General features: G+C 71.9%; 54 protein-coding genes (2 of these 54 only partly in view). 22 read left to right on the forward strand and 32 right to left on the reverse strand.

The annotated features are described in order from the left end of the window. A protein-coding gene (locus JOD54_RS27845) for a toll/interleukin-1 receptor domain-containing protein (protein ID WP_204454821.1) crosses the window boundary here: on the reverse strand, positions 1-980 show its 5' portion. 220 nt of this gene lie to the left of the window's left edge; the window shows 980 of its 1,200 coding nt (coding positions 1-980); its start codon is at positions 978-980; its stop codon lies off the left edge, out of view. A 14-nt stretch (positions 981-994) separates the two neighbouring features. Continuing rightward, positions 995-2,257, reverse strand: a complete 1,263-nt coding sequence (locus JOD54_RS27850; protein ID WP_204454824.1) for a toll/interleukin-1 receptor domain-containing protein — start codon at positions 2,255-2,257, stop codon at positions 995-997. A gap of 284 nt (positions 2,258-2,541) precedes the next feature. Here JOD54_RS27850 and JOD54_RS27855 point away from each other — a divergent pair, with 284 nt between their 5' ends. Both JOD54_RS27855 and JOD54_RS27860 read left to right on the forward strand, forming a co-directional pair. After that, positions 2,542-2,760, forward strand: a complete 219-nt coding sequence (locus tag JOD54_RS27855) for a hypothetical protein (RefSeq protein WP_239576006.1) — start codon at positions 2,542-2,544, stop codon at positions 2,758-2,760. Continuing rightward, complete coding sequence (locus JOD54_RS27860; RefSeq protein WP_204454827.1) at positions 2,757-3,533, forward strand: hypothetical protein; 777 nt, start codon at positions 2,757-2,759, stop codon at positions 3,531-3,533. The genes JOD54_RS27855 and JOD54_RS27860 overlap by 4 nt, the downstream gene beginning before the upstream one ends. An 18-nt stretch (positions 3,534-3,551) precedes the next feature. Here JOD54_RS27860 and JOD54_RS27865 read toward each other — a convergent pair whose 3' ends face one another. From JOD54_RS27865 to JOD54_RS27880, 4 genes are read right to left on the reverse strand one after another with little or no spacing between them, the layout of a single operon-like run. After that, positions 3,552-5,492, reverse strand: coding sequence for a vWA domain-containing protein (locus JOD54_RS27865; protein WP_204454829.1), 1,941 nt, complete (start codon positions 5,490-5,492; stop codon positions 3,552-3,554). Continuing rightward, complete coding sequence (locus tag JOD54_RS27870) at positions 5,489-6,907, reverse strand: ATP-binding protein (protein ID WP_372440349.1); 1,419 nt, start codon at positions 6,905-6,907, stop codon at positions 5,489-5,491. Before JOD54_RS27870 ends, JOD54_RS27865 begins: the two co-directional genes overlap by 4 nt. 53 nt (positions 6,908-6,960) lie before the next feature. After that, positions 6,961-8,190 (reverse strand): low temperature requirement protein A, encoded by a 1,230-nt coding sequence (locus tag JOD54_RS27875; protein WP_204454831.1) that lies wholly within the window; start codon positions 8,188-8,190, stop codon positions 6,961-6,963. Continuing rightward, complete coding sequence (locus JOD54_RS27880) at positions 8,187-8,675, reverse strand: YcxB family protein (RefSeq protein WP_204454834.1); 489 nt, start codon at positions 8,673-8,675, stop codon at positions 8,187-8,189. The genes JOD54_RS27875 and JOD54_RS27880 overlap by 4 nt, the downstream gene beginning before the upstream one ends. A 61-nt stretch (positions 8,676-8,736) precedes the next feature. On the opposite strand from JOD54_RS27880, the gene JOD54_RS27885 reads away from it, so the two are divergent. The 3 genes from JOD54_RS27885 to JOD54_RS27895 all read left to right on the forward strand — a co-directional run bounded on the left by JOD54_RS27885 (position 8,737) and on the right by JOD54_RS27895 (position 10,988). Beyond that, on the forward strand, positions 8,737-9,531 hold the full coding sequence (locus JOD54_RS27885; protein ID WP_204454836.1) for an Rv1486c family protein: 795 nt from the start codon (positions 8,737-8,739) through the stop codon (positions 9,529-9,531). 630 nt (positions 9,532-10,161) lie between these two features. After that, positions 10,162-10,734 carry a hypothetical protein gene (locus JOD54_RS27890; protein ID WP_204454838.1) on the forward strand — a complete coding sequence of 191 codons (573 nt, stop codon included), beginning with the start codon at positions 10,162-10,164 and terminating at the stop codon, positions 10,732-10,734. 5 nt (positions 10,735-10,739) lie between these two features. Next, positions 10,740-10,988, forward strand: coding sequence for a hypothetical protein (locus JOD54_RS27895; RefSeq protein WP_204454841.1), 249 nt, complete (start codon positions 10,740-10,742; stop codon positions 10,986-10,988). Between the two features lie 583 nt (positions 10,989-11,571). Here the strand turns inward: JOD54_RS27895 and JOD54_RS27900 are convergent. From JOD54_RS27900 to fabG, 3 genes are read right to left on the reverse strand one after another with little or no spacing between them, the layout of a single operon-like run. Beyond that, positions 11,572-12,606 (reverse strand): ferrochelatase, encoded by a 1,035-nt coding sequence (locus JOD54_RS27900; RefSeq protein WP_204454843.1) that lies wholly within the window; start codon positions 12,604-12,606, stop codon positions 11,572-11,574. Beyond that, positions 12,603-13,370, reverse strand: a complete 768-nt coding sequence (gene fabI, locus JOD54_RS27905; protein ID WP_204454845.1) for an enoyl-ACP reductase FabI — start codon at positions 13,368-13,370, stop codon at positions 12,603-12,605. The genes JOD54_RS27900 and fabI overlap by 4 nt, the downstream gene beginning before the upstream one ends. Positions 13,371-13,396: 26 nt before the next feature. Beyond that, on the reverse strand, positions 13,397-14,101 hold the full coding sequence (fabG, locus tag JOD54_RS27910) for a beta-ketoacyl-ACP reductase (RefSeq protein WP_204456732.1): 705 nt from the start codon (positions 14,099-14,101) through the stop codon (positions 13,397-13,399). A gap of 302 nt (positions 14,102-14,403) precedes the next feature. On the opposite strand from fabG, the gene JOD54_RS27915 reads away from it, so the two are divergent. Next, positions 14,404-15,048 carry a DUF2461 family protein gene (locus JOD54_RS27915; protein WP_204454848.1) on the forward strand — a complete coding sequence of 215 codons (645 nt, stop codon included), beginning with the start codon at positions 14,404-14,406 and terminating at the stop codon, positions 15,046-15,048. A 222-nt stretch (positions 15,049-15,270) separates the two neighbouring features. On the opposite strand, the gene JOD54_RS27920 is transcribed toward JOD54_RS27915, so the two are convergent. The 6 genes from JOD54_RS27920 to JOD54_RS27945 form a co-directional block, all read right to left on the reverse strand. Then, positions 15,271-16,254 carry a VWA domain-containing protein gene (locus JOD54_RS27920; RefSeq protein ID WP_204456734.1) on the reverse strand — a complete coding sequence of 328 codons (984 nt, stop codon included), beginning with the start codon at positions 16,252-16,254 and terminating at the stop codon, positions 15,271-15,273. 2 nt (positions 16,255-16,256) lie between these two features. After that, on the reverse strand, positions 16,257-17,138 hold the full coding sequence (locus JOD54_RS27925) for a DUF58 domain-containing protein (RefSeq protein WP_204456736.1): 882 nt from the start codon (positions 17,136-17,138) through the stop codon (positions 16,257-16,259). A gap of 65 nt (positions 17,139-17,203) precedes the next feature. Next, on the reverse strand, positions 17,204-18,256 hold the full coding sequence (locus JOD54_RS27930; RefSeq protein WP_372440351.1) for an AAA family ATPase: 1,053 nt from the start codon (positions 18,254-18,256) through the stop codon (positions 17,204-17,206). A gap of 84 nt (positions 18,257-18,340) precedes the next feature. Next, positions 18,341-18,904, reverse strand: coding sequence for a molybdenum cofactor guanylyltransferase (gene mobA / locus JOD54_RS27935; protein WP_204454852.1), 564 nt, complete (start codon positions 18,902-18,904; stop codon positions 18,341-18,343). 10 nt (positions 18,905-18,914) lie between these two features. Then, a complete protein-coding gene (locus JOD54_RS27940) occupies positions 18,915-20,117 on the reverse strand; it encodes an FAD-dependent oxidoreductase (RefSeq protein WP_204454853.1) in 1,203 nt (400 codons plus the stop codon). Then, complete coding sequence (locus JOD54_RS27945; protein ID WP_307860346.1) at positions 20,096-20,713, reverse strand: PadR family transcriptional regulator; 618 nt, start codon at positions 20,711-20,713, stop codon at positions 20,096-20,098. The genes JOD54_RS27940 and JOD54_RS27945 overlap by 22 nt, the downstream gene beginning before the upstream one ends. A 468-nt stretch (positions 20,714-21,181) precedes the next feature. Between JOD54_RS27945 and ligD the strand changes: the two genes are divergently transcribed. Further along, complete coding sequence (gene ligD, locus JOD54_RS27950; protein ID WP_204454854.1) at positions 21,182-22,150, forward strand: non-homologous end-joining DNA ligase; 969 nt, start codon at positions 21,182-21,184, stop codon at positions 22,148-22,150. On the opposite strand, the gene JOD54_RS27955 is transcribed toward ligD, so the two are convergent. From JOD54_RS27955 to JOD54_RS27965, 3 genes are all read right to left on the reverse strand, one after another. Beyond that, positions 22,147-22,665 (reverse strand): GNAT family N-acetyltransferase, encoded by a 519-nt coding sequence (locus JOD54_RS27955; protein ID WP_204454855.1) that lies wholly within the window; start codon positions 22,663-22,665, stop codon positions 22,147-22,149. The genes ligD and JOD54_RS27955 overlap by 4 nt on opposite strands. Before the next feature lie 8 nt (positions 22,666-22,673). Beyond that, positions 22,674-25,091: a PEP/pyruvate-binding domain-containing protein gene (locus JOD54_RS27960; protein ID WP_239573531.1), complete on the reverse strand. Its 2,418-nt coding sequence runs from the start codon at positions 25,089-25,091 to the stop codon at positions 22,674-22,676. A 96-nt stretch (positions 25,092-25,187) separates the two neighbouring features. Beyond that, entirely contained in the window at positions 25,188-25,607 is a 420-nt protein-coding gene (locus tag JOD54_RS27965) for a pyridoxamine 5'-phosphate oxidase family protein (RefSeq protein ID WP_204454856.1), read from the reverse strand. Between the two features lie 186 nt (positions 25,608-25,793). Here JOD54_RS27965 and JOD54_RS27970 point away from each other — a divergent pair, with 186 nt between their 5' ends. Continuing rightward, positions 25,794-27,815, forward strand: coding sequence for a S9 family peptidase (locus JOD54_RS27970; protein ID WP_307860347.1), 2,022 nt, complete (start codon positions 25,794-25,796; stop codon positions 27,813-27,815). A 4-nt stretch (positions 27,816-27,819) separates the two neighbouring features. Here the strand turns inward: JOD54_RS27970 and JOD54_RS27975 are convergent, their stop codons facing one another. Further along, complete coding sequence (locus JOD54_RS27975; protein ID WP_307860348.1) at positions 27,820-28,377, reverse strand: GrpB family protein; 558 nt, start codon at positions 28,375-28,377, stop codon at positions 27,820-27,822. Between the two features lie 139 nt (positions 28,378-28,516). On the opposite strand from JOD54_RS27975, the gene JOD54_RS27980 reads away from it, so the two are divergent. After that, positions 28,517-28,717: a hypothetical protein gene (locus JOD54_RS27980; protein WP_204454861.1), complete on the forward strand. Its 201-nt coding sequence runs from the start codon at positions 28,517-28,519 to the stop codon at positions 28,715-28,717. Between the two features lie 30 nt (positions 28,718-28,747). On the opposite strand, the gene JOD54_RS27985 is transcribed toward JOD54_RS27980, so the two are convergent. Continuing rightward, positions 28,748-29,647 carry a helix-turn-helix domain-containing protein gene (locus tag JOD54_RS27985; RefSeq protein ID WP_204454864.1) on the reverse strand — a complete coding sequence of 300 codons (900 nt, stop codon included), beginning with the start codon at positions 29,645-29,647 and terminating at the stop codon, positions 28,748-28,750. 54 nt (positions 29,648-29,701) lie between these two features. After that, positions 29,702-30,613 (reverse strand): RNA polymerase sigma-70 factor, encoded by a 912-nt coding sequence (locus tag JOD54_RS27990; protein ID WP_204456744.1) that lies wholly within the window; start codon positions 30,611-30,613, stop codon positions 29,702-29,704. Between the two features lie 114 nt (positions 30,614-30,727). Between JOD54_RS27990 and JOD54_RS27995 the strand changes: the two genes are divergently transcribed. Further along, positions 30,728-31,213 carry a carboxymuconolactone decarboxylase family protein gene (locus tag JOD54_RS27995; protein ID WP_204454866.1) on the forward strand — a complete coding sequence of 162 codons (486 nt, stop codon included), beginning with the start codon at positions 30,728-30,730 and terminating at the stop codon, positions 31,211-31,213. 341 nt (positions 31,214-31,554) lie between these two features. Here the strand turns inward: JOD54_RS27995 and JOD54_RS28000 are convergent, their stop codons facing one another. Next, complete coding sequence (locus JOD54_RS28000) at positions 31,555-31,986, reverse strand: hypothetical protein (RefSeq protein WP_204454869.1); 432 nt, start codon at positions 31,984-31,986, stop codon at positions 31,555-31,557. Between the two features lie 611 nt (positions 31,987-32,597). On the opposite strand from JOD54_RS28000, the gene JOD54_RS28005 reads away from it, so the two are divergent. Further along, the gene (locus tag JOD54_RS28005; protein WP_307860350.1) at positions 32,598-32,822 is read left to right on the forward strand and encodes a hypothetical protein; all 225 of its coding nucleotides are present in this window, start codon (positions 32,598-32,600) and stop codon (positions 32,820-32,822) included. A 397-nt stretch (positions 32,823-33,219) separates the two neighbouring features. Here the strand turns inward: JOD54_RS28005 and JOD54_RS28010 are convergent, their stop codons facing one another. After that, entirely contained in the window at positions 33,220-34,512 is a 1,293-nt protein-coding gene (locus JOD54_RS28010; RefSeq protein WP_372440352.1) for an NlpC/P60 family protein, read from the reverse strand. A 219-nt stretch (positions 34,513-34,731) separates the two neighbouring features. Here JOD54_RS28010 and JOD54_RS28015 point away from each other — a divergent pair, with 219 nt between their 5' ends. Further along, positions 34,732-35,211: a hypothetical protein gene (locus JOD54_RS28015; RefSeq protein ID WP_204454876.1), complete on the forward strand. Its 480-nt coding sequence runs from the start codon at positions 34,732-34,734 to the stop codon at positions 35,209-35,211. Then, the gene (locus tag JOD54_RS28020) at positions 35,208-36,677 is read left to right on the forward strand and encodes a flagellar basal body protein FliL (protein ID WP_204454878.1); all 1,470 of its coding nucleotides are present in this window, start codon (positions 35,208-35,210) and stop codon (positions 36,675-36,677) included. Before JOD54_RS28015 ends, JOD54_RS28020 begins: the two co-directional genes overlap by 4 nt. Positions 36,678-36,733: 56 nt before the next feature. Here the strand turns inward: JOD54_RS28020 and JOD54_RS28025 are convergent, their stop codons facing one another. After that, on the reverse strand, positions 36,734-37,087 hold the full coding sequence (locus JOD54_RS28025) for a VOC family protein (protein ID WP_204454880.1): 354 nt from the start codon (positions 37,085-37,087) through the stop codon (positions 36,734-36,736). A 150-nt stretch (positions 37,088-37,237) separates the two neighbouring features. On the opposite strand from JOD54_RS28025, the gene JOD54_RS28030 reads away from it, so the two are divergent. Together JOD54_RS28030 and JOD54_RS28035 are read left to right on the forward strand one after the other, a co-directional pair. After that, positions 37,238-40,057, forward strand: a complete 2,820-nt coding sequence (locus tag JOD54_RS28030) for an aconitate hydratase (protein WP_204454883.1) — start codon at positions 37,238-37,240, stop codon at positions 40,055-40,057. 363 nt (positions 40,058-40,420) lie between these two features. After that, entirely contained in the window at positions 40,421-40,603 is a 183-nt protein-coding gene (locus JOD54_RS28035) for a hypothetical protein (RefSeq protein ID WP_204454885.1), read from the forward strand. A gap of 125 nt (positions 40,604-40,728) precedes the next feature. On the opposite strand, the gene egtD is transcribed toward JOD54_RS28035, so the two are convergent. The 4 genes from egtD to egtA are packed head-to-tail and all read right to left on the reverse strand — an operon-like array spanning position 40,729 to position 45,067. Next, positions 40,729-41,709 carry an L-histidine N(alpha)-methyltransferase gene (gene egtD, locus JOD54_RS28040; RefSeq protein WP_204454888.1) on the reverse strand — a complete coding sequence of 327 codons (981 nt, stop codon included), beginning with the start codon at positions 41,707-41,709 and terminating at the stop codon, positions 40,729-40,731. Continuing rightward, the gene (gene egtC, locus JOD54_RS28045) at positions 41,690-42,475 is read right to left on the reverse strand and encodes an ergothioneine biosynthesis protein EgtC (RefSeq protein ID WP_204454890.1); all 786 of its coding nucleotides are present in this window, start codon (positions 42,473-42,475) and stop codon (positions 41,690-41,692) included. The genes egtD and egtC overlap by 20 nt, the downstream gene beginning before the upstream one ends. Before the next feature lie 4 nt (positions 42,476-42,479). Further along, entirely contained in the window at positions 42,480-43,823 is a 1,344-nt protein-coding gene (gene egtB / locus JOD54_RS28050) for an ergothioneine biosynthesis protein EgtB (RefSeq protein WP_204454892.1), read from the reverse strand. Continuing rightward, positions 43,820-45,067 (reverse strand): ergothioneine biosynthesis glutamate--cysteine ligase EgtA, encoded by a 1,248-nt coding sequence (egtA, locus tag JOD54_RS28055; protein ID WP_443601737.1) that lies wholly within the window; start codon positions 45,065-45,067, stop codon positions 43,820-43,822. Before egtA ends, egtB begins: the two co-directional genes overlap by 4 nt. A gap of 182 nt (positions 45,068-45,249) precedes the next feature. Here egtA and JOD54_RS28060 point away from each other — a divergent pair, with 182 nt between their 5' ends. From JOD54_RS28060 to JOD54_RS28090, 7 genes are all read left to right on the forward strand, one after another. Then, positions 45,250-45,852 (forward strand): TetR/AcrR family transcriptional regulator, encoded by a 603-nt coding sequence (locus JOD54_RS28060; RefSeq protein ID WP_204454895.1) that lies wholly within the window; start codon positions 45,250-45,252, stop codon positions 45,850-45,852. A 152-nt stretch (positions 45,853-46,004) separates the two neighbouring features. Continuing rightward, positions 46,005-47,198: an MFS transporter gene (locus JOD54_RS28065; protein ID WP_204454897.1), complete on the forward strand. Its 1,194-nt coding sequence runs from the start codon at positions 46,005-46,007 to the stop codon at positions 47,196-47,198. Positions 47,199-47,520: 322 nt separating this feature from the next. Further along, complete coding sequence (locus tag JOD54_RS28070; protein WP_204454899.1) at positions 47,521-48,843, forward strand: hemolysin family protein; 1,323 nt, start codon at positions 47,521-47,523, stop codon at positions 48,841-48,843. Beyond that, the gene (locus JOD54_RS28075; RefSeq protein WP_204454901.1) at positions 48,840-49,889 is read left to right on the forward strand and encodes a hemolysin family protein; all 1,050 of its coding nucleotides are present in this window, start codon (positions 48,840-48,842) and stop codon (positions 49,887-49,889) included. Before JOD54_RS28070 ends, JOD54_RS28075 begins: the two co-directional genes overlap by 4 nt. Then, on the forward strand, positions 49,876-50,775 hold the full coding sequence (locus JOD54_RS28080) for a 3-methyladenine DNA glycosylase (protein WP_372440353.1): 900 nt from the start codon (positions 49,876-49,878) through the stop codon (positions 50,773-50,775). Before JOD54_RS28075 ends, JOD54_RS28080 begins: the two co-directional genes overlap by 14 nt. Then, entirely contained in the window at positions 50,756-51,145 is a 390-nt protein-coding gene (locus JOD54_RS28085) for a DUF1801 domain-containing protein (protein ID WP_204454906.1), read from the forward strand. The genes JOD54_RS28080 and JOD54_RS28085 overlap by 20 nt, the downstream gene beginning before the upstream one ends. Before the next feature lie 341 nt (positions 51,146-51,486). Beyond that, complete coding sequence (locus JOD54_RS28090; protein WP_204454909.1) at positions 51,487-51,711, forward strand: hypothetical protein; 225 nt, start codon at positions 51,487-51,489, stop codon at positions 51,709-51,711. Between the two features lie 341 nt (positions 51,712-52,052). Here JOD54_RS28090 and helR read toward each other — a convergent pair whose 3' ends face one another. The 4 genes from helR to JOD54_RS28110 form a co-directional block, all read right to left on the reverse strand. Next, the gene (gene helR / locus JOD54_RS28095; RefSeq protein ID WP_204454911.1) at positions 52,053-54,230 is read right to left on the reverse strand and encodes an RNA polymerase recycling motor ATPase HelR; all 2,178 of its coding nucleotides are present in this window, start codon (positions 54,228-54,230) and stop codon (positions 52,053-52,055) included. 177 nt (positions 54,231-54,407) lie between these two features. Continuing rightward, entirely contained in the window at positions 54,408-54,863 is a 456-nt protein-coding gene (gene rnhA, locus JOD54_RS28100) for a ribonuclease HI (protein ID WP_204454913.1), read from the reverse strand. Then, on the reverse strand, positions 54,860-55,378 hold the full coding sequence (locus tag JOD54_RS28105; RefSeq protein WP_204454915.1) for a SecDF P1 head subdomain-containing protein: 519 nt from the start codon (positions 55,376-55,378) through the stop codon (positions 54,860-54,862). Before JOD54_RS28105 ends, rnhA begins: the two co-directional genes overlap by 4 nt. Positions 55,379-55,431: 53 nt before the next feature. Then, positions 55,432-56,720 carry the 3' portion of a substrate-binding domain-containing protein gene (locus tag JOD54_RS28110; RefSeq protein ID WP_204454918.1) on the reverse strand. The gene runs 445 nt beyond the window's last position, so only the last 1,289 of its 1,734 coding nucleotides appear in the window; its start codon lies beyond the right edge, outside the window; its stop codon occupies positions 55,432-55,434.

A 56,720-nucleotide genomic window follows, 5' to 3' on the forward strand; every position in this document is an offset into this window, starting at 1 on the left:
GCCCTGTCGGCAATGTTGACCGCGTCCACGAACTCCCGCGCAGTGCTGGTGGGGTCGGACGAGGTGGGGTCGAACAGCAGGTAGCCCGCGACGACAGCTGCGACCACCACGGCCACCCCGCCGCCGATGAGGAACAGTCGGGTGCGGTCCTGGCCCGCCACGGCGGTCTTCTTCGGGGCGGGGCGGGGGGTTGCGGTGGCGCGCGGCCGCGCAGGGGTGGGATCACCGGACCATGTGGCCTCCGGCGGCGGTACCCGACGTTCGTTGAACTCGCGGTTCTCGTGGCGCACCAACGTGGTCCACGCCTGACCGTCCCAGTAGCGCTTCTCCACCCGCCGCTCCGGGTCGGGTTGCCAGCCGGGGGCGAGGACCTTCTCCAGCTCGGCCGACAGCGGCGCGGGCAGGTCGGTGCGCGAGCGCAGCCGCACCAGCAGGCCCCACACCGCGGCGCGCTCGTGCTCGTCGCGCAGCCGTAATCGGAGTTGGCGCAGCAGTTCGCGCAACTCGGCCGGTTCCAGGGTCGGTTCGTCGAGCCGCTGGCGGATGGGGTCGAGGTAGGGCACGGCCGGGTCCGGCGGCAGCGGGTCGGGCAGCGGCGGTGCGGCGGGCAGGGCCAACAACGCGCCACGCAGCTTGGGCACCCGCTCGCTGATCTCCATGCCCGCCGGGGTGAACACCGGGGCGGTCTCGGCGTCGGCGGGCAACGCGGTCGCCGCGGCGACGACGACCAGGACCGGGCGGCGCAGGGCGCGGGCGTAGCGCAGCGTGGCCAGGCACCCCGGGGACCGCACGGCGGCGGGCGAGGAGACCAGGACGAACACGTCGCAGCGCTGGACGCGCTGCAGCACACCCTCCCACCAGCGGGAGCCGACCGGTTCACCCCGGTCGAGGGAAACCTGGCGGCCCAGCTGGGCCAGGTCGGCGCGCAGACCAGCGGCGACGTCGCGATCGGACGGCGCGTGGCTGACGAACACCTGCATGTCACACTCCGCGGTCAGCGACCCGACAGCGCGCGGCTGATGTCGCACACCTTCCACGCGCCGTTCTCGTCGACGAGTGGAATCCGCAACCGCACCGAGGTTGCTCCTACGGTGCGTGTCGCGAGGACGGTGAAACGGGGGTCGGACCCGCTTACATCGACACTTTCGAGGGTAACGTTAGCCGCGTCAAGGAACGCTGTGTATAGGTGGGCGTTCTTCTCGCGATCCGAACCGCACACGAAGGACTGCATGGCGTTCTCGTCGCGGGTGTTGACCGCGTCGACGAACCCGCGCGCCATGCTGGTCGCGGCCTGCTCGTCGGGTCCGCCGCCGAGCAGCACGACGCCCGCGGTGATCCCGCCGCCGAGCGCCACCACGACGACCGCGAGCAGGATCAGCAGCTTCTGCCTGGCGCTGCGCGGGCGGCGCAGCTTGTGCTTGATCCGCTTGGGCTCGCGCCGCGACGGGGCCTGTTCCGGCTCCTGGGTGACCACCGGAACCGGCCCGGTCGAGGACGGCAGGTGCTGGTGCAGCCGCGGCGGGGTGTTGCGGTCGTTGAACTCCTTGCCGTTCTGCCAGACCAGCGTCGTCCAGCTCTGGCCGTCCCAGTAGCGGGCCTCGAAGTTCTCCCTCGGGTCCGGCTGCCACCCGGGCGCCAGGATCTCCTCGACGGTGTCGGCGACCGCGCGGCTGAGCTCGGGCCGGTCGCGCAGCCGCACCAGCAGGTCCCAGACCTCGGCGCGCTCGTCGGCCAGCGCCATCCGCTCGCGCAGCTGGCCGAGCAGCTCGATCTGGTCGTGCTCGTCGAGTTTCGGCGCATCGATGCGCGCCAGGTAGGCGTTGAGGTACGAGGTGGGGATCTCGGGCTCCTGGGGCAGTCGGGCCGGGAGCGCGCGGGCGGCTGGCATGGCGCTGAGCGCCTTGCGCAGCCGGATCACGCTCTCCTCGGTCCGGTTGACGTAGTCCACCGGCGCCTGCAGGCCGTCGGGGATCGCCCCTCGGTCAACGGGTCGCACGAGCACCGGCAGGATGGGCCTGCGCAGGGCCTTGGCGTAGTGCAGTTCGGCCAGGCACGCCTTCGACCGCAGCGAGTCGGGCGAGACCGCGAAGATGAACACGACGCACCCGCGCACGTGGCTCAGGACGTCGTCCCACCAGTCCTGGCCGCCGTGGCTCTCCCGGTCGAACCACACCCGGTTGCCGAACCGCTCGAAGTCGGCGCGCAGGGTGGTGATCGAGGCCTGGTCCCGGCGGGCGTAGCTGATGAATACGTGCATCCTCACATCTCACGTTCACAGGGAGTAATTCTTGGGTGCACGCACGTTATGTGGGCGATCGAGCCGACGACAGGGACCAATGGCCCTGGCGCGGGTCCCGCGGTCGCCTTGCGTGGCGGAAAGATCGCAGGCCGCAGGCGGTGAGCCCGGTTGGTCGGAGAGTCACTCGATGATCTTGCAAGCCGTCCGGTGTTGACCTGCCCGATCATCGCGATGTGATGGGGGTCAGTCACCCTGCGTGGTCGACTTGGCCGATCCACCCGGCCCGGGCAGGCTTGCGCACTGTGCCGGACGATCCCCTGACCGCCCTGCGGACGCAGTTCCGCGGCCCCCTGCCCGCCGCGGTGGAGGCCCTCCCCGCCGAGGCCGCCCTCGACCTCGCCGACGCCATGCGCACCGCGCGCCGGAGGCAGACCGCGCACCTGGCCGCGGCGACCGAGGACTCGTTGCGCCAACTCCCCCGCGTGCTGCGCCCGCTGGTCCGCCGGGTGATCGGCCTGTGAGCCGCACCGAGATCGCCAAACTGGCCCGCCTCCTCGGCGAGCCGGTGTCGCGTTTCGACTACCTGGCGGGACTGTCCGCACCGGACGTCCTGGCCATCCGGACCCGGGCGACGGAAGTCCTCTTCGGAGCCAACCAGGCCCTCTTCGAACGCATCGCCCTGGCCAGCCGCCTGGTCCCCGCGGCCATCACCGCTGCCATCGCGCAACGCACCTTCGGCCCGCTGCTGAGCGCCCGCGTGGCAGGTGCCCTGGAACCCGCTCGCGCGGTCGACCTGGTGTCCCGCCTCCCGGTGGCCTTCCTGGCCGACGTGGCAGCCGAACTCGACCCCCGCCGGGTCGCCCCGGTGCTGGCGGTCCTGCCGGTGGACAAGGTCATCGAGGTGGGGACCGAGTTGGCCACCCGCGGCGACCACATCACGCTGGGCCGCTTCGTCGGTGATCTACCGCCGTCGACCCTGCGCACCGTGGTCGCCGCCCTGGACGAGACGTCCCTGCTGCACACCGCCGTCTACACCGACAACCCGGACCGCGTGCCAGACCTGTTCGCCCTGATCCCGGACAGCCGCCTGCCCGCGCTGGCCGAAGCCGTGGCGACCGCGGCGTTCATCGAAGACTTGCTGCCGCTGCTCACCCACCTCGACGAGGCGGGCCTGTCGCGCCTGGCGGGCCCACTCAGCGACCTGAGCGCCGCTCGTCGGCGGCACGTGGCCGACACCGCCAACACCCTCGGGGTGCTCGAAGCGCTGGGTCCGCTAGCCGCCGCCTTGGCCTGACGGAGGCGAGCGAGCCGGTCACCCCCGTCGACCGCGTAGGTAGTCGCTGACCACGGCGCTGCCCAGGCCGTCGAGGTCCGGGGCGACCACCCGGCCGCCGCCGCGGCGGGCGATGACGTCGACGAAGGCGGCCAGGCTCGGGTCTTCGCCCAGCATGAACACCGTGACCGAGGCGCCCAGTTTCGCGAGGGAATCGACCTCGGCCAACGTCTTGCGCAGCGTGGCCTGCGTGGTCGGGTAGTGGAACACCGCTTCCCCGTCCGGCTCCAGGTGCGCCGTCGGTTCCCCGTCGGTCACGACCAGCACCACCGGTCGGGCGTCGGGGTTGCGGCGCAGGTGCCGCCCGGCCAGCAGGAGGGCGTGGTGCAGGTTGGTGCCCTGCTCCCACACCCCCTCCAGTTCCGTCAGCTCGGCGATGTCCACGGCGGCCGCGTGCCGCCCGAAGGTGATCAGCTGCAGCTCGTCGGAGCGGAACCGGGTGCTCACCAGGTGGTGCAGCGCCAGCGCTGTGCGCTTCATCGGGACCCACCTGCCGTCCTGGACCATCGACCACGACGTGTCGACGCAGAGGGCGACCGCGGCGCGGGAGCGCTGCTCGGTCTCGGACACCTCGACGTCGGCCACGTCCAGGCGGACCTCGCCGCCGTTGACCGACAGGGTGCGCAGGACGGCGTTGCGCACGGTGCGCGCCACGTCCCAGGGTTCGGTCGCGCCGAACGTCCAGGCGCGGGTCGCCCCGGTCAGCTCACCGGCGGCACCGGCGTGCTCGGTCTCGCGCTCGCCGCGCCGCCCCCTCAGTCCACCGAGGACGTCGGCAAGCGCCGTCTCCCCCAGGCGGCGCATCGCCTTGGGGGACAAGGTGAGTGAGCCGTCGGGCGCGCGGTCGAGCAGCCCTTGCCGACGGAGTTCCCGCTCCAGTTCGGACAGTCGACGGGCGTCGACGCCCGCTTCGTCGCCCAGTTGTCGTTGCAGGGCTTCGAGATCGATGTCCTCCAAGCGGGCACCGGGGTACGACTGGCCGAGCTGCTCGGCCAACGCGTCGAGCTCCGCCAGGTCCGCCATCGCCTGCGCCCCCTCCCCCAGCCCGAGGGGGTTCTGGCCGCGGAAGCGCGCGGAGGACGTCCAGTCCTCGCCAGGGCGCAGGGCGCGTAGGTTCGCGTCGAGCGTGGCGATCTGGTCGGCCAGCCGAGGATCGCCGAACGCGCTGGACATGAGGTCGCTGAGCTCTTGGCGCTGCTGGGCGCTCATCGAGTTCATCATCCGTTGCGCCGCCGCGGCGCGGGCGGCCAAGGCGTCGATCAGGTCCTCGACCGTGCGGGGGTTCTCGGGGAAGAACTCGCCGTGGTCGCGCATGAACTGGGCGAACCGCTCGGCGGTGTCCTCGCCGCGCAGGTGCGCCAGGAGCAGGGTGTTGAGGTCGGCCATCATCGCGCGGATGCGTTCGGAGTCCTCCGGCCGCACCTGGCTCAGGGCTTCCTTCATCCCCTGGAACCGCGACTCGACCAACTGCTGGCCGAGCTTGTCGCGGATCTCGGCGTAGGCCGCCCTTGCCCGCTCCGAGCGCCAGTCGTAGTCGGCGAGTTCGCGCACGGCGGCCGCGGTGCCCGACGGCAGCGCGTCGAGCTGGGCCTCGCGGAACCTGGCGTCGTCGGACGGGTCGGGGAACAGTTCCGCCCGTTCGGCTTCCAGCGCCTGGTCGAGCAGCTGCCGGACCTCGCTGAGGGTGCCGTCGAGGCGGTGGCGGCGTTGGATCCGCGAGCGCCGCTCCCAGAGCCTGCGGGTCAGCTCGTCGAGTCCAGCCGTGTTGCCCGTGCCGCGGCGCAGCAGCTCCTGCAGGGCAGCGCGGGGCGAGGACCCCTCCATGATGTCGCGCCCCAGCGCGTCGAGCGCGGCACGCAGGTCGACCGGCGGCGCGAGCGGGTCGGGGCCCTCGTGCCACGGCCCGTAGCGGTAGCTCACGGCCCGTACACCGCCTCCCCGTCGGCCGAGTCCTTGGCCAGTTTCCTGGTCAGGTACAGGTATTCCAGCGCGAGTTCGACCGAGGCGGCGATCCGGCCCGGTGGGTCGGTGGCCCGCACGTCCAGCCGCGCGGCGACCTCGTGCAGCAGCGGCAGCTCCGGCAGCGCGGCCAGCACCTCGGTGCCGGGCACGCGCTCCCCGGTGGCCACCAGGTGCCCATCCACGACCGCGTCCACGAGCGGGCCCAGGTCGAGCCCGGCGAACCGGTCGCGGGCGGTCTCGGCGACCGCGCGGCGCAGCAGGTGGGTGAGGTGCTCGACCTCGCGACCCTCCTCACCGGACTCGAACTCCAGCTTGCCGCGCAACACCGCGGGCACCGCTTCGAGATCGATCGGGCGGGCCACCGCGGGCTCCTCGCCGATGAGCGCGGACCGCCGCAGCGCCGCGGCGGCCACTGTCTCCGCAGCGGCCACGGCGAAGCGCGCGGACACCCCGGAGCGCTGGTCGACCGCGCTGGACTCGCGCAGCGCGCGCACGAACCGGGCCAGCACCTCCAGCAACGGGTCGCCCACCTCGGCCACCAGCTCGGCCTCTTGGCGCACCACGTCCACCTCGGCCCGCACCTCGCGCGGGTAGTGCGTGCGGACCTCGGCGCCGAAGCGGTCCTTGAGCGGGGTGATGATCCGGCCCCGGTTGGTGTAGTCCTCCGGGTTGGCGGTGGCGACCAGCAGCACGTCCAGCGGCAGCCGCAGCGTGTAGCCGCGGACCTGGATGTCGCGCTCCTCCATCACGTTGAGCAGCGCCACCTGGATCCGCTCGGCGAGGTCGGGCAGCTCGTTGATCGCCACCACACCGCGGTGGGCGCGCGGGACGAGTCCGAAGTGGATGGTCTCGGGGTCGCCGAGGGTGCGCCCCTCGGCGACCTTCACCGGGTCGACGTCGCCGATGAGGTCGCCGACGGAGGTGTCGGGGGTGGCCAGCTTCTCGGTGTAGCGCTCGCCGCGGTGCCGCCAGGCGACCGGCAGGTCGTCGCCGAGCTCGGCGGCGAGCCGGATCGAGCGCGGGGTGATCGGGGCCAGCGGGTGCTCACCGAGCTCGGAACCCTCGATCACGGGGGTCCACTCGTCGAGCAGCGAGGCGATGGTGCGCGCCAACCGGGTCTTGCCCTGTCCGCGTTCCCCGAGCAGCACGACGTCGTGGCCTGCCAACAGCGCGCGTTCGAGCTGGGGCAGCACGGTCTGGCCGAAGCCGACGATGCCCGGCCACGGGTCGCGCCCGGAACGCAGCGCGGCGAGCAGGTTGGCGCGGACCTCGGCCTTCACACCCTGGGGCAGGTGGCCAGCCGCGCGCAGCTCGCCCGCGGTGCGGGGCAGGTGTGCGGGGGCGTGGGTCACCGGCGTGTTCGAAACTGTCACGCCTTGACGCTACGCAGGTTCGGCGGCGCGGTCGACGTGGAGCCGCTCCAGGGTCACGCGGCCGCGTGGCCGGTTTCGTGCTCGGCGTGCCGGATCTCGTCGCGGACACCCCTGTAGTGCACCCACTCGTAGCCGATCAGCGCGACCAGCACCGCGGTGAGCACCGCCAGCGACACCAGCGCGGGCAGCAGCGCCGCCAGCGGCGTGATCGCGATGAGCACCGCCCCGACCGCGATCCGCTGCGGCTTCAGGTTCCGCCCGCACCGCCAGGAAACCCCGGCCTGGGCCAACAGGTACAGCGCCGTCCCGCCGAAGAGCGCCCACAGCGGCGGCCCGTACAGGTGGTCGGCCACGGTGTGGCCGTCGACGCCCGCCACGTAGTTCAGGACCTTCTTCAACCCCAGCGCCAACATCACGATGCCCACCACGAGCGGCAGGTGCAGGAAGCTGAACGCCGTGCGCGCCATGCTCGCCCGCTCGACACCGGTCGCCCGCGCCAGCGCGCGCTCGGCGATGAGCACGTGCGTGTCGAAGTAGGCCCACCACAGGCAGGCGGCCACGGTCAGCCCGAGGATCGCGGCGACGATGATCGGCCAGGAGATGGCGAGCTCGTTGACCCCGACGCCGATGGCCACGATCGACTCGCCCAAGGCGATGATCACGATCAGGCCGTGCCGCTCGGCGAAGTGCTTGGCCGAGTTGAGCCGCCACCCGGAGGCGCCGATGGCGAAGGTGCCGCCGTAGTCCGCGGCGATCGCGGCCACCCACAGCCCGATCTGCGCGGCACCGCTGGTCTGGGCGGCCAGCAGCAGCAACAGGGTGCCGCCGAGCACGGTCGGGGTGAACCGCAGCAGTTGCTTGCGCAGCCCGGGGTCGTCGGCGGCGCCGATCCAGAACAGCAGCAGGTGCACCGCGCGCACGAGCAGGTAGCACAGGGCGAACACGACCGGCCCGGACAACCCGCCCGGCAGGTCGTGGAAGGCCTCGGGGATGGCCAGCGCGATGAGGAACATCGCGGCCATGGCGCCCAACATCGCCGTGCGGGCGGTGCCCTCGTCGGCCTTGACCAGGTTCGACAGCCACGAGTAGCCGACCCAGCACCACCACACGACGGCCAGCACGAGCGCGCCGCGCAGCAACCCCAGCCAGGTGGGGTTCTCGGCCATCAGCGCGGTCACCTGGGTCAGCGCGAACACGAAGACGAGGTCGAAGAACAGCTCCAGCGTGGTGGCGGTCGCCGACTCGCCCACCCGCTCCAGCCTGGCGCGGTGCGGCTTGCTCATGACGCGGATCGTGCCACGCCAGCCGGGCCGAGCAGCCGGGTGAGCAGGTCGCGGAACCCGTCGATGTCCTCGGTGCTGTCGAAGGCCCGGCCGGGGATCGGGTGGAAGGAGCCGGGGCCGGTGAGCAGCACGAAGCTGCGCTCGGTCTCGACCCAGCCGGTGAGCTCGTCGAGGGTGAGGTCGCTGTAGGCGCTGCCGTCGGTGGTCATCATCCGCAGCGAGTGCTCGTCGACGTCGGCGGTGACCGGGTGGCCGGCCACGGGTTCGCGGCGGAAGGCGTGGCGGATGGTGACGGCGGGGAAGACGCCGATGCCCACCGCGCACACCAGCCCGAAGATCGCGGGCAGGACCAGGCCGACCACCAGCAGCACGGCCGAGAACAGGCCGAAGGCGGCGGCGAACCAGGGCACCCACCGCACGAAGGGCACCGCGGCGCGGATGCCGTCGCTCCAGTCGGCGGCCTCGGGGGTCCAGCTCAGGCGCATGACGGGCAGCTTAGGGAGCTGATCCACCCCGGCGGGAACCGGTCGCGTACCCTCGGTCCCCGTGTCAACTCCGAGTGCCACCTTCGCGGTGTGGGTTTCGGCGTGGCTGAACGGGTCCGCGGCTGCCGACGACGTCCTGGACGCGCTCAGCCACTGGGCGCCGCTGCACGACGTGGTCGCCGTCGACCAGGCCACCGCGGACTCCCTCGACGTCCCGGTGCGCGGGCAGGCTGGCGGGCAGGTGGCCGGGCTGCTGGCCGCGGTCCGCCGCGCCGAGGTCAGCGGTGGGCGGATGGTCCTGCCGGTCCCCGGTGACGTGCGCGGCCTCGGCGGCCGCAGCGAGTTCGCCGGGGTCGCCCTGCACGCCGGTGAGGCCGTCGTGCTGCACGGTGCCCCGCTCGGCCTGGTCCCCGAACCGATCGCCGACGGCGTGCTGCGCTGGACCGCCTTCGACATCGGCGACGCCCCCGCCGCCGAGCACGTGCCCCTCGGCGAGGCCGAGCACGAGCTGACCGGGGCCATGCGGGTCGCCGCGGGCGTGCTGACCGAACTGGGCGTGGCCAAGCACCGCGCCGGGGTCCGCGAGGAGATCACCACCCGGGTCGCGCACCGCTCGGCCGCGCCGTGGCCCGAGGGCACCCCGCCCCGGGCGCTGCGGGTGCTGCAGCGGGCCAACGAGGTGTCGGCGATCCTGGACCTGGCGGCGGAGGACTCCCCGGGTGGGGCGCTGTCGTCGTCCTCGGCCCGGCGGCGCGCCGACGCGCTGCGCCCGCTGTTCGACGCGGTGCGGGTGGCCAGGCTCGCCGCGGTCGACGAGGCCGTGCGGGTCTTCTCCGAGCACGCCGACAAGCACTGACCCCTCGACCATTCCCGCTCTGACCACGGGCGCGGTGTGGCGTGGTCGGTCGCCGACCCGGCGCCACCGGCGGCGACCGGGTGTGACCGGGAGATGACCGCGGTGGGTCCGACACCGGCGCTGACCTGGGCGATGTCTGGTTTGACCCGGTTCGCGGCCGACCAAGCTGAGTCCCACTCACGACTGGACCAGCACCACTAGACCAATCCCGGTCGAACCCCGGTCACCGTCAGTGGTACCCGGCGGCCGGGTTGCGAACGGCAAATTGCGCGCGGCCGAACGCCCGGGACGGTCGCGCGCGGCCGCGGAACCGCTGCGGCACCGTGGAAGAATCTCCGGCTCGACGCCGGATTCGGCACCGCTTGCCGATTTCGCCCGTATGCCAAGGTGATGCCACCGGCCGCGGCCGGGAACCGCCGCCCCCGTAGATCTTCCCGGGGCATCAGCGGGGAAACCCTTGTCTTCCCTGCGATCCGGCCCCATGGCAACCGGGATTGTTGGTCCGAGCTGCGCGAACGCGACTGGATGCCGCGACATAACCCGGTGCTATGGGTCTTTGGGATGAGCGGTGGGCCTTCCCGTCCCTGATAGTGATCGCACTGGACCAACCGCTGTCACCGGAGTCACACCATGACCGCACAACTGCTCGACCCCAAGCAGGCCGCCCGGCCGCTGGCGCTGGACACCAACCACCTCGGTGCCCTGCAGATGGTCGCGCGCGGCGAGGTAGGCGCCTACGGTGCCGCGGCGGCGCTGCGCCACCGCACCGACGACCTCGGTGTGCTGATGGTCAGCGCCCTGTTCACCCTGCGCCGCGACGGCTTCGTCGGCTTCGGCGACGCCACCCCCGACCCGCACGACGGGTGGCTGCAGGCGGGCCTCACCTCCGCCGGTGAGCGCCTGCTCGACATCTGGCTGCGCCGCGGCCGCCGCTCCCCCGACGAGGCCGCCCGCACCCGCGACTGGTTCGTCCTGCTCCGCTGCGCCCAGCGCGGCGACCTCGGGATGACCGAGGCGAACCAGGTGGTCGACCGCGGCCACCCGGTGGAGAGCAGGCTGGCCGCGCGGATGCGCGAACTGGTCAGCGCCGGTCACCTGGTCGTCGGCTCCGCCCGCCTGCGCGACTGCCGCATGATCACCCTCAGCGAGACCGGGAAGGCACTGCACTCCCGCCTCGACCTCTCCCAGAGCAACCACGGGTGACGCCGATGATGACGAACAGGAACTCCCGCGGCGAGGTCTGCTGGGGCACCGGCACCACCCACGGCGGCCGCGCCCACGTGGTCCTGCGCGGCGCCACCACCGGCCTCTGCGGCACCCCGGTCGACACCCGCTACCCCGACCGCCCCACCGCCCGTCCGGTCTGCCCGGACTGCGCCATCGCCTACGTGGCCGCCGTCTTCCCCACCGAGGCGACAGCGCCAGACCTCCGGCACGAGGTCCGGCTGCGCGCCTGATGTAGGAAACCGAGACGCGGCGCCGGAGGTCCCCCTGCACCCCCGGCGCCGCGTTTCGGCGTTCTGTCGGTGCGCCTTCGTAGGATGTGTATCGGGGGCTCTTGAATCGGATGATCTTCGGTGGACGCCTCGCCTGCGGCATCGGGCCCGATCCCGTTGTGGTGCGGTGGGCTCGATGGGGCGAACCTGTTTTGCGCGGGGCCCCTGCGCCACCCGTGGCAGGACCGCAAAGCTGGGGCCGAAAAGCATGGCCCTGCAACGCACAACGCTACGACTGCCGCCACCCCACGCAAAACAGGTCCGCCCCATCGAGCAGTTGGGGTGGGCGGCTTCCGAGTGTCCAGTGGTCGCTTGAGGCGTCGGGGTAGGGCGGCTGGGATGGCACCGCCTGTTCCGAGTGTCCAGTGGTCGGCAATGCCGTCGGAGTCGGCTGGCGGGGCTGGCTCGGTGGGCTGGGTTTGGGTGGGTGGTCCGGTGGGCTGGGTTTGCACCAGCAGCTTCCGGGAGCGGTGGTCGGGCCAGCGGGCTGGCTCGGTGGGTTGGGTTTGGGTGGGCGGGCTCGAAGCTATGGGCCAGCGCGAAGTTATGGGCGGGTGGGGCGCCTGGGGGGTTCGCAGCACTGCGGGGCGCACAGGGTGCCGTTGAGGGTGCAGCCTGCGGCGGGGAAGGGCGAGAGCTTGGCGGGCGGGGCTTCGTCGAGGTGTTCGGTGATGAGGGAGACGACCATTTCCGCGAAGCGGGGGTCGCCGTTCGGGGTGGCGGCGCGGGCGTAGGACATTCCCAGGGTGGCGGCCTTCTCGGCTGCCTCGGTGTCCAGGTCCCACACGACTTCCAGGTGGTCGCTGACGAAGCCGATGGGGCAGACGACCACGGCTGGGATGCCTTGTGCCGCCAGGGATTCGATGTGGTCGACGATGTCTGGTTCCAGCCAGGGGATGTGTGGCGGGCCCGAGCGGGATTGCCAGACGACGTCGTAGGCGTCGATGTTGAGGGTGGTGGCCACGAGGCGGGCGGCTTCGGCGATTTGGCGGGAGTAGCGGTGTCCGCCCTCCGAAGGGGGGCCCGCGGCTTGATCAGCCGCCGAGGGGACCGAGTGCGCGGTGAACACCAAGCGGTACTCGGGGAAGGTCGCGGCTGCGCGAACTGCGTCGGCCACGGCTGAGATGAAGAGGGGGTGGTCGAAGAACTGGCGCAGCTTCACCAGGTCTGGGGCGTCGGGGCCGACCGCGTCCCTGGCCCGGCTGATGTCCTCGTGGTACTGGCGGCAGGCCGAGTAGCCGCCGTAGGCGCTGGTGGGGAAGACCAGGGCCCGGCGGACGCCGTCGGCCTTCATCTGCGCGACGGTGGTCTCGACCATGGGGTGCCAGTTGCGGTTGCCGAAGTAGACCGGCAGGTCCAGGCCCCGGCGAGCGAGTTCGGCCTCGACGGCCGCGATGGCCTCGCGGTTGAGGCGGTTGATCGGGGAGACGCCGCCGAAGTGCTGGTAGTGGGCCTCGACCTCGTCGAGGCGGGCGGGCGGGACCCCCCGGCCCCGGGTGACGTTCTCCAGGAACGGGCGGACCTCGGCGGGCCCCTCGGGCCCGCCGAAGGACAGCCACAGCAGCGCGTCGACCATCACATGCCCAGGGCGTGCACGCCCCCGTCGACCCAGACCATGGAGCCGGTGGTGGCGGGCAACCAGTCCGAGAGCAGGGCACAGACCGACTTGGCGACCGGGGTGGCGTCGTTGACGTCCCAGCCGAGCGGGGCGCGGTCGGCCCAGCCCGCCTCCAGGTCGGCGAAGCCGGGGATCGATTTGGCGGCCATGGTGCGCACCGGTCCGGCGGCGACCAGGTTGACCCGCACGCCCTTGGGGCCGAGCTCGCGGGCCAGGTAGCGGTTGGTGGACTCGAACGCGGCCTTGGCCACGCCCATCCAGTTGTAGGCGGGCCACGCGACGCGGGCGTCGAAGTCGAGGCCGACGATCGAGGAGCCCGGCGCCAGCAGCGGCAGGGCGGCGACCGACAGCGACTTCAGCGAGTACGCCGAAACCTCGAGCGCCACCGACACGTCCGACCACGGCGCGTCCAGGAACGGCTCACCGAGGCAGGTCTTGGGCGCGAAACCGATCGCGTGCACGACGCCGTCGAGGCCGTCCACGTGCTCGCGGACCCGGTCGGCGAGGGTGTCGAGGTGCTCCTGGTTCTGCACGTCGAGCTCGATCACCGGGGCGGGCTGCGGCAGCCGCTTGGCGATCCGCTCGACCAGGCTGAGCCTGCCGAACCCGGTCAGCACGACCTGGGCACCCTGCTCCTGGGCTGCCTTGGCGACGTGGAAGGCGATGGAGGCGTCGGTGATCACACCGGTGATCAGCAGCCGCTTGCCCTCGAGCAGTCCGGTCATGGCTTCCTTCCTGGGGGAGACTTCGGTCAGTGGCCCATGCCGAGGCCGCCGTCGACCGGCAGCACGGCGCCGGTGATGTAGCCGGCGGCGTCGGAGGTGAGGAAGGTGACCGCGGCGGCGACCTCCTCGACGGTGGCGTAGCGACCGGCGGGGACCGTCGCCAGGATCTGCTTCTTGCGGTCCTCGGTGAGCGCGTCGGTCATGTCGGTGGCGACGAACCCCGGGGCGACGACGTTGGCGGTGATGTCGCGCGAGCCCAGTTCGCGGGCGATCGAGCGCGCCATGCCGACCAGAGCCGCCTTGCTGGCGGCGTAGTTGACCTGCCCGGGCGAGCCCATCAGGCCGACGACCGAGGAGATGTAGACGATGCGGCCGAAGCGGGCCTTGAGCATGCCGCGGGTGGCGCGCTTGGTGACCCGCCACGCGCCGGTGAGGTTGGCGTCGATCACCCGGGTGAACTGGTCCTCGGTCATCCGCATCAGCAGCGTGTCGTCGGTGATGCCCGCGTTGGCGACGAGCACCTCGACCGGGCCGTGCGCGGCCTCCACCTCGGTGAAGGCGGCGTCGACGGCCTCGGCGTCGGTGACGTCGCAGCGGACGCCCAGCAGGCCATCCGGCGCGCCGGAGCCGCGGTGGGTGATGGCGACCTTGTCACCCTGCGCCTGGTAGGCGCGTGCGATGGCCAACCCGATGCCCCGGTTGCCGCCCGTGACCAGTACCGACCGTCCCATTGCCATCCCATCCACCCGGCGAGCCCGTCCCCGGCAGGCTATCTGGCGGCGAGGGCACCGCCGCTGACCGGGGCGGGCCGCGTGCGGAATTCCGAAGTGATCGAACACACAGGAATGCGGCGACCGATCCTCCTGGCACGTTCGGGGGAACAGCGGCGGGCTTTTCCAGCGCCTGATTGGTCGTTCGTCGAGGAATGGGTCCCGGCATTACCCGGTCGGCCGAAACCAACCGGGTAATCGGCACTGTGCGTATCCGCAACGGCCACACGTTCGTGGCGCGGGAACGGCCCTAGAATCGACCCATGCCCCGAAGGTTCACCGGGTGGCCGGTGCAGGCACTCGACGTGTTGCACAACCTCGATGGCGTTCCCAGCACACAGGTCCGCGAGCGCAACCGCCGCGACCGGGAGCGGTTGGTGCGGGCGCCGATGGCGGACCTGCTGGCCGATCTGGCCGACGCCGACCCGCGCTACGCCGATTTCTCCGTGTGGCACTTCGCGAAAGACCCGTTCTGGTGGCAACACCAAGGCGCGGTCGTGCGGCTGGCGCGCAATGTCGAGATCGGACTGCGGTTCGACCTCGACGGATTACACGTCAAAGGCGCGTGGCACTACCCGGACCCGGGCCAGGTCCGCCAATTCCGCAGCGCGGTCGCCGAGGACGGCAGCGGCGCGGAACTGGTCGGCATCCTGGCCGCCCTGCCCCAGCACTTCGAGGTGACCGGCGACGTGATGAAGCGCGGCCCGCGCGAGTACCCGCCCGACCACCCGCGCGCGGACCTCCTGCGCTACCGCTCCCTGGTGGCGACCCGCCCGGTGCGCCCGGAGGAGGCCGTGCACAGCGCGGCCGCGGTGGACCAGGTGCTGCAGGTGGCGCGGGAACTCGACGCGCTCCTGGGCTGGCTGGCCCGCAACGTGGTCATCCCCGCCCCCCGCCTGACCCGCTAGCAGCGCAGACTCAGGGCAGGCGCCTCGGCGCGAGCAGCAGGTGGCCACCCCGCAAGCGGCGCGAATCAATGCGACCACCTGCCACGAGCCCACGGAGATCCGGCAGGCGACTGACTACGCACCCCCGCCGCCGCGGCTGGCCATGGCAACGCAGCCGGCTTCCAGGCACGCAGCCCACCCGTGCCAGCCCACGACACCCCGCCATGCCCAGCCAGCGCGGGATTAGGGCAGGCGTTGGCCGAACACCAGCGAGAGCGCCGCGGAGATCAACGCGGCCAGGGTGCCCAGGATCAGCCAGGGTCTGCTGGCGTCGGCTTCCTTGATCTCGTAGCCGATCTGTTCGCCGAGGGTGTCGTAGACCTTGCGGAGCTGGTCGGCGGTGGCGGCCTTGTAGAAGTCGCCGCCGGAGAGGGTGGCGATCTCTTCCATGGCGGCGTCGTCCACGGCCACCGATTGGATGCGGCTCTCGATCTCGACGGTGCCCTCCGCGGTGCCGAAGGAGATCGTGGTGATCGGGATCTTCTTGTCGGCGGCGGCTTTGGCCGCGGTGAACGAGCCGCGCGGGTCGTCCTCGTTCTCGGTCGGGATGGTCTGCTTGCCGTCGGACATCAGCACGATGCGCGCCGGTGGTGGGCCCTCGGGGCCGCCGACGACCTGCGAGAAGCCCTCGATGGACTGCAGCGCCGCGAAGATGGCCTCGCCGGTGGCGGTGGACTGGGCGAGCTTGAGGTTGTCGATCGCCTTCGCCACACCGCCGCGGTCGGTGGTGGGCGCGACGAGGACGGTCGCGGTACCGGCGAAGGTGATCAGCCCCAGGTTGACCCCGGGGGTCAGGCCCTGGGCGAAGGACTTGGCCGCCACCTGGGCGGCTTTGAGCCGGGTGGGCGCGACGTCGGTGGCCTCCATGGACAGCGAGACGTCGATCACCAGCATCACGGTGGCCCGGTTGCGCGGCACCCGCTGCTCGGCGGTCGGCCCGGCCATCGCGGTGGTCAGCAGCAGCAGCGCGGCCACCAGCACCACGGCGGGCACGTGCCGCCACCGGCTCGGCCCGCTGGAGGACACCTTGTCCAGCAGTTCCAGGTTGGTGAACCGCAGGGTCCGCTTGCGCCGCGACCGCTGCACCAGCACGTAGCCCGCGACGAGCCCGGCGACGGCGATCAGCAGCAGGAACCACAGGGGCGCGGAGAAGTTGCGCAGGCTCAGCGTCATGCGACCCCTCCCGACCAGCGCCGCTTGCGGGCGACGACGAAGCGCACCGTGTCAGCGATCCAATCGGAGTCCGTGCGCAGCACCAAGTGCCCGCTGCCCGCCCGGCGGATTCCCGCCGCCACATCAGCGCGGTGCTCGGCCGCAGCTGCGGCGAACTCCTTGCGCAGCAAGGGGGACGCGGTGACCTCGCGCCGCCGCCCGGTCTCCGGGTCGGCCAGCACGACGGTGCCCACGTCGGGCAGGTCGACGTCGCGCGGGTCGACGACCTCGACCGCGATCAGCTCGTGCCGCAACGACAACGCCCGCAGCGGGCGCTGCCACTCGGTCTGCCCCAGGAAGTCCGACACGACCACCGCGAGCCCCCGGCGCCGCGGCGGGCGGCGGAGCTGCTCGATGGCGTCGGCCAGGTCACCCCGCACGCCCTCGGTCGCGCGCGGCGTCTCCGCCACCTTGCGGACCAAGCCGCGGGCGTGCGCGAGGCCGCCCCTGGCGGGGACCCGGATCATCCGCTCCCCGGTGGAGATCAGCGCGCCGACGCGGTTGCCGCCGCCGCGGGTCAGGTGGGTGATCGCGGCGACAGCGGCGACGGCCAAGTCGCGCTTCTCGCAGCCCGCGGTGCCGAAGTCGAGGCTCGCGGACAGGTCGACCACCAGCCAGGTCTCGAGTTCGCGGTCGGCGACGGTCTCCCGGATGTGCGGGACCGTGGTGCGCGCGGTGACCGCCCAGTCCATCCGGCGCACGTCGTCGCCGGGCTGGTAGGGCCGGGCCTCGCCGGGCTCGGAGCCGGGACCGGGGACCAGGCCGAGGTGGTTGCCCTGCAGCAGGCCGTCGAGCCTGCGCCGGACGTCGATCTCCAGCAGCCGCAGGCCCGCCTCCATGCGGTCGCCGCGCAGGACCGGGGGGACCCAGTTGGGCCGCTCGCCGTCGGTGGACCTCTCCTTGCTCACGGCCTGCCGTTCACCCCGGCGGGGGCCGGGTGCCCCACGGCCTGCGGGCGCGCGGAGACCTGCGGCAGCGGCACGGTCTGCAGCACGCGGGAGATCATGTGGTCGATCGGCACCCCGTCGGCGAGCGCGTCGTAGGACAGCACGAGCCGGTGCCGCAGCACGTCGGGCACCACGTCGACGACGTCTTGGGGCAGCACGTAGTCGCGGCCGCGGACCAGCGCCAGCGCGCGGGAGGCGGCGACGATGCCAAGGCTGGCGCGCGGCGAGGCGCCGTAGGCGATCCAGCCCGCGACGTCGGTCAGGCCGTGCTCTGCCGGGGTGCGGGTGGCCAGCACCAGGCGGACGGTGTAGTCGACCAGCGCGTGGTGCACGAAGACGTTGGCGGCCACCGACTGCAGGCGGCTGAGCTCCTCGGGGGTGAGCACCTGGCTGGGCTCCGGCGGCGTGACGCCCATCCGGTAGACGATCTCGCGCTCCTCCTCCACCGTCGGGTACTCGACGATGATCTTGAAGAGGAACCGGTCGCGCTGGGCCTCCGGCAGCGGGTAGACGCCCTCGTTCTCGATCGGGTTCTGGGTGGCCAGCACCAGGAACGGGGTGGGCATCGGGAAGGTCTTGCCGCCGATGGACACGTGCCGCTCGGCCATCACCTCGAGCATCGCCGACTGCACCTTGGCAGGCGCGCGGTTGATCTCGTCGGCCAGCACGAAGTTGGCCACCACCGGGCCGAGTTCGACGTCGAAGCGCTCACTGCCCTGCCGGTAGATGCGGGTGCCGAGGATGTCGGCAGGCACCAGGTCGGGGGTGAACTGGACCCGGGAGAAGGACCCGCCGACGACCCTGGCGAAGGTCTCCACCGCGAGGGTCTTGGCCACACCGGGCACGCCCTCCAGCAGCAGGTGCCCCTTGGCCAGCAGGCCGACCAGCATCCGCTCGACCAGGCGGTCCTGCCCGACGATCACCCGCTTGACCTCGAACACGGTGCGTTCGAGCAGCTGCGCGTCGCGCGCGGGGGTCGTGGGCGCCTCGGCCTGCCCGGGCTCGGTCACCGGCATCCTCCTCGTGGATCTCGCGACAGACCTCACGGCCTACCGCGTACAGCCAACCGGACCACTGGTGTGAGCCCTGTGAACTCACTCTGGGAACGCGGTCGGGTCACTGGGAACGCGGCCCCCACCCGGCAGGTCCGCCGGGTGGTCCACATCGCGCGAGCTGCCGTCGAGGTCCACCAAGCGGACCGGTGAGAGTCCCGTGAGGACCTTACGCAGTGCCGCGTCCACCGGCCGCTCGGGCAACGCGGCGCGCAGCGGTGCGGTGGGCCACGCGCCGAGCAGCCACTGGTCACGTCCGTCGGCGTCGACGAGCAACGCGGGGGCTTCGGCGCGCAGGCGGTCGACGGTCGCGCGGGATATCGCGAGGAGGTCCGCGGCGAGCAGGACCGTGGTGTCGGCGGTGACGAACTCCAGCCCGGCGGCCAAGGCGGCCACCGGGCCGGAGCCGGGTTCTGGTTCTCGCGTCCACCGCACGGGGTGGACGGTCGGCCGGGGTGGGCCGACGACGACGATCTCGTCGGCGTGCGCGACGGCGGTGATCGCGCGGTCGAGCAACGTGCTGCCGCCGACGACGAGCGCGGGTTTGTCGATCCCGCCCATCCGGGTGGCCTTGCCGCCCGCGAGGATCACCGCCGCCCACCGCACGCCGTCGAGCCTAGGCGGTGACGCGGGCCTCCCAGTCGATGGTGTGCGCGTGCACGTCGCCGAAGATCCGGCGCGGGGTGAACACCGTGCGGGACAGGACCGGGGCCAGCACCCGGCCGACCGCGCGGGCGACGGGTCCGGCGGCCTTGCTGTTGTTGGTCCGGCGCGCCCCGGCGATGATCTTGTTGACCCTGGCCCGGCGCAACCGCTCGTAGGCGGCGAACGCGCCGGGCAGGTCGGCGATGTCGCGCAGGCACCTGGCCAGCTGGACCGCGCTCTCGGCGGTGATCGACACGCCCTGACCGGAACTGGGCGACGGGGCGTGCGCGGCGTCGCCCACGAGCACCATGCGGCCGCGGTACCAGTGCTCGACGTCGGGCAGGATCTCCAGCGCGCCGATGACCTGCAGGTCCCTGGCGCCCGCCAGCACCCGCTCGGCCGGGTGGTCGCCCTCATGCGCGGTCCGCAGGTGGCGCAACCAGTCCTCTGTGGGCACCGCACGGGCCTCCGCTGTGGACATCGCGCCCTTGTGCGGGAGGTTGCTGAACCAGGCCGTGTCGCCCTCCGGGGTCGCCCAGTAGCCGAAGAACGCGCGCTTGCCCTGCGCGAGGTGCATGACGTCCGGACCGCCGATACCGGGCACCGGCGGTCCCCAGCCGCCGAGACCGAGCAGCCCGACCGGCTCGGGTCCCGGGGCGTCCGGGTCGATCAGGGTGCGCACGGTCGAGCGGATGCCGTCCGCGCCGACCAGCACGTCCCCGGTGGCGGTGGTGCCGTCGTCGAACACCGCGGTGATCGAGTCGGGGCCCTCCTCGACGCCGACCAACCGCTTGCCGTGCTCGACCACCGCGCCGAGCTCGACGGCGCGGTCGCGCAGCACCCGGTAGAGGTCCGACCGCCACATGAGGCGGCTGGCGGGCAGACCGGGCAACCCGCCGAAGGCGAACACCTTCCTGCCCTGGAAGTCCTCCATCACCATCGACCCGCACGGCTGCCCCAGGTCAGCGACCCGCTCCCCCACCCCGACCGCGGCGAACGCGTCGAGCCCGTTGGGCGCGACCATCAGCATCCCGCCGACCCCGTCCGCGGCCTCGGCGTACGCCTCGAACACGGTCACCCCGACCCCGGCCCGCCGCAGCGCCGCGGCGACCACCGGTCCCGCGATGCCACCCCCGATCACCAACGCGGTCTTTACCGCTCGCTCGCGCCCCACGGTGTCCCCTCTCCCATCGCGTCCTGCCAGGCCCGGATGTATTCCGGCGCCCCGAGGGCAGCGATGAGGGAGGTGACGAACCGGCGCTCGGCCTCCAGCAGCGCGAGCCGGTAGTCCTCCTCGATCAGGAAGACCCACAGCACACCCTGCGCCTTGGCCGCGGCGATCTCCGAAGCGATCCCACCAGCCTCACCGTCGAGCGCCACCAACCGGCGCCCGAGCAACTCGACCGCCTGCCCCGGCTCCAACACCCCGAGCAGCGACAGCGCCACCCCGAACTTGGGGTACTCGTGCTCGGGAACCGCGACCAGCTCCCGCATCCAGTCGTAGAGCTCATCCCGACCGGCGTCGGTGAGCGCGAACACGGTCCGCTCCGGACGCGCCGTGTCGCGCACGGTCTCCTGCTCGGCGATGAACCCGGCTTTGCGCAGCTGCTCCACCACCATGTAGAGCGAGCCCCGGTTGTACTTGATGTTGCGGTCCTTGCCGGTCTCCTTGAGCCTGCGCCCCATCTCGTAGGGGTGCATCGGTTCGAGCAGCAGACCGGACAGCACCGCCAACGCCAGCGGGTTGCCCACCGCGCGTCGCTTCGCCACCACTCCCTCATCTCTAGCCGACACCAACTATCCTCACCCAACTAGTCAGTGTCAACTATTCGTTCCGGACCATGACCCGCTCAGCCTCGCACCCGCCGCCGAGCCCTGGCAGCGGGCGCCCAGATGGCGCGTTCGAGTGCGGGTGGACGTCAGCGCGCATGCCGCGGATGCGGCGACAACTACCTGATGGCCTTGGCGGCCGTTCGTTGTCGCCGCCAACTGGGCGCGGCACGTGCGGCGGGCGGCGACTGCGACCGAGCAGCGAGCGGGCGGCGGGCAGCAGCAGCAGCGAGCGGGTAGGCGGGTGGGCGCCGACGGAGGGCCGCCGTACGGCCACCTCTCCGCCGAGTCGAGGCGCTCCGAACGGTGTGCGCCCTTGTCCGCGCCTGGCGCCGGGGCGCGGAAGGGGTCAGCCGGGGGCGACGGTGAGCACTGGCAGCGCGCGTCCGGGCTGGTTACGTTGGGGGCATGGCGGACTCCCCGGCGGTTGAGGTCGAGGTGGGTGGGCTCTCGGTTCGGGTGTCCAATCCGGACCGGGTGTACTTCCCGGCGATCGGGGCGACCAAGCTCGACCTGGTCAACTACTACCTCTCCGTCGGCGACGGCGTCGTGCGGGCGTTGCGGGAGCGGCCGTGCATGATGCACCGGTTCCCGAAGGGGGTGACCGGGGACAAGGTGCACCAGAAGCGGGTGCCGCACGGGGCGCCGCCGTGGTTGGAGACGGTGCGGGTGCACTTCCCGCGGTACAACCGGCACGCCGACGAGTTGTGCGTCACGAAGCTGGCCGATGTCGTGTGGGCGGTGCAGATGTCGACGGTGGAGTTCCACCCGTGGAACTCGCGGCGGGCCGACACCGAGCGGCCGGACGAGTGGCGGATCGACCTGGACCCGATGCCCGACTGCGGGTTCGGCCGGGTTCGCCGGGTCGCGCGGGTGGCGCACGAGGTGCTCGACGAGCTCGGCGCGGTCGGCTGGCCGAAGACCTCGGGCGGGCGCGGGTTGCACGTGTACGTGCGGATCGCTCCGGAGTGGACGTTCGGTGAGGTGCGCCGCGCGGCTCTGGCGTTCGCGCGGGAGGTCGAGCGGCGGGCCCCCGAGGAGGTGACCACGACGTGGTGGCGCAAGGACCGCGACCCGGCGGCGTTGTTCGTCGACTACAACCAGAACGCGCGCGACCACACGATCGCCTCGGCCTACTCCGTGCGCGGCGTCCCCGAGGCCACCGTGTCGACCCCGCTGCGGTGGGACGAACTCGACGCCGTGGACCCGAGGGACTGCACGATCGCCACCGTCCCGGCCCGGTTCGCCGAGTTGGGCGATCCGCACGCGGGCATCGACGACGCCGTCTTCCGGTTGGACGCGCTGCTGGAGTGGGCCGACCGCGACGAACGCGACGGCGCGACCGACCCCGGCGAACCCGACGACCGCGAGAACTAGACGCCGAACGCCGCCGGGTACTCGACGAGTCCGGTCGGCACCGGTCGCGCCGGGTCGAGCGCCAAGGCCATGAACGCCTCGTCCGGCACGTCGAACGGGGCCAGCACGCCGAACCCGGACGCCGGGGTGAACCCGAACCGCGGGTAGTACTCGGCGTGCCCCAGCACCACGACCAGGTTCTCCCCGCGATCGCGCGCGGCCGCGAGCCCGAACCGGATCACCGCGTCCCCCACCCCCTGCCGCTGCCGGTCAGGCCGAACCGCACACGGGGCCAGCGCGAGCGCCGGATGCCCCCCGACCCAGCACCGGGTCAGCAGGGCGTGCCCGACGACCTCGCCGTCGGCGGCGACGGTCGACAAACCGTCGATCCACGCCCGCGGGTCCGCCCGCAGCGCGTCAACGAGATCGGCCTCGGCGACCGTGGGGAACGCCGCCGCGTTGACCGCGTGGATGGCCGCGGCGTCGTCCGGCGTCTCCGGTCGGGTGATCAGCACAGGGCTCTCCTCTCCAGACATGAGCGATCCTATTCCTCGACCAGCTCCACGGTTCCGCGTGCTCCGTCGACCCGCACGAGGTCCCCCGTGCGCAGCCGGGTCGTGGCGTCGCCGCAGCCGACGACCGCCGGGATGCCCAGTTCCCTGGCGACGATGGCCGCGTGCGACAGCGGCGCGCCGACATCGGTGACGATGGCCGCGGCTCGCGGGAAGACCGGCGTCCAGCCGACATTGGTCGCCGGGGTGACCAGGATCTCCCCTTCCCGCAACGCTCCCGCTTCCTCCACTGTGGACACAACACGGGCGGTCGCGGTGACGACACCTGGCATGCCGGGGAATCCGGTGATCACGCCGTCCGCCACCTCCTGCGTCGCCTCGGCCCAAGCCACCGGGTCGAACCGGCCGCTGATCAGCGTCGGGTAGGGCGGCAGCGACCGGTAGAGCCGGTACGCCGCCTTGCGCGCGGGCACGGCCTCGAGCGGCGTGTCGTCTCCGGTCAGGACCGCGAGGATGTCGTCGATCGGCAGCATGAACAGGTCGTCGCCGTGACCGGTCAGTTCACCGGCGCGGACGATGAACGCCCGGAACACCGAGAACGTCCGCACCATCTCCGACCGCGCCCGCTCCCGCCCGCGTCCCACTTCCGCCGCCTGGTCGAGAGCCCGTCGAATCCCGGGAGCCCGGCGCGGATGTGCTGCGGTGAAACGCTTCCAGGCTTCCTCGCGCGCCTCGGCCTGTCGGTCCAGCAGCGCTCGCGGATCACCAGGCGCCGCCAAAGCGGAGTCGATCCACCCAGGATCCTCCAGCGGCCGGGGCACCGACACCTCGTACTCGTCGACGCAGCGGTGACCCCACTGCCGCGCATAGGTATCCCGGTCGATCTCCCCCGCACGCAGCCGGGCGAGACCCAGCACTGGACCGAGGCTGGCCAGACCCTCGTCGGCGTTGTGCAGCCCGGTGGTCAGCAACTCGGCGTCGTCCGGGGCGATCTTCCTGAGCCGGGCTGCGACCCGCTCCCCCGCCCGAGCGGTGCGGCCACCGGCGTCGAGAACCGCGCAATCGAAGCGCAGCAATGTGTCCACATCGGACCGCCACAATGCGAGCAACTCCCCCGCGCTGCCCGCGCGGGCGATCCGCTCGCGCAACGCCGTGCACCGGCCGGGCGTGCGGGCCAGCAACTCGGGCAACCGCTGTCGGAACTCCCTGCCCTGGCGGGCGAACGGGATGGCAGCCTTCGCGGCGGCCCGCACCACCTCCCACCGACCCATCGGCAACGGCGGGACCTCGACATCGGCGGGAATCCGACCGAACAGCCGCCCGACCGCGCGCCGCGCCGGTCGCCCAAGGCCCAGTGCGGTACCGACGGCCAGCGGAACGCTCAGGTTCAGGTAGAAGCGGCCACCGATGTTGCCCTTGCTCGGGTGCGGCCCCAACGCGGGCGCGGGCATGGTCCGCACGAGCGACCAGGTGGCCGGGGTCATCACGCTCGGAACGGCCTCGCCCACGTTGGCCGAGCTCCAGAGGTAGTCGCCGGACAGGCTGTCGTTCCAGACCTCCGCGACCTGCGTGGTGATCGGCCGCGCCTGCAGCAGGGCGAACCCGTCGGCGTGCCGAGCCCACTCGATGTCGACGTCCACCCCGTACAGCTCACGCACGCGCGCGCCGAGCCCGGCGAGTTCGAGGACCTGCGCGGTGTCCAGAGCAGCCGTCCGGCGCAGGCGGTCCGGCACCGGAACGTCCTCGGCCCCGGCGGCCACCTGGACCGTCATGACCGCCTTGTCCGCGACCTCTCGCCGAACCTCGGCGCCCCCGGCCACCACGTACACGTCCGGCGTGACCCGCCCGCCCGCGACGGAGTCACCCAGCCCCCAGGCGGCGTTGACCACGGTCTCGCCCGGGTCGCCGGTGAGCGGGTTGGCCGTGAACAGCACCCCGGCGGCGGTGGCCCGAACCATGCGCTGGACAACGACCGCGAGCGCCAACCCGTCCTCGGGGACCCCGTGCCGAGCGCGGTAGGCCACCGCCCGATCAGTCCACAGCGAAGCCCAACAACGGCGCACGGCGTCCAGGAGCGCCTCCGTCCCGACCACCCCGAGGAAGCTGTCGTGCTGACCGGCGAAGGACAGGTCATCGAGGTCCTCGGCGGTGGCCGACGAACGAACGGCGACAGCGCCCGCGCCGAGTCCGGAGTAGGCGTCCGCGACGGCGCGGGCCACCGACGGGGGCATGGCGGAGCGGATGAAGGCCGCCGGGTCGCCGAGGCGGGTGTCGGGGAACAGGAACGCCCGGTACGCGGCGGTCGTGACGTGGAACCCGGGCGGCACGGGCAGACCCGCCCTGGCCATGCGGGCCAGCGCGGCGCCCTTGCCGCCCACGGTGCGCAGATCTGCGGCCGGGGCGTCCAAGGCGAGCACCATGCCCTCAGCGGCCGGGCTCAGGTCGGTCATGCCCGACATCGTGGCAGTGCGAGGGCCGCCGGTGAAGCGGGTGGCGCCGCGCACCCGGTGCGACTGTCCCAGCGGACGGCCGCACCGGGGGTCTGATCAGGCCGGACCGAGGTCGGCGGAGGTCCAGTTCTCGACCGTGAGGCGGAAGACCGTCTGCTCGCCCTCCTTCTTCAGGTAGGCGATGTAGGCCTCCAGCCGCTCGGGGGCGACGTAGCGGGACGCCATCTCACGCAGGTAGTCCTCGTTGCCGACCTCGGCGGTGACCGGGCCCTCCACCGAGACGTAGCGGATCGAGGGGGTCAGGCGTTCGACCAGGAGGGAGAAGCGGCCCGCGGCGCGGATCAGGCCCGCCTTGCGCGAGGTGGCCTTGGTGGTGATCCACAGCGATCCGCCGGGGGTGTACTTGTACCAGATCGGCACCTGCAGCGGTCCCCGTCCCGGCTCGCCCGCGACGGCCAGTGAACCGATGTGCGGCTCGAGGAGGAACTGCTCGCGCTCGTCCAGAGTCAGTGGCATACCGCGAACACTACGGCAAATCACTGACAACCCCGGCACCGCAACAGTTTCTCCCACGAAGGTGCCCGGCGTCCGCGCTGATCACCGCGGCAGGGGGTACCCCTGAAGGCCCCAACGAGGACATCCCACCCGGTGGGCCGGGGACCTGGCGGGGGCGCGCGGCCGCCGGGTTCGGTATAAGAAGACGTGATCTTCGACGAGGCCGGGAACCGGCTACCCGCCGGGCCGCTGGCCGATCTGGACGCCTTCGTGCGGATGCCGCAACTGGCCGGGCTGTGGCTTTCCCACGACGGCCGCCGGGTGGTGGTCGGGGTGTCGCTGCCGGACGAGACCGGGACCCGGCACATCCGGTCGCTGTGGGGGGTCGACCCCGACGGCATCGTGGACGCGCGCAGGCTCACCAGGAGCACCGAGGGCGAGACCGGCGCCGGGTTCACCCCCGGTGGCGACCTGCTGTTCACCTCGGCCAGGCCGGAGCCCGGCGGCGCCGACGGTCTCGCGTTGTGGGCGTTGCCCGCGGCCGGGGGCGACCCCGAACCGGTGGTGCGCCCAGGCGGCGGGGTGCGCGGGGTGCTGACCGCCGCGGACGGGACGACCGTGTTCGGGTCGGCGCTGCTGCCGTCCGCGGTAGACCTGGAGACCGACCGGGCGCTGCGTGGCAAGCGGGCCGACGCGTGCGTGTCGGCGGTGCTGCACGACGAGTTCCCGATCCGGCACTGGGACCACGACCTGGGCCCGGAGCGCACCCGGCTGCTGGCGGCCGGACCGGACGGGGTGCGCGACCTGACCGGGCACGTCGGCCGCGCGCTGGGCGAGGACTGCACCTGGGACCTGAGCCCGGACAGGCGGACCGTGGTCACCATGTGGGCGGTCGGCGAACCCGGCGGGTCGCAGCGGCACACCCTGGTCGCCATCGACGTGGCCACCGGGGCGCGCCGGGTGCTGGCCGACGACCCCGACCACGAGTACGACACGCCGCGGATCTCCCCCGACGGCAGCCGGGTCGCGGTGGTGGTGCAGCGGCGCAAGAACCCCGACGACCCCGGCGACCGCTGGCTGGGTGTCGTCGCGGTCGCGGGCGGCCCGGTCGAGGCGCTGACCGCGGCGTGGGACCGCTGGCCGCACACCGCGCGGTGGACCCCGGACGGCCGCACGATCGTCGTCGCCGCCGACCACCTCGGCCGCTCCCCGCTGTGGCTCGTCGACGTGGCCACCGGCGAACCCACCCGGCTGACCACCGACGACGCCGCCTACACCGACACCGCCGTCTCCCCCGACGGCCGGTGGGCCTACGCGCTGCGGTCCACGATCGACAGCCCACCGGTCCCGGTCCGGATCAGCCTGTGCGACGGCGCGGTCACGCCGCTGCCCTGCCCGGCCGCGGCGCTGGGGATCCCCACGGCCGTGCGCGGGCGGCTGGCCGAGGTGACCGCGACCGCCGAGGACGGCACACCGCTGCGCGGCTGGCTGACCCTGCCGGAGACGGCGGACGCGGACTCGCCCGCGCCGCTGCTGCTGTGGATCCACGGCGGACCGGTGCTCTCGCGCAACAACTGGTCGTGGCGCTGGAACCCGTGGATCGCCGCCGCGCGCGGGTACGCGGTCCTGATGCCCGACCCGGCCCTGTCGACCGGCTACGGCATCGAGTTCATCCGCCGCGGCTGGGGCGCGTGGGGCCAGGAGCCCTACACCGACCTGATGGCGATCACCGACGCAGCGCTGCGCAGGCCCGACCTGGACCCCACCAGGACCGCCGCGATGGGCGGCTCGTTCGGCGGCTACATGGCCAACTGGATCGCCGGGCACACCGACCGGTTCGCCGCGATCATCACCCACGCCTCCGTCTGGGACCTCAACCAGTCCACCGACACCGCCGACATCGCCCACGACTTCCGCCGCGAGATGACCCCCGAGGTCGCCGAGGCCAACTCCCCCCACCACTTCGCCGACGCCATCACCACCCCGATGCTGGTGATCCACGGCGCCCGCGACTTCCGGGTACCCATCAACGAGGCCCTACGGCTGTGGTGGGACCTCTCCGCCCGCTGCGCCGACGGCACCGGCCCACACCGCTTCCTGTACTTCCCGGACGAGAACCACTTCATCCTGGCCCCCAACAACGTCCGCCTCTGGTACGCCACCGTCCTGGCCTTCCTAGCCGAACACGTCCTCGGCGAGGAGTGGCACCGCCCAGCCCTACTGGGCTGACCGGTCAGCCGGTGGCGCGGGACATGATGTCGGCGACCACGGCGGACTTGGCGTCGGCGTAGTCCTGGACGTGGCGCCAGGTGCGGGTCGCCAGGGTGCGTTTGGTGGCGGCGTAGTGGTCGCGGTCGGCGTTGTGGGTGCGCAGGTGGTCGCGGAAGCGGAGCATGCGGTCGGCTTCGGTGCAGCCTTCGCTGAAGATGTGGAGGTTGATGTTGGTGTCCGGCCCCTTGCAGAGGCGGTGGTCGAACCACTCGGGTTCACGCACGCGCAGGACGTAACCGGCGGCTTCCAGCGGCGGCAGGTAGTCGGGCTCGACGGCGGAGTCGGGCACCAGCAACAGCATGTCGATGATCGGTTTGGCTGGCAGGCCCGGCACGGAGGTGGACCCGACGTGCTCGACCCGGCGGGCGACCGGGCCGAGCACGTCGCGGATCCGCCGCTCCTGCTCGGCGTAGCGCGCGGGCCAGGCGGGGTCGTACTCGGCGAGCGTGATCGGGGCGTTGTGCGGCTGGAGTTCACCGACGATCACGCGGCGCAGGTCGTCATCGGAGATGGGGGGCACGGGTCGCTCCTCCTCGTGGTTCCCGGTCGAGGGCAGCGGGCCAACGTAGCACGGTGACCCCCGAAAGACCGTCATGGCTTTCGCCGCCGGACGCGGTGTACTGGTGGGACCGGGATCCCCTGCCGCACGAGGAGACGCCATGCGGCCACGCACCAGGGCGATCGGCGCCGTCGCCATCCTGCTGGCGACCCTGCCGATGTCGACGGCCACCCACGCCGCGGGCCGCCCTGCCACCGCCACCCCCCAGGGCAGCACGCGGCCCGCGCCACCACCGGTGCCGCACCCCGTGCAGGTCCTCGCGCACGACTGCCCGCTGCGGGACAGATCCCCGCTGGGCTGAGAGCACCGGGGGCAGCGCGGGCCACCCCACCTACCGCGCTCGCAGCGCCGCAGCGAACCACTCGAACGCGGGCACCCTCGGCTCGAACGGCTCCGCACCGTTGAGTACCCCGAGCAGTTGCCAGTACCGCTCAACCCGCCGGTCGCTGAACACCTCGATCGTCTCCGCCAGCCGCACCCGGTCCTCAGTGGACAGACCAGGCGCGATCCGCTCCAGGACCTCCTGCCCCCGCGCCGAAGCCGGGTCGACGCCAGCAGCCTCGGCCGGGCCCGCGTGTTCGACCACCAGCGCCGGGTCGTGCGCGACCGCGGGCACCCCCGCGGCGCCGGTCACCGCCATCTGGCGGACCCGGTGTTGGAAGTCCTCGTCGGCGACCAGTTCGGCCAGTTCGACCCAAGCGTCGACCTGGTGGTCGGTTGGGTCGTCCGGCAGTTCCGGCGGTAGCTGCCGCATCGCCACGGCGATGCCCGCTCCCGGTGCGGTGCCCTCGACCCCGGCGAAGGTGCGGTCCACGAACTCGTCGACCACCCGTTGCCGCTCGGCGGCGGACAGCCTGGCCATCTCGTGCATCAGTCTCATCTCCTCGGTGGTGCTTCCCCGTCGGGCGATCGAGCGCAGCACCGCCCGCCGCAGCCGCAACGCCCGGATCTCGGCGTCGATGGCCTGCGCGTGCGCCGCCGCCACGTCGGCGACGGTGACCTGGCGGTGCAGTACCGCGCGCACCGTGTCCAGGTCCAGCCCCAGTTCCCGCAGCGTGCGCACCAGGTCCAGCCGGGCCGCCGCTGCCGCGTCGTAGAGCCGGTAACCGCCGCCGGACCGGGTGGTCGGCGGGATCACCCCGCTGTCGGACCAGAAGCGGATCGTGCGCACCGACAGCCCGGTGCGCGCGGCCAGCTGCCCGATGGTGAACAGCTCGCTCGGATCACCCATGGCAGTAGCGTCCACCCTCCACCGACTGGAGACTCAAGCCCGTTTCCGCAGACCTCACCGGCTCAGTGTCGTCTCCCGGTCCATGCGGGACAGCTTCTCCGGGTTGCGCACGGCGTAGAGGCCGGTGATGCGGCCTTCGTCGACCCGGACCGCGAGCACGGTGTCGAGCTCGCCGCCGACCTGGAACACCAGCGCCGGGTAGCCGTTGACCTGCGCGGAGTCCAGCGAGATCGTGCCTGCGACCTTCCGGAACCCGCCGACCAGCAGCCGCGCGACCTTGTCGGCGCCGGTGACCGGGCGCGCAACCGCCTGCTTGATGCCCCCGCCGTCGCCGAGGAGGACCACGTCGGGGGCGAGGATGTCGAGCAGCCCGCGCAGGTCGCCGGTCTCGGTCGCCCGCTTGAACGCCTCGAGCGCGTCCTTGGTCGCGTCGGCCGACACGACCCCGCGCGGTCGGCGGGCCGCCACGTGCGCGCGGGCCCGGTGCGCGATCTGGCGGACCGCGGCCGGTGTCTTGTCGACCGCCGCGGCGACCTCGTCGTAGTCCACGGCGAACACCTCGCGCAGGACGAACACCGCCCGCTCGGTCGGCGTGAGCGTCTCCAGGACCAGCAGCATCGCCATCGACACGCTGTCGGCCAACTCGACGTCCTCGGCCACGTCCGGTGCGGTCAGCAGCGGCTCGGGCAGCCACGACCCGACGTAGGACTCCTTGCGGCGGCCGAGCGCGCGCAGCCTGCCCAGCGCCTGCCGGGTGGTGATCCGGACCAGGTACGCCCGCCGGTCCCGCACCTCGTCGAGGTCCACCCCCACCCACCGCAGCCAGGTCTCCTGCAGCACGTCCTCCGCGTCGGCGGCCGACCCGAGCATCTCGTAGGCGACGGTGAACAGCAGGTTCCGGTGGGCGACGAACGTCTCGGTGGCCAGGTCCACGGGTGCTCCTCTGCTGGGTCGGGTCACCACCAGACGCCCGCCGGCCCGGTTCTGTGACAGTGCCGCTCGTCACGTCCGCGGTCTGTCACAGCCGCCCCGCGACCGGCATCTCCTGGTCATCACCAACCACGAGTGAGGACCACGCACATGCGATTCAACCTGTTCGAGAACGAGATCGCCGGAAAGTTCGCCAAGCGGTTCGCCAATGCCGCCATGGTGGTCCACCAGTCGCCGCTGCCGAGCTCGACCCAGGAGCTGGTGTCCTTGCGCGCCAGCCAGATCAACGGCTGCGGCTGGTGCATCGACATGCACACGAAGGAGGCCACCGCCGCAGGCGAAACCCCGCTCCGCCTGCACCTCGTAGCCGCCTGGCGCGAGTCGACCGTTTTCACCGAGGCCGAGCGCGCGGCCCTGGCACTGGCCGAAGAGGGCACCCGCCTGGCCGACGCCCACACCGGTGTCTCCGACGAGACCTGGGCCCAACTGCGCGCCCACTACGACGACGACCAGATCGCCGCCCTGGTGGTGTTGGTCGCCCTGATCAACGCCGCCAACCGGCTCGCCGTGATCGTGCACCAGCAGGGCGGGTCCTACGAACCGGGCATGTTCGCCGCGGCCGTGCAGCACGGCTGACCCACAGGGATACCCGATCGTCGCGCTGGTGACAGAGGGCTGGATCGGCACCGCATCGGGCGGTGCCAAGAATCCAGGCACTGCACGGGGCGTAGGAGAGGCCACTCGTCGCGGCGCTACAGCAGGACTGCCAGATCGCCCTCAGCGTGGGCGCCCGAGTGGGCCCACCTGGTGATCCCGCCCATCAGCGGCGAGTTCGGCCCCGCATCTTGTGTCGAAATCACCGGTCCGCATCCTTGAGGTTGGTTGCCGACGTCCTTGACAGCCGGAAAGAGAGAGACCGTATTGAGGTCTCTCTCTTTCCGGGAGGTTTTTGTCGCGCCTGCTGTTGTCTTGTTCGGCTATGAGGTGTTGTCGTTGGTGGACCTCCAGGGGGGCGTGCGCATGATCATGAGGATCGGCAACGCGAGTTGACACAGGATGATTCCCGCAGTGGCCCAGACGGGCCACTCCGAGGGCGCGGCGGCGATGGTGGTCATGGGCGCGAGGACCACTGTCCCCATGATCGCCAGGTTGCCGCCTGTCAGAAGGAGAAGACCGGCTTGGTGAGGCGGTACGCGTGTCTCCACCACGATGGTCTCTCCTTTCTCGATGCGGAGCACGGCCTGCTCTGTGGCCTTTTCGATCGGCTCCTCGAAGGAGCTTGTAACTTCTGTTGGGGACATCCGGTACCTCGTTGTTGCTACGACCGCCCCGGTGGCGATCTTCTTCCGGGAGGTCATCCCGGGGTCTTGGGTTGTCCACAGGGTTGGCGATGTCCCGTCGCTCTCCATGTGGGTTGGAAAAGCTCCCGACAGCTCGTGTTGTCGTGGCAGCTACACCACGAGAACCGGTCGAGAACTGTTGCTGTCCCCCCAGGGCACAAGCAGAGGGAATTGCTCTCCCGCTGAGGCGCCTGCGGCTGGTGTCGCGTCCGTGGCGATAGGCCCCGATGTGATGGCGAGTGGCGCCACGACACGGTGCACGAGTCGGCGTTGCCGCCAAGCAGTGGTGTTGGTCCCCGCCGGTGGGCGGTGCCCCTTGACCGCGGGGGTGGACGCCAGGACGCGCGTGGCGATCCAGGTGGCCACGAACTCCCGCGGGGTAGCACCCCCTCGACGATCTCGAACGTTCTGCATCGTCAATCCGTTCTCTCAGGTTGTTCCTGGTCCGCAGGTTGCAGGCCAGACCCCACCTCCTGGCCTGCGCGTTCCGCAGCCCAGGAGGTGGGCAACCTCGAAGCTACCAGCAACCCACAGCTGTTGCACAAAATCTGTGCAAAAATTGGTCTGATCTGCGAAGATGGGATACGGGGCCGTAGCGCCACCTGCGAGCGCGGCCCCAGACCGGTACCGATCGAGACAGATAGGTGGTGTTCATGAGTGGCGAGCGAACGGGAGCCCGAGTGGCCGAACGGCTCCACGTGGAGCTGGTGGAGGCGGCGAGCAAGGCTCTGGCCCGGTTGATGGAGAGGACCGGCCTGAAGAAGGTGGACTTGACCAACCGCTCTCTTCAGCTCTACGAGTTCGTGGACGCGGAGATCCGCGACGGCGGGAAGGTGGTCATCCGCCACGAGGGCACAAGGCCAGGAGAGGCCACGAGGGAGACGGAGGTGAAGTTGTTCCTGTGACTCCTTGATTCTCACCAGAGCCGGAGGCGGTTGGTATGCGAAACAAGGATGGCAGCGCGAAGCGTGAGTCGGCCAACTTCTAAGGCATCAGCGAACGTTCGCGCTGGCGGCGTCAGACTTGACCTGCCAACACGAGCCGAGCGCTTGCACCCTCCGCCACGATCATCGTGCACTTGCGGTCGTGAGCTTCACATACCGAACCCGCGAAGCCAGCGGAAGTAGCGGAAGTGTTGAAACAGCGCCGTTTCAACACTTCCGTTTGTCTTCTGCGAGAAGTCGAGGCCGCAGAGAGCAGCCGTGCAACGTCGACCATCACCCAGCGCGGATACGGGTACTGCTCGAGCACCAGGCGAGCGGCGCAACCCAGATCCAGCGGAATCTAGCTCTGCAAGTCCTATCAGGACAGGATGCGGGTGGCGTAGGAGACGATGCCGCCGTAGCGGACGGGGGCGATGCGGACGACGGAGCCGGAGTAGGGGGCTTCGACCATTTGGCCGTCGCCGATGTAGAGGGCCACGTGGTGGATCCGACCGTCGGTGGACCAGAAGAGCATGTCGCCGGGGGCCATTTGGGACAGTGGGATCTGGCGGCCCGCGTTGGCCTGGTAGCCGCTGTAGTGCGGCAGGTTCACGCCGACGCCCGCGAAGGCGTAGATCATCAGGCCGGAGCAGTCGAAGCCGACTTTGGCGTAGTCGCCGAAGGAGTCCGCCACGCCGCCGTCGCGGATGCCCCTGGTCGGGCCCCGGCCGTTGCCGCCGCCCCAGGCGTACTCCACACCGAGTTGGGAGAGTGCCCGTTCGATCACTGTGCGTGCGGTACCGGCGGCGGGCGCCGCTGCGGGGCGGCCCGCGGCGGCGCGGCGGGCGTTCTCCTCGTCTTCGCGCTGCTTGGCGGCCAGCCACCGCTGGTACCGGTCGCGCTGGCTCTCCAGGCCGCCGACCTCCGCCTGCGCGGCTTCCAGCTGCTGCTCGAACGACGTCCGCTCCGCCAGCAGCTGCTGCGACCGGGCGAGCTGCTCCTGCTGGGCGCGCTGCGCGGCGGCTGTCGCCTCGTCCGCGACCCGCTTGGCCTCCTCGGCCTCCGCTTGGCGCCGGTTCGCGACGTTCAACGCCGCGCGGGCGCGGGAATCGGCGTTCGCCTTCTGCGTGCGGGCCCGCTCCATGTGTTCGAGGGCGTCGAGCTCGCTGCCGCTGACCGCGTTGAGCAGGTGCGCCCGCTCCAGGAGGTCTTCGGGGCTCTTGGCGCCCAGGTACGCCGTCAGCGACCCGACCGTGGTGCCCTGCTTGTAGCTGCCCGCGGCGAAGTCGTCGAGCTGTTGCCGCGCGTCACCGACGGCCTGGTCCGCGCCTGCGGCCTCGCGGCGGGCGGCGTCGGCGTCGGTGCGGGCCTTGGTGGCGGCTTCCTCGGCGGCGGTGAGGTCGACCAGCGCCTTGTTGGCGTCCTCCAGCTTCGCCTCGACCTCGGCCTGCAGCCGCATCAACCGGGACTCGGCCTCGGCGAGCTGGTTGGTCAGCCGCCCGACCTCGCCCGCCTTGTCCTTGGCCGCGGCGCGGCTGCGGTCGAGGTCGGCGTCGCTGGGGTTGGGCGGTGGGGGTGGCACAGCGGCGGCGACCGCGGTCGAGGTCATCGCCGAGACGAGCGCGACCGAGGTGACCGCCAGCCCGAGTGAGAGCGTCCGTCGTACGGCCACCGCTGGATCCTCCCCGCCCTCCGCACCGACCTGCCTGCTCCGACTGTGCCACTTGGGACACTCGGCAACCAGCCGTACCAGCAGAAACATCGTCCTCGGGGACATCACCGCGGCCGGATTCCACGCTGTGTGCACGACGACGGTCGAAAGAGGACGGTCGCCCCCACTCGAACGAGGGGGTTGTAACCCGGCCGGGACCGGGGGTGCGAGCATGGTGCGGTGTCCGAACGGAACTCCCGCGCCCTGCGCGCCGCCCTGCCCGCCGCGCTCACCGCGGTCGGACTGGTGCTCGTGGCGACCGGGATGTTCCTGCCGTGGTTCCGTTCCGGGGCCGTGCTGCGCGACAGCTTCCAGGCGATCGGCGTGATCACCACCCTCGGGTTCCTCGACGGGACGGCGCTGGAGCTGCTGCTCTACGCCTGGTACGGGGTGATCCCGGCGATCACGCTGAGCATCGTGTTGTACGCGCTCGGTTTCCGGTTCGGTGCCGCAACGATCGGGGCGTTCCTGGCGATAGTCACTGGAACCGTTTCCGGTGGTGCGACCGTCGAAAGCGGTGGTGGTGACAGCCCACTCGGCATCGCGGCGGCCGGACCGACGACCACGCTCATCGGCTCGGCGCTGGCCGTGCTCGGCGCGGTCGGCATCGTGGTGAACGTGCGCAAAGGCGCGAGCAGGATCGCAGGAGGGGAACCGTGACGTATCCACCCGGAGGCGGCGGCCACTGGCAGCCGAACGACCCGTACCAGCAGCAGGGGGGTCCGGGTAGCGGCGGCTTCCCGGCCCAGCAGCCCGGCTACCCGCAGCAGGGCCAGCCAGCCCAGGGCGGCTACCCGCAGCAAGGCGTCCCGCAGCCGCAGCAGGGTGGTTTCCCGCAGACCAACCCGCAGGGCTTCCAGTTCCCGCAGCAGCCCTACGGCGGCGGCGGGCAGTACGGCTACCCGGTGCCGCCGGAGGCGCCGAAGAAGCGCAAGGGCCTGGTCATCGGTGTCGTCGTGGCCGTGCTCGCGGTCGCCGCTGGCGCCGGGGTGACGGTGTGGGCGCTCAACCGGGGCAGCACCCAGGCTGGCGCCGAGAGCCCGACCGCCGCGGCGACCAACCTGGTCAACGCGATCGGCAAGGGTGACGTCGCGGGCCTGCTCACGGGCCTCGCCCCGGCCGAGCGCGACCTGATGACGACGCTGAACTCGGAGACGACCAAGGAGCTGCAGCGGCTCAACGTCTACAAGAAGGACGTCGACCCGAACCAGATCAACGGCTTCGAGCTCAAGACCGAGAACCTGCAGTTCGACGAGGGCGGCGCGGAGAAGGTCAACGACCACCTGACCATCACCAAGCTGGTCGGCGGCAAGGTCACCATCAGCTCGGACTCCAGCAAGCTGCCGCTGACCGAGGAGTTCATCGACCTGGCGTTCCCGCGCGGCATCAGCGACGCCCCGCAGACGCAGACCTTCGACGTGGCCGAGCTGGTCAAGGAGAACAAGGGCGAGCCGATCCGGATCGCCACGGTCAAGGTCGAGGACGAGTGGTACCCCAGCCTGTTCTACACCGTGGCCGACTACGCGCTGGCCAGCGAGAAGCTGGAGTGGCCCAAGCAGGGCATCCCGGCCAAGGGCGCGGGCTCGCCGGGTGACGCGGTGCGCGAGCTGGCCGAGGCCTCGGTCAACGCGGACCTGACCAGGGTCATCGAGCTGCTGCCGCCGGACGAGATGGGCGTGCTGCACGACGTGGGCCCGGTGCTGGTGGACGCCGCGGGCAAGCAGAAGCCCGCCGATGTGAAGATCAAGAAGCTGGAGACCGAGACCCAGGACGTCGAGGGCGCCACCAAGGTGCTGCTCAAGGAGCTCGAGGTCGAGGCGGACGGCCAGACGGTCAAGGTCACCAAGGACGGCGAGTGCTACGCCGCCGAGGTGCAGGGCGAGCGCGAGCAGATCTGCGCCGACGACCTGGCAACCAAGATCGGTGGCAAGAAGATGGACGCCGGGGCCAAGCAGGCGCTGACCAACCTGGTCAAGGGCATGATCGCCAACACCGGCGTGGTCACCACCGAGGTCGACGGCAAGTGGTACGTCAGCCCGATCCGCTCGGTCACCGACCTGCAGATCACCGCGCTCAAGAGCCTGCAGCCCGAGGACATCAAGGCGCTGCTCAAGCTCGCGAAGTAGTACCGGGACACCCCCGCCGAGGGCCCGCTCCCACCCGGGAGCGGGCCCTCGGCGCGTCAGCGGGCGAGGAACTCCAGCCGGTTGCCGTGCGGGTCGTCGGTGTGGAAGCGGGGGCGGCCGGGGATCTCGGCGGGGTCGGCCCAGCGGACCGGGCTGCCCGCGGCGATGAGCACGCCCGCCAGCGCGGCGACGTCGGCGACGAACGCCGGGTGCGCCTTGCGCGCGGGCCGGAAGTCGGCCTCGACCCCGACGTGCAGTTCCCCGCCGCCGGGCACGGCGAACCAGCAGCCGCCGCGCGCGGCCAGCAGCGGGGGTTTGGGCAGCTCGGCCCAGCCGAGCACGCCGGTGTAGAAGGCCCTGGCGGCGTCCTCGCCACCGGGCGGGCAGGCGAGCTGGACGTGATGGATCACATCGTCCTCCTTCGGTGCGCCCCCTTGAAGCGCTATACAGGACAAGCGTACTGTTTGAAGGGTGAGGCCGTCGCTGCGTCCCCCGCCGGGGTGCGCGAGACTCACCGTCGAGTAACCCGGACTGACTTTGCGCCGCCACTGGAGTTGGACGTGACCACACCGAGTAAGGACAGCTTCGGCGCCCGCGCCACGCTGAAGGTCGGGGACGCCTCGTACGAGGTGTTCCGGCTGGACGCGGTGGAGGGTGCCCAGCGCCTGCCGTACAGCCTGAAGATCCTGCTGGAGAACCTGCTGCGCACCGAGGACGGCGCGAACATCACCGCCGACCACGTGCGCGCCCTTGCCTCGTGGGACCCCTCGGCCGAGCCGTCGACGGAGATCCAGTTCACCCCCGGCCGGGTCGTGATGCAGGACTTCACCGGCGTGCCGTGCGTGGTCGACCTGGCCACCATGCGCGAGGCCGTCACCCAGCTGGGCGGGGACCCGGACAAGGTCAACCCGCTCGCCCCCGCCGAGCTGGTCATCGACCACTCGGTGATCGCCGACATCTTCGGCCGCCCGGACGCCTTCGAGCGCAACGTGGACCTGGAGTACGAGCGCAACAAGGAGCGCTACCAGTTCCTGCGCTGGGGCCAGAGCGCGTTCGACGAGTTCAAGGTCGTCCCGCCGGGCACCGGCATCGTGCACCAGGTCAACATCGAGCACCTCGCCCGCGTGGTGATGGTGCGCGGCGGGCAGGCCTACCCGGACACCCTGGTCGGCACCGACTCGCACACCACCATGGTCAACGGCCTCGGCGTGCTGGGCTGGGGCGTCGGCGGCATCGAGGCCGAGGCGGCCATGCTGGGCCAGCCGGTCTCCATGCTGATCCCCCGGGTGGTCGGCTTCAAGCTGCACGGCGAGCTGCCCCCGGGCGCCACCGCGACCGACCTGGTGCTGACCATCACCGAGATGCTGCGCAAGCAGGGCGTGGTCGGCAAGTTCGTCGAGTTCTACGGCTCCGGCGTGACCGCGGTGCCGCTGGCCAACCGGGCCACCATCGGCAACATGAGCCCGGAGTTCGGCTCGACCGCGGCGATCTTCCCGATCGACGCCGAGACCATCGACTACCTGCGCTTCACCGGCCGCTCCGAGGAGCAGGTCGCCCTGGTCGAGGCCTACGCCAAGGAGCAGGGCCTCTGGCACGACCCGTCCGTGGAGCCCGCGTACTCCGAGACGCTGGAGCTGGACCTGGCGACCGTGGTGCCCTCCATCGCGGGCCCCAAGCGGCCGCAGGACCGCATCGAGCTGGCCGACGCCAAGAGCGCGTTCCGGGCCGCCCTGGGCACCTACGCCCCCGAGGCGGCCAAGTCCGCGGTCGACGAGGCTGGCGAGGAGTCCTTCCCGGCCAGCGACGCCCCCGCGGTCAGCGGCGGCAACGGCGGCGGTGAGCCGTTCGACTACCACTCGGCGGCGCGCGGCGCCGAGGGCCGCACCAGCAAGCCGACCAAGGTCACCGTCGACGGCGTGGACTTCGAGATCGACCACGGCGCGGTCGCCATCGCGGCGATCACCTCGTGCACCAACACCTCCAACCCGTCGGTGATGATCGGGGCGGCGCTGCTGGCGAAGAAGGCCGTCGAGCGCGGCCTGTCGCGCAAGCCGTGGGTGAAGACCACGCTGGCGCCGGGGTCCAAGGTCGTCATGGACTACTACGACCGGGCGGGCCTGACCCCGTACCTGGACGAGCTGGGCTTCAACCTGGTCGGCTACGGCTGCACCACCTGCATCGGCAACTCCGGCCCGCTGCAGGACGAGATCTCCGCCGGTGTGCAGTCCTCCGACCTGGCCGTGGTGTCGGTGCTCTCGGGCAACCGCAACTTCGAGGGCCGGATCAACCCGGACATCAAGATGAACTACCTGGCCTCGCCGCCGCTGGTGGTCGCCTACGCGCTGGCCGGGTCGATGGACATCGACATCACCACCGAGCCGCTGGGCACGGGCTCCGACGGTGAGCCGGTGTTCCTCGACGACATCTGGCCCTCGCCGCAGGAGATCGCCGACGTGATCGCCTCGGCGCTGTCGGCGGAGAGCTTCGCGGGCAGCTACGCCGATGTGTTCGCCGGTGACGAGCGGTGGCGCTCGCTGCCGACGCCGACCGGCAACGTGTTCGAATGGGACCCGCAGTCCACTTACGTGCGCAAGCCCCCGTACTTCGAGGGCATGGCGATGGAGCCGTCGCCGGTCACCGACATCCGCGGCGCCCGCGTGCTGGCGTTCCTGGGCGACTCGGTCACCACCGACCACATCTCCCCCGCTGGCGCGATCAAGCAGGACACCCCGGCGGGCAAGTACCTCACCGAGCACGGCGTGGAGCGCAAGGACTTCAACTCCTACGGGTCCCGGCGCGGCAACCACGAGGTGATGATCCGCGGCACCTTCGCCAACATCCGGCTGCGCAACCTGCTGCTGGCAGACGAGAACGGCGGCCAGGGCGTCCAGGGCGGCTACACCCGCGACTTCACCCGCGGCGGCGAGCAGGCGTTCATTTACGACGCCGCGCAGAACTACGCCGCCGAGGACACCCCGCTGGTGGTCCTGGCTGGCAAGGAGTACGGCTCCGGCTCCTCGCGCGACTGGGCGGCCAAGGGCACCTCGCTGCTGGGCGTGCGCGCGGTCATCGCCGAGTCGTTCGAGCGCATCCACCGCTCGAACCTGATCGGCATGGGCGTGCTGCCGCTGCAGTTCCCCGAGGGCGAGACGGCCGAGTCCCTCGGCCTCAACGGCACCGAGCTGTTCCTCATCACCGGTGTCACCGCCCTCAACGACGGCAAGACCCCCCGCACCGTGAAGGTCTCCGCGGGCCGCGACGGCGAGGGCATCACGATCGACTTCGAGGCCGTCGTCCGCATCGACACCCCCGGCGAGGCCGACTACTACCGCAACGGCGGCATCATGCAGTACGTGCTGCGCAAGATGGTCAACAGCTGATCTGCCTCCACCACGACGGGGGCCGCCTTCTGGCGGCCCCCGTTGTCGTTGGCGGACACCAACAGGTCCGCTGTGGACAGTTGTTCGGCCGCCGCGTTCGTGACACCACCTCAGCAATTCCGCACCGCGGGGGCGATTGCGCCAAACGGTTGTCTCGCGGTCGCGGGCAAAGCCGCCCTGCGATTGCAGCCGCTACGGGGAGCTACCTGGGAGTTCCCGTTGGCGCGTCGGGTTTTCGCTGGTGTGCGGGAGTTCCCGGTCACGGGGTGAGACTGGTCATACGGAGGTTCGCTCGTTTGGCCCCTAAGTGACATCACGCTGTGTCAGGATGGTTTCAGGGGGAACGAGGGATTGGGGGATCCTTTGCGAAACAAGAAAATCCACCTGGGAATCGCCGCGTTGGTCATCGCTGGATGCGTTGGCCCGATCACGGCGGGCGAGTCGACCGAGTGCGACCGGGAGTGGTTCAGTGTCGCGGGTGGCCGGTTGGCCGCGTGCCCGAGCACCGGCCAGGTCGCCGTCGAGGGGGTGTCGGCTCTGTCTTGAGTGGTCAGTGACCCGAGTGGGCCCGCCAGGAGGTACCGGTGGGCCCACTCGGGCTTTTCCGCTGTGGCAAGGAAACAACCGACGATGGGGTGATCCCGCGCGGACTGTCCGGTCGGCGCGGGCTCTTAGTCGGCGCGCGCCAAGGACAGCGCGAACCGGCCCGCCTCGTCGGTCCACCAGTGCGCGAGGTCGAACCCGGCCGCGGCCAACTCGGCCTCGACGCCGTCGCGGCGGAACTTGGCCGAGATCTCGGTGCGGATCTCCTCGCCCTCGGCGAACTCGACGGACAGGTCCAACTCCGGCAGGGACGCCGTCAGCGCCCGCCTGGCCCGCAACCGCATCTCGATCCACTCGTGCTCGGCGTCCCACACCGCCACGTGCGCGAAGTCGGCCGGGTCGAAGGTCGCGCCCAGTTCCCGGTTCAGCACGTGCAGGACGTTGCGGTTGAACTCCGCGGTGACGCCCTCGGCGTCGTCGTAGGCGCGGACCAGGGTGGACTCGTCCTTGACCAGGTCGGTGCCCAGCAGCAGCCACTCCCCCGGCTTGAGCACCGCGCGGACCGCGGTCAGGAACTCCGCGCGCTCACCGGGCAGGAAGTTGCCGATCGTGCCGCCGAGGAAGGCGACCAGCCGCGGCGGCTGGCCGGGCAGCAGGCCCAGGTGCTCGGTGAAGTCGCCGACCACCCCGCTGACCTGCACGCCCTGGTACTCCGCCGCCAGGGCCGACGCCGCGTCGCGCAGGGCCGTCGCCGAGACGTCCAGGGCGACGATGTGGGCCAGGGTGCCCGCGGCGCGCAGCGCGTCGAGCAGCAGCCTGGTCTTCTCCGAGGAACCGGACCCGAGTTCCACCAGGGTGTGCGCGCCGGTCGCGGCGGCGATCTCGCCAGCGCGGGCGGCGAGGATCTCCCGCTCGGCCCTGGTCGGGTAGTACTCGGGCAGCCGGGTGATGCGCTCGAACAGCTCGCTGCCCCTGGCGTCGTAGAACCACTTGGGCGGCAGCGTCTTCGGGGTCGAGGTCAGACCCTCGCGGGCGTCCTTGGCCAGCGCGCGGGCGGCGTGGTCGTCGGGCAGGTGCACTTCCACGGGATCAAGCCGGGAGTCGGTCATCTGCGTCCTTGTCTGCGCTGCCGAGCGCGCGCACGCGCACGGCGGGAGTCGGGGAGAGGGTGGCGGTGACCAGGCAGCGGTCCGCGACCGGGACCCACGGCGGGTCCGGCGACCACGGTTCCGAGGCGACCACCACGAAGTCGGGTCCGGTGAGCGTGGCCAGCGAGTGCCACCAGGTGGTGGCCGCGATGGTGACGCCGTCGGTGAGCAGGAGGTTGAGCCGGGAGTCCGGTGCCGCGGCGGCCACCGCGGTGACCACCTCGGCCAGCGCGGTGCCCATCGGCGTGCCCGCGCGCAGCCGCCGCCGCACCATGGCCCACAGCACAGCGCTGTCGGTCGGCGCGTCCAGCGTCATCAGGTCCACTGTGGACAACTCGGTGGCCAGCGGGGCGATGCTGTCCGGCCAGCCGGTGACCCGGCCGTTGTGGCTGAACAGCCAGCGCCCCTCGGTGAACGGCGCGCAGGCGGTGTCCACCACCGGCATGCCGATCGTGGCCGAGCGGGCGGCGGCGAGCACCGCGTGGCTGCTGGTGCTGGCCGCCACCTGCGCGAAACCGGCGTCCGTCCACATCGGAACGGCCCGCCGGTAGCGCAGCGGCGGCGCGTCGGGGCCGGGGTACCAGCCGACGCCGAAGCCGTCGACGTTGACGGTGCCCCCGCCGCGCATGTCGGCGGGGGCCCAGGTCTGGCTCAGCAGCCCGCTCGGCCCGTCGAGCAACCCGGAGATGGGCACGGCGGGACCGAGGTAGCCCAGGTGGCGGCACATGCGCTCAGCGCGCCCCGGTCGCGTCGCGGGCGCACCGGAACCCGGAGAAGATCTGCCGCCGGATCGGGTGGTCCCAGTTGCGGAAGGTGCCGCGCACGGCGGCCGCGTCGGTGCCGAACGAGCCACCGCGCAGCATCTTGTAGTCGCCGCCGAAGAACACCTCGGAGTACTCCCGGTACGGGAACGCCGAGAACCCCGGGTACGGCCGGAAGTCCGAGTCGAGCCACTCCCAGACGTCCCCGATCAGCTGACGCACCCCCAGCGGCGACGCGCCCTTGGGGTACGAGCCGACCGGCGCGGGCCGCAGGTGGCGCTGCCCCAGGTTGGCGTGCTCGACGCCGGGGTCCTCGTCGCCCCAGGGGTAGCGGCGGGACCGCCCGGTCGCCGGGTCGAACCGCGCGGCCTTCTCCCACTCCGGTTCGGTCGGCAACCGCTTGCCCGCCCACTTCGCGTACGCGGCCGCCTCGTGGAAGCACACGTGCACGACCGGCTCGTCCACCGGGACCGGTTCCACCACACCGAAGCGGGTGCGGACCCAGCGGTCGCCGTCGCGCCGCCAGAACCGGGGCGCGATCAGGTCCGCCTTGCGCCGGTGGGCCCAGCCGACCTCGCTCCACCAGTCGGGGTTGTCGTAGCCCCCGGCGTCGATGAAGGCCAGGTAGTCGCCGTTGCTGACCGGGACGGTGTCGATGTAGTACGCGTCGACGTGCGTCTGGAACGCGGGGCGCTCGTTGTCCAGCGCCCACGGCTCGGTGGAGGTGCCCATGGTGAACTCCCCCGCCGGGACGAACACCTCCCCGGCACCGATCGGGGCGACCAGGGCGGGATCCGGGTCGGGCGCATGCAACACCGGGGCACCCGAACGCAGTTGGTGCGTGGCGAGCATGGTCTCGTCGTGCTGCTGCTCGTGCTGGACGATCATGCCGAAGGCGAACCCCCGGTCCAGGAGCTTCCCGCCGTGCAGCGGCACCCGCTCCAGCACGTCGAACACCTTGTCGCGCACCTGACCCACGTACGCGCGGGCCTCGGTCGGCGACAGCAGCGGCAACGCGGGCCTGCTGGCCCTGGAGTGCTGGAACGCGTCGTAGAGCTCGTCGATGTCGGAGCGGACCGGCTCGCGGCCGCCGACATCGCGCACCAGCCACAGCTCCTCCTGGTTGCCGATGTGCGCCAGGTCCCACACCAGCGGCGACATCAGCTCGGAGTGCTGGCGGACCAGGTCGTCGTCGTCGACCGCGTCGGTCAGCAGGGTGCTACGCGCCCGGGAGCGCAGCAGCGCCTCCGCGACGCGCTCGCGGACGCGCTCGGTCTCGGTGTTGCTCCCCACGGGCAGATCTGTGCTGGTCACGACTTCCTCCCGTTCGTCGCTTCCGGTGCGTCCAACGCCTCGCGCAGCGCCACCAGCCGGTCGGTGGCGTGCTCGGTGGGCAACCCCAGCCCGGCGGTGGCCGGGATCCCCAGGTCGAGCACCCGCCGCGCGGCGCGGGCGAGGTCGGGGTCGGCGAGGCCGAGGCGGGCGGCGTCGAGCCACCGGTCGGCGACCGGTGCGCACGCCTCCACCACGGCGTCGACGACCGCCCGGTCGGCCATCAGGGCCACCAGCAGCGCGGCCGGGGCCAGCCAGTCGTCGCCAGCCTGGGCGTCGAGGTAGCGGACCTCGAAGTACCCGTGCGGGCGGATCGGCGGGAACAGCGTGGACATGTGGTAGTCGAGGTCGTCGAGCGAGGGCGGGTGCTCCAGCGCGCCGTCGAGCCAGTCGGCGAAGCTGACCCCGTTCGGGGCGTCCCAGACCCCGTCCGGCCGCCGCACGCACAGCAGCGGGGCGTCGAGCACGTAATCGGCCCACGCCTGGGCCGGGTCGTCGGTGACGGGGACCGGTCTGGAGCGGCGCGGGTCGACGCCGAGCACGTGCAGCATCCGCGCCGACGCCCACCCGGTCGGCGCCCCGGCCAGGTCGGGCGAGTTGGCGAACAGTGAGATCAGGACCGGGCCGAGCCCGTTGAGCGCGGCCCACCTCGTCGGCACGTCGGCCGCCTCGCCGACGTCGAGGCAGACCTGCAGGCCCGCGCTGGCGCACATCATGGTGATGCCGTGCTCGCCGATGGGGGCGAAGGCGCGTTCCATCGCCGCGTAGCGGGGGGTGTCGAGGACCCGGCGCGGGGAGCGGTGGGCGTCGAGGCCGGTGTGGCCGAGGACGAGGCCCGCGCGGTCGAGGAGATCTTCGAGGTGGCGGTGGTCGGCGTGGACGGCGTCGGCCACGGCGGCCAGGGTGGGGGCGGGCAGTGAGGAAATCTCGACCTGCCCGCCGGGTTCCAGGGTGAGGGGGGAACCGGACGGCAGCGGCAGCCACGGGCTGTCGGCGCGCAGTGTGGTGGGGGAATGGGGGCCGAGCGCGGCGGCGAGGTGGTCGGGGTCGAGTCGCCGCCCGGGGTCGTCGCGGTGGTGCACGACCCACTCCAGCTCGACGCCCAGCAGACAGGGTGGACCGTGTTTGAAGCAGACCGAGGCGACGTAGGCCTCCGCCTCCACTCTGGCCCGCAACCGGCGGCGATCGGGCTCGACGGTGTGGCGCGAAGCGGACAAAGGGCTCACTCCTTTCTTTCACTCCTTGCCGGAAAACGACGCTACACGCGGCCACCGACAGCCGCACGGACCCGCTGGGCCGAACGGGGGGTGGGCCGGGGACGGGCTCCTAGGGCGGGCGTGACGCGCGCCGCGCACCCAAAACGTACGTACGGATTGCTTCGGCACCGGTCGGCTGACACCATCGACGGGTGCCCAGGGTGAGCCAAGACCATCTCGACGCGCGACGGCGCCAGATCCTCGACGGGGCCCGTTCGTGCTTCGCCCGCCACGGGTACGAGGGGGCCACCGTGCGCAGGTTGGAAGAGGCTACCGGACTCTCCAGAGGGGCCATCTTCCACCATTTCCGCGACAAGGAGTCGCTGTTCCTCGCGTTGGCCGAGGACGACGTGCTGCGGATGACCGAGGTCGTCGCCGAACAGGGCCTGGTCCAGGTGATGCGGGACCTGCTCTCGACCACCCCCTCCGGTGGCGGCGGCGAGGCGCTGAACCCGGCCGACTGGCTGGGTACGAGGCTAGAGGTGTCCCGGCGGCTGCGCACCGACCTGGAATTCCGGTCCCGCTGGGCGGAACGGTCGCGCCAGCTCTCCGTCGCCACCCGCGACCGCCTGCTGCGCCAGCGGGAGGCGGGCAACCTGCGCGACGATGTGGACGTCGACGTGCTGACCGCGTTCCTGGAGCTGGTGCTGGAGGGCCTGGTGTCGCACCTGGCGATGGGCCTGCCCGCCGACGACATGGACCCGGTGCTCGACCTGGTCGAGGAAACCGTTCGACGGCACCGGCGTACCGGTTAGTGGTGCGACCCAGAATGTTGGCCGTGTATCGGCCCGTCCACGGCGTGGCTGGCAAGGCGCCGGAACGGCCTCGTACTGGGCGTACTCGGTCGTTTCGGCAACGCAGCCAGGCGCGTCGTGGGCGGGTCGAGACATGGTCAAGGTTCTAGGTCGTGCCACTAGCTCATCGCGGGGTGCGCGCGTACGTGGCCGCGGCCGCCCTCGCCAGGGTCGCCGACGAGATGGTCTCGGTGGCGGTGGTCCTGCTGGTCCTGCAGCGGACCGGCAGCCCGGCGCTGGCCGGGGCGATGGTGACCGCGTACACGCTGCCCTCCATTGTGTCCGGTCCGGTCGTGGGCGCGTGGCTCGACCGGATCCCCTACCGGCGGGCCGTGCTGGCCGCCGGGGGCGTGCTGCTGGCGGCGACCTGCGCCGGTCTGGTCCTGACGGTCGGCCGGGTCCCGGTGCTGCCGTTCGCGCTGGCGGCGCTCACCGGGCTCGCGTTGCCGCTGACCAGCGGCGGCTACTCCAGCCTGGTCCCCAAGCTGGTCCCGGCGCAGCGGTTGTCCAAGGCGAACGCCCTGGACGCGGCCACCTTCAACATCGGGGCGATCGCCGGTCCCGCGCTCGCCGGGACGGTGGCGGCGGTCGTGAGCCCCTCGGCGGCGGTGTGGTTGATCGTGGTGCTGGCGCTGTCGGGTTCGGTGTGCACGGCGTTCCTGCCGTCCACACCGGGCAACCCCAGCCCCGACCACGCTTCGCTGCTGCGGACGGTCCGGGCGGGACTGGCCCACCTGGTCACCACCCCCGCGCTGCGCGGCGCGACGCTGACGACGGTGCTCGGCTACGGATCGGTGGGCATCCTCGCCACGGCACTGCCGCTGCGGATGCAGGAGCTGGGGCAGGACCGCGCCGCGGCGGGCTACGTGTGGACCGCCATGGAGATCGGCTGCCTCGTGGCCGTGGCCTCCCTCGGTCGGTTCATCGCGGGTCCGCGCCCCGAGCTCACGGTGGTCGTCAGCACAGCGACCTTCGGCGCGCTGATGCTGGCCTGGCCCGCCGTCGACGGTGTCACGTGGACGCTCGCGCTGGCGGCGGTCGCGGGCCTGGCCGACGGCTTGGCGCTGCCCGCGATCATGGCGACCCGGCAGCGGCACTGCCCGCCCGCGCTGCTGGCCCAGGTGTCCACCACGGGGGCCAGCCTCAAGATCGGCACCTTCGCCCTCGGCGCGGCGGCGGGCGGCTGGCTGGTGCCCGCAGCAGGCCCGGCGACGGCGATCACCGTCACCGCCTGCGCGCAACTGCTGGCCGCCGCGCTCGGCGTGCTCGCGGGCGTGCGCTGGCGAAAGGCGAGCGCGGACCGCTGAGGTCCGCTGGCGTCCGAGCAGCTGTGGGTCCCGCACCTGGTCGCGGGCGAGACGATCGCGCGGGTCGGCGACCGCTACGACGGCGACCCGCTCGCCGCCTGGACCTCGGCCGCGGCCCCGGGTGGCGTCCGTCTCGTTGACCGGGCGCGGTTGCCCGCGCCACGCGGGACCGGATCGCTCTACACTGGGCCGGTTCGTCAGGACGGATCCGAGGAGTACGGCTTCCCGTGCGCAAGGCGCAGAAGAAGAGACCGGGCCGCAGTAGCGGGCCGGGAGAGAGTCCCGGCTGCCATATCGACCCGGAACCCGAGCGGGGTGCTCGGTGACCGGAGTCCTGCTCAGCGTCCTGGGCCTGCTGGCCGTGTGCGCGCTGACCCTCGGTACGGCGCTGTTCGTCACCGCCGAGTTCGCCCTCACCACCCTCGAGCGCAGCCAGGTCGACCGGCACGCCGAGCAGGTGGGCGACCGGCGGGCCCTGGCGATCCAGCGGGCGCACCGCACGCTGTCGTTCCAGCTCTCCGGCGCGCAGCTCGGCATCACCATCACCACCCTGATCACCGGCTACATCGCCGAACCGGCGCTGGCCGCGCTGGTGGAGCCCGCGCTGCTGTGGACCGGCATGGGCCGCACCGCGGTGGACGCGGTGGCGCTGGTGATCGCGCTGCTGGTGGCCACGTCGCTGTCGATGGTGTTCGGCGAGCTGGTGCCCAAGAACCTGGCCATCGCCAGGCCGCTGGCCAGCGCGCGGGCCGTCGCGGGCAGCCAGGCGGTGTTCTCCTCGGTGCTGCGCTGGCTGATCAACGGCCTCAACGGGTCGGCGAACTGGATCGTGCGCGGTCTCGGCGTGCAGCCGCAGGAGGAGTTGCGGTCGGCGCGCTCACCGCAGGAGCTCGGTGGTCTGGTCCGCTCCAGCGCCGCGTCCGGGTCCATCGACACCGGCACCGCGACGCTGCTCAGCCGCTCGCTGCGCTTCGGTGACCGGACCGCCGACGAGCTGATGACGCCCCGGGTGCGGGTGCAGGCGCTGCGCGCCGACGCCACGGTGGTCGACCTGATCGACCTGGCCCGCAGCACCGGGTTCTCCCGGTTCCCGGTGCACGGCGGCGACCTCGACGACGTGCGCGGGGTGGTGCACGTCAAGCAGGTGTTCGGCGTGCCGAGGCAGCTGCGGGCGAGCACGACGGTCGCCGAGCTGGCCAAGCCGGTGCCGACGGTGCCGGAGACCCTCGACGGCGACGTGCTGCTGGACCGGCTGCGCGGGTCCGGGCTGCAGGTGGCGCTGGTCGTCGACGAGTACGGCGGCACGGCGGGCCTGGTCACCCTGGAGGACCTGATCGAGGAGATCGTCGGCGACGTGCGCGACGAGCACGACCGCGGCGAGGTCAGCCCGGTCCGCCCGCTGGGCAGGGGCAGCTGGCTGGTGTCCGGGCTGCTGCGCGACGACGAGCTCGCCGAGGCCACCGGGTTCCGGATGCCCGCTGGCGAGTACGAGACGGTCGCGGGCCTGGTGCTGACCCGGCTCGGCCGCATCCCCGACGTCAACGACGAGATCCGGATCGACGGCTGGCGGGTGACGGTGCTGCGGATGGACCGGCACCGGGTGGCCGAGTTGCGGGTGGCGCGGCTGCCGGGGGTGACCACGTGAGCGACCTGCTGGCGCTGGGCGCCACCGCGCTGCTGCTGCTGGGCAACGCGTTCTTCGTCGGCGCGGAGTTCGCGATCATCACCGCGCGCCGCGACCGGCTGGAGGCGCTGGCGCGCGAGGGCGACTCGCGGGCGGCGGCGGCCATCGAGGCGGGCAGGCAGTTGCCGCTGCTGATCGCCGGTGCCCAGCTCGGGGTGACGGTCTGCTCGCTGGGTCTTGGCGCGCTCGCCGAACCCGCCATCGCGCACCTGCTTGAGGGCCCGTTCGGCGCGCTGGGTCTGCCGGAGGCGGTCGTGCACGGGGTCGCGTTCGCACTGGCGCTCGGCGTCGTGGTCACGCTGCACACCGTGCTGGGCGAGATGGTGCCGAAGAACCTGGCCATCGCGGGCCCCGAGCGCGCCGCGACCACGCTGGTGCCGGTCCACCTGGCGTTCTGCAAGCTGGTCCGGCCGCTGCTGGGGATGTTCACCAAGGTCTCGACCGCGGTCCTGCGCCGATTCGGCGTGGAACCGCGCGAGGAGCTGGAGAACGCCTACACCCCCGACGAGCTGGCCACGCTGATCGCCGAGTCCCGCCGCGAGGGTCTGCTCGACGACTCCGAGCACCGCAGGCTGACCAACACGCTGTCGTCGGCGGGGCGCACGGTGGCCGAGGTGCTGGTGCCGCTGTCCGCGCTCAAGACCGTGCCGCACCCGCCGACGGTGGGCGCGGTGGCCGCGGCGGTGGCCGAAACCGGGTTCTCCCGGTTCCCGGTCCGCATGCCCGACGGCTCCCTCAACGGCTACGTGCACGTCAAGGACGTCCTCGACCAGGTCGACTCGGACCCGGCGACCAGGGTGGCCTGGTCGCGGGTGCGCGGGCTGCCGGAGCTGCCAGCGGATTCCCGGCTCGACGAGGCGCTCGCCGCGCTGCGCCGGGCCCAGAGCCACCTGGCCAAGGCCGTGTCCGCCGAGCGCGAGGTGCTCGGGGTGGTGGCGCTGGAAGACCTGGTGGAGGAGTACGTGGGCACGGTGCGCGATGGGACCCACATCGGTGACGATTCCTGAGGCCACCCGGGTGGTGCTGCCCGAGCCGGACTGGCACCGGCTGCGCGACGAGCACGTGGCACGGGTCCGGCAGTGGACCGACCCGCACCAACGGCGCCGGGTCCGCCGGGAGAAGCACCCGGTGCTGGACTTCCTGTTCACCTACTACTCGCACCGCCCTGCCCACCTCGAGCGCTGGCACCCCGGCCCCGGCGTGGTCCTGGCGGGCCCGTCGGCCGAGGAATACCTGCGGTGGCCCGCCTACACGGCCACCGCCGAGGGCGTGACGCTCGGGCCGCTGGCCCCCGGCCGCCGGGCCACGGCGGAGTTCGTGCTGTCACTGCTGTCGGCGACCGCAAGCCGCCCGCCCCGGCTCGGGTGCTTCGGCCTGCACGAGTGGGCCATGGTCTACCGCAGCGCCGAGGTGCGCCACGCCGCCTGGCCGCTGCGCCTGGGGGCGGAGGGGACCGACGCGGTGGTGGAGTCCTCGACGATCAAGTGCGGCCACTTCGACGCGTTCCGGTTCTTCACCCCGCCCGCGCGACCGCTCAACACACTGCGGCCGAGCCGGGAGGGTCAGGTGGAGATGGAGCAGCCGGGCTGCCTGCACGCGACCATGGACCTGTTCAAGTGGTCCTACAAGCTCGACCCGCACACCCCGTCGGACCTCGTCGCCGACTGCTTCGCCCTCGCCGTCGACGTCCGCACCCTGGACATGCGCGCCAGCCCGTACGACCTGTCGGCGCTGGGCTACTCCCCCGTCCAGATCGAAACCGAACGCGGCCGCGCGGAGTACGTGCGGGCGCAGTCGGCGTTCACCACCCGCGCCGCGCCACTGCGTGCACGGCTGATCTCCCTGTGCCACAACTTGTTGAGCGAGGTGCCCGGTGGAACCGACCACCAGTGACGTCCCCACTTTCCTGACCACCATCACCGACGACCAGCGGCGCGCGGACGCCGAACTGCTGGTGGCGCTGATGTCCGAGGTCACCGGCCACCCCGCCGTCCTGTGGGGCACGGCCATCATCGGCTTCGGCTCCCGCCACTACCGCTACGACTCCGGCCGAGAGGGCGACACGGTGGCGGTCGGCTTCTCGCCGCGCAAGGCCCAGACGGTGCTGTACCTGACGGGCGAGCTGGAGGACTACTCAGACCTGTTGGCATCGCTGGGAAAGCACACCACGGGCAAGAGCTGCCTCTACCTCAAGCGGGTCGACCAAGCCGATCCCGAGGCCCTGCGGGCGATCGTGCGGCGGTCCTACGACTCGGCCCAGTAGAGGTGATCCCCGAGGGCAGGCAGGGCGCCTACATCGGCGACTCCACCACGTGGTGGCAGTTCAGCCGCATCGTAGCCGCGGGAGAAGGTGCCGCAGGTGGGCACCGGGTGGAGCGGCTTCTACCGCCTCTTCCCCGCGGGCGGGGACACGGTCTACGCGGTGGGAACGCCCACGTACTCATGGTCCAACCCGGACATGCTCTGCTACCACTCAACGTCTCGGGGAAGTGGGCCAACGGGGGCGGAGGCCGGGGAATCGGTACCGGGTGGCGGTTCTTGCACGGTGTGACCGCCGATCCCGCGAAGTGCGCCTCTCCCGAGGCCCCCGCTCCCCCAGTCCCCGTGTCCCTGCCCATGCCACACGGCGAACGCGCGTCGCTGTTCTACAACGAGAACACCGACGAACTCATCGCCGCCCGGGTCGACGACAACGGCTTCCTGCGCACCGGCGTGCAGGCTCCGCCCGACAGCGGCCAGATCGTCTGGAACGGGATCTACAGGACCACCAGTGACGTCGTCACGCGCACCGGCCAGGTCTCCCCGACCGCGACCACCTACCGCGCCTGACAAACCGGCGTCGGCACCTCGGTGACCGACCCCCGAGTGGTGGTGACCAACAGCGGCGCCCTACGAGTGCTGCTGGCCGGTGCCACGGGCAAGTACACCCCCACCCTGCCCCCCTTCACCGGCTAGTCCGACCGAACCAACTGACCCAAGGCACCGGGGGCTTGGCCTGGCTCGGGTCGAGCACCGCAACCAAAGGCCAGCCGAAGTAGACGGCGAAGGCCCGAACCACCGCCCCACGGCGACCAGGCCTCTCCGGGTGGCCACCAACCCCGGAGAGGTCCGTGTCCACCCAGCCAGCACACGGACGAATACACCCTCCCCACCCTGACCCCCTTCACCAGCTAGGCCGACCCCGTTTCGGCCAGCCCGCGCAGGGATGGGGGTAGGGGGCGTTGGTGCAGGACGCCGAGGCGTTGGGTGGCTCGGGTTAGGGCTACGTAGAGTTCGGCGGCGCCGCGGGGGCCGTCGGCGAGGATTGTGTCTGGGTCCACTACCAGGACGGCGTCGAACTCGAGGCCCTTGGTTTCCGAGGCGGGGACGGCGCCGGGGGTGCCGGGGGGACCGATGACGATGCTGGTGCCTTCGCGGGTGGATTCGGTGCGGGTGAAGGCTTCGATGGCTTCGGGGAGGTCGGCCGCGGTGACGTGGCGCGACCACGGGGCCACGCCGCAGGAGCGGACGGAGTCGGGGGGTTGGACGGTGGGGGCGAAGTCGGCGAGGACGGCGGCCGCGACGGCCATGATCTCGGCCGGGGTGCGGTAGTTCACCGTCAGCGACCGGTACACCCAGCGGTCGGGGACGTAGGGCTCGAGCATCGCGGCCCAGGACCGGGCGCCCGCGGCCGCGCGGCGCTGGGCCAGGTCGCCGACCACGGTGAAGGAGCGGCCCGGGCAGCGGCGCATCAGCACCCGCCAGTCCATTTCGGACAGTTCCTGGGCTTCGTCGACCACCACGTGCCGGTAGGTCCAGTCCCGGTCGGCGGCGGCGCGCTCGGCGAGGTCGCGGGTGTCCTGCTCGACGAACCGCTCGGCCAGGTCCTCGGCGAAGAGCAGGTCGGTGGCGAAGAGGTGGTCCTCGTCGTCCATCATGTCCTCGCGGCTGATCATGCTGTCGAGCACCTTCGCGGCGTAGGCGGCCTCGGCCTTGCGCTCCCGCTCGGCCGCCTCGTCCGGCGCCTTGTCCGGGCCGAGCAGGTCGACCAGCTCGTCGAGCAGCGGCACGTCCGACACCGTCCACTCGGTACTGTCCACACGCAACAACGACTCGTCAGCCCCCGCGGAACGCAGCCGTTCCGGGGACGCGTACAGCGACCCCAGCAGGTCTTGCGGGGTCAGCACCGGCCACAGCTCGTCGAGCGTGGCGGCGAACACCTCGTCGTCGGCGAGCTCGCCGACCAGGTCCTTGCGCACCTGCTCCCACCCGTCCTTGTCCGAGCGGGTCAACCACCCCTTGCCGATCCGGCCGATCGCCCGCTCGGTCAGCGCGTAGGTGATGATCTCGGTGAACACCGCGCGCGCCTGGTTGTGCGGCAACCCGCTCGCGCGCGCCTCCTCCCGCGCCCACCCCGCGGTCTCGGCATCGATCCGCCCGGTGACGCCACCCAACTCGATGGCCACCGGCTCCCGCGGCACCCGCTGCCGGTCGGCGACCGCGGCCGCGAGCACGTCGAGGATCTTCAGCGATCCCTTCAGCCGCGCGACCTCCGGCGCGTCCTCCGCGGTGACCCGCAGGCCGGGGACCAGGTCGCCCGCCGTCGCGAACACCACGTCGGACTCACCGAGCGAGGGCAGGACCCGGCTGATGTGGTGCAGGAACGCCGGGTTCGGCCCGACGACGAGCACGCCGTGGCGCTCCATCCGCTCCCGCTGCGTGTACAGCAGGTACGCGACGCGGTGCAGCGCCACCACGGTCTTGCCGGTGCCGGGGCCGCCCTCGATCACCAGCACCCCGGGGTGCTCCAGCCGGATGATCTCGTCCTGCTCGGCCTGGATGGTCGCCACGATGTCGCGCATGCCCTCGCCGCGCGGGGCGTTGACCGCGGCGAGCAGCGCCGCGTCACCGCGCTCCTGCCCGTCCGGGCGACCGAGCACCTCGTCGGTGAAGTCGACCAGCGTGCGCCCGCGCGAGTGGAACTGGCGCCGCGCGCGCATGCCCTCCGGGCTGGCCGCTGTGGCGGTGTAGAACGCGCGCGACGCGGGCGCCCGCCAGTCCAGCAGCACCGGTTCGTAGTCGTTGGCCTCGTCGAACAGCCCGATCCGGCCGATGTAGCGGTGTTCCCCCGACAGGGTGGCCAACCGGCCGAAGCACAGCCCGTTGTCGGCGACGTCGAGGCGCTTGACCTCCCTGGCCGAGGCGCGCACGTGCACGTCTCGCTCCATCGCCTCCAGGCCGCCGTTGCCGTCCACCGCCGCGGTGTAGCGCCCCTTGGCCCGCGCGCGCTCGGCGTCGAGCCTGGCGTAGAGCCCGGCCAGGTAGCCCTGCTCGGACCGCAGTTCGTCCGCATACCCCTGATTTGACACGTGCCCCTCACAGCGCATAATCTGGTCACAGATTCGGCGGCTTTCCACGGCTTTTCCTTACAGCCCATGGAGAGTACGCCGATTTTTCATTGTCCGCCCGCTGTCAAGCCCGCCGCGGAGCGCACAGGCGAGGATTCTGCGGCACCACCGGGGTCTTGCCGCAAGCCCCCCGGTGCGCTATACGTTGGAAGGGGAAGCGGTCAGCACCGCTCGCATCCCGGCCACCGCCAACTGGTCCGCCCGCTCGTTCTCCGGGTGCCCGTTGTGCCCCTTCACCCAGTGCCACTCGACCTCGTGCCGCGCCTGCGCCTCGACCAACCGCTGCCACAGGTCGACGTTCTTCACCGGTTGCCGCGCCGAGGTCAGCCACCCGTTGGCCCGCCACTGCGCGACCCACTTGGTGATCCCGTTGCGCACGTACGTGCTGTCGGTGTACATGTGGACGGTCGACGGCCGCTTGAGCGCTTCCAGGGCCTGGATCGGCGCCATCAGCTCCATGCGGTTGTTCGTCGTCTCCTCGGCGAATCCGCCGGAGAGCTCGCGTTCGTGCGAGCCGTAGCGCAGGACCGCGCCCCACCCGCCGGGGCCGGGGTTGGGCGAGCAGGCGCCGTCGGTGTAGATCTCGACGATCACGGGGTGCCGCCGGTGATGTCGGCGGCGAGCTTCTTGGCCGCGTCCTCGGTGAAGTTCCCGGTGATCTGCAGGGAACCCCCGGTGATCGGCGAGGCGATGCGCGGCGCCGAGATCAGCGTGCCGTCGACCATGATCGCCAACTGCTCGTCGACGTGTTCGGTGGTCCACTTGGTGAACAGCGCCGAGGTCGCGGCGGGCAGCTTGATGGTGACCACCCACCCGGATTCGGTCTTCTCCGCGCGCACGTCTTCGAACTCGGTGAACTCGCCGATGGACGGCGCCAGCGTGTACACCGTGTTGTCCGGGCCGATCACCTCGTCGGGACCGGACACCTCCAGGCCCGGTTTCACCGAGGTCACCGGCCGCAGCTCGACCGGGACCCGGGCCTTCACCGGCCCGCTGCCGGGCTGCTCGGTGGGCGCACCCGCGACGGGCTCGCCGCCGCACCCGGCCACCAGTAACCCCGTCAACAGGAACAGGGCGGCGACCAAGGCGGTGAGAACGGGTTTGCGCATGGGAGAGATCCTAGGGCCAAGCACCCGGGCGGCGTCGGCACTTGTCCACAGGGTCAATCCCGCACGGTGACGGCCTGGCCGAGGGCGGCGACCACGCCGCGCGCGTCCGGCAGCACGGTCAACCGCCCGCCGGTGGACGCCGCCAGGTCGCGCAGTGCGGCGCGGTCCGGGTCGCGACCGATCGCGATCACCTCGACCGGCACCGGCTTGTCCTTCTCCCCGGCCCGCCGGATCGCGGCTTTGGCCTGGGACAACGACATCGCGCCGTCCGCGCCGCCGTCGGTGATGACGATGAGCTGGTTCACCCGCCCCGGAACGTATCCCTGCACCGCGGAGCGGTACCCGGCGACGACGGACTCGTAGAAGTCCGTGGCCCCGTTCGCGGTGAGACCGTCCACAGCCGTGTGCAGCGAGGCGCGCCGGTTGACGATGGGTCCTGTCGGCACGGCCACCGCGTACGGCTTGCCCTTCTCCAGTCCGCGCGAGAACGGCCACAGGCCAAGGGATCCGGACACCGTGTAGTCCGCGTACCCCTTCAGCGCCTCCTTGACCCAGTCCAGCCGGGTGCGGCCGTCACCGCCGTCGGTGCCCATGGTCCGCGAGACGTCCACCATGATCGTCACGATGCCGCCGCCCTCGACGGCGTTCGCCCAGGTGGTGGCGATCCGCTGGGTGGTGTTCGGGTCGGACCTGGCGAACCCCGGGACGATCTCGGCCCAGGTCATGCCCATCGCGGCGGTGGGCCGCTCCGGCGCGCCCAGCCCGCGCAGGCCCGCGGCGGAGAACTCCCGCTGCTGCGCGGGTTCTTGCAGGAAGCGGCGGAACCGCTCGGCGGCCTCGGTGCGCACCGGACCCACCTCGGGCCCGGTCAGCGCCACGAACGGGAAGTCGGCGACCGGGGTGGGTCCGTCGGCGACGACCTCCCACAGCGGTCGCTTGGCCGCCGGGCGGCCGTCGTCGCCGAGGTTGCGGCGGAACAGGTCCACCTCCAGGGCGGCCACAGCGCCGTAGAGTGCGTCGACCATCAGCGGGTTCTCGCCGAGCGCGGCCAACGCGGACCTGGTGCTGTCCGGCACGTCGGCCGGTTGCGCCTGCGCCAGCGCGGCGAGCGCGGCGCTGACCGCGGGTTTGGCGAGCACGTTCTGCGTCACCGGGCTTTCCTGCGCGACGCCGACCAGGGTGCTCTGCACGGCGAGCGCGCTGGCCGTGTTGGTCAGCGGCGCGGGCAGCGCGACGGTGAGCCTGCCCCAATCCGGTTCACCGAAACGGGCCCAGCCGCTGGTGTCGGAGGTCAGCGCGGCCAACTCGGCCCAGCGGAACCGGGCGGCGCCGGTGAGCAACC

This window comes from Actinokineospora baliensis (assembly GCF_016907695.1).
Classification (GTDB): domain Bacteria; phylum Actinomycetota; class Actinomycetes; order Mycobacteriales; family Pseudonocardiaceae; genus Actinokineospora; species Actinokineospora baliensis.

What these genes read in the sequence shown, in the direction of transcription:
- JOD54_RS28000 (WP_204454869.1), bottom strand. Translation starts at nt 31,986, where the DNA reads ATGGAGAGCGACGGGACATCGCCAACCCTGTGGACAACCCAAGACCCC.
- JOD54_RS28105 (WP_204454915.1), bottom strand. Translation starts at nt 55,378, where the DNA reads ATGCGCAAACCCGTTCTCACCGCCTTGGTCGCCGCCCTGTTCCTGTTG.
- JOD54_RS27995 (WP_204454866.1), top strand. Translation starts at nt 30,728, where the DNA reads ATGCGATTCAACCTGTTCGAGAACGAGATCGCCGGAAAGTTCGCCAAG.
- JOD54_RS27965 (WP_204454856.1), bottom strand. Translation starts at nt 25,607, where the DNA reads ATGCCACTGACTCTGGACGAGCGCGAGCAGTTCCTCCTCGAGCCGCAC.
- ligD (WP_204454854.1), top strand. Translation starts at nt 21,182, where the DNA reads ATGGCGGACTCCCCGGCGGTTGAGGTCGAGGTGGGTGGGCTCTCGGTT.
- egtD (WP_204454888.1), bottom strand. Translation starts at nt 41,709, where the DNA reads ATGACCGACTCCCGGCTTGATCCCGTGGAAGTGCACCTGCCCGACGAC.
- JOD54_RS27925 (WP_204456736.1), bottom strand. Translation starts at nt 17,138, where the DNA reads ATGGAGGCGGGCCTGCGGCTGCTGGAGATCGACGTCCGGCGCAGGCTC.
- JOD54_RS27895 (WP_204454841.1), top strand. Translation starts at nt 10,740, where the DNA reads ATGATGACGAACAGGAACTCCCGCGGCGAGGTCTGCTGGGGCACCGGC.
- JOD54_RS27915 (WP_204454848.1), top strand. Translation starts at nt 14,404, where the DNA reads ATGCCCCGAAGGTTCACCGGGTGGCCGGTGCAGGCACTCGACGTGTTG.
- JOD54_RS27890 (WP_204454838.1), top strand. Translation starts at nt 10,162, where the DNA reads ATGACCGCACAACTGCTCGACCCCAAGCAGGCCGCCCGGCCGCTGGCG.
- JOD54_RS27875 (WP_204454831.1), bottom strand. Translation starts at nt 8,190, where the DNA reads ATGAGCAAGCCGCACCGCGCCAGGCTGGAGCGGGTGGGCGAGTCGGCG.
- fabI (WP_204454845.1), bottom strand. Translation starts at nt 13,370, where the DNA reads ATGACCGGACTGCTCGAGGGCAAGCGGCTGCTGATCACCGGTGTGATC.
- fabG (WP_204456732.1), bottom strand. Translation starts at nt 14,101, where the DNA reads ATGGGACGGTCGGTACTGGTCACGGGCGGCAACCGGGGCATCGGGTTG.
- JOD54_RS27880 (WP_204454834.1), bottom strand. Translation starts at nt 8,675, where the DNA reads ATGCGCCTGAGCTGGACCCCCGAGGCCGCCGACTGGAGCGACGGCATC.
- JOD54_RS27850 (WP_204454824.1), bottom strand. Translation starts at nt 2,257, where the DNA reads ATGCACGTATTCATCAGCTACGCCCGCCGGGACCAGGCCTCGATCACC.
- JOD54_RS27985 (WP_204454864.1), bottom strand. Translation starts at nt 29,647, where the DNA reads ATGGGTGATCCGAGCGAGCTGTTCACCATCGGGCAGCTGGCCGCGCGC.
- JOD54_RS27960 (WP_239573531.1), bottom strand. Translation starts at nt 25,091, where the DNA reads ATGACCGACCTGAGCCCGGCCGCTGAGGGCATGGTGCTCGCCTTGGAC.
- egtC (WP_204454890.1), bottom strand. Translation starts at nt 42,475, where the DNA reads ATGTGCCGCCACCTGGGCTACCTCGGTCCCGCCGTGCCCATCTCCGGG.
- JOD54_RS27955 (WP_204454855.1), bottom strand. Translation starts at nt 22,665, where the DNA reads ATGTCTGGAGAGGAGAGCCCTGTGCTGATCACCCGACCGGAGACGCCG.
- JOD54_RS27980 (WP_204454861.1), top strand. Translation starts at nt 28,517, where the DNA reads ATGCGGCCACGCACCAGGGCGATCGGCGCCGTCGCCATCCTGCTGGCG.